General features: G+C 55.4%; 49 protein-coding genes and 1 pseudogene (1 of these 50 running past the window's edge). 32 read left to right on the top strand and 18 right to left on the bottom strand.

The features are described 5' to 3' along the window. Positions 1 to 1497, top strand: the 3' portion of a protein-coding gene (locus FFS28_RS18185) for a YgiQ family radical SAM protein (protein ID WP_006178543.1). Its footprint begins 681 nt before the window's first position; the window shows 1497 of its 2178 coding nt (coding positions 682–2178); its start codon lies beyond the left edge, outside the window; it ends in the stop codon at positions 1495 to 1497. 89 nt (positions 1498 to 1586) lie between these two features. Here FFS28_RS18185 and dkgA read toward each other — a convergent pair whose 3' ends face one another. Both dkgA and yqhD read right to left on the bottom strand, forming a co-directional pair. Then, a complete protein-coding gene (dkgA, locus tag FFS28_RS18180) occupies positions 1587 to 2414 on the bottom strand; it encodes a 2,5-didehydrogluconate reductase DkgA (RefSeq protein WP_006178542.1) in 828 nt (275 codons plus the stop codon). Positions 2415 to 2520: 106 nt separating this feature from the next. Next, the gene (gene yqhD / locus FFS28_RS18175) at positions 2521 to 3684 is read right to left on the bottom strand and encodes an alcohol dehydrogenase (RefSeq protein ID WP_006178541.1); all 1164 of its coding nucleotides are present in this window, start codon (positions 3682 to 3684) and stop codon (positions 2521 to 2523) included. Between the two features lie 195 nt (positions 3685 to 3879). Between yqhD and FFS28_RS18170 the strand changes: the two genes are divergently transcribed. Then, positions 3880 to 4779, top strand: a complete 900-nt coding sequence (locus FFS28_RS18170) for an AraC family transcriptional regulator (protein ID WP_137903638.1) — start codon at positions 3880 to 3882, stop codon at positions 4777 to 4779. Positions 4780 to 4824: 45 nt separating this feature from the next. On the opposite strand, the gene yghB is transcribed toward FFS28_RS18170, so the two are convergent. Together yghB and metC are read right to left on the bottom strand one after the other, a co-directional pair. Continuing rightward, the gene (gene yghB / locus FFS28_RS18165; RefSeq protein ID WP_137903637.1) at positions 4825 to 5484 is read right to left on the bottom strand and encodes a DedA family general envelope maintenance protein YghB; all 660 of its coding nucleotides are present in this window, start codon (positions 5482 to 5484) and stop codon (positions 4825 to 4827) included. Between the two features lie 143 nt (positions 5485 to 5627). Further along, positions 5628 to 6815, bottom strand: a complete 1188-nt coding sequence (gene metC / locus FFS28_RS18160) for a cystathionine beta-lyase (RefSeq protein ID WP_137903636.1) — start codon at positions 6813 to 6815, stop codon at positions 5628 to 5630. Between the two features lie 251 nt (positions 6816 to 7066). Between metC and exbB the strand changes: the two genes are divergently transcribed. Beyond that, positions 7067 to 7798, top strand: coding sequence for a tol-pal system-associated acyl-CoA thioesterase (exbB, locus tag FFS28_RS18155; protein ID WP_042321987.1), 732 nt, complete (start codon positions 7067 to 7069; stop codon positions 7796 to 7798). Positions 7799 to 7802: 4 nt separating this feature from the next. Beyond that, a complete protein-coding gene (gene exbD, locus FFS28_RS18150) occupies positions 7803 to 8228 on the top strand; it encodes a TonB system transport protein ExbD (protein ID WP_006178535.1) in 426 nt (141 codons plus the stop codon). 87 nt (positions 8229 to 8315) lie between these two features. On the opposite strand, the gene FFS28_RS18145 is transcribed toward exbD, so the two are convergent. From FFS28_RS18145 to FFS28_RS18135, 3 genes are all read right to left on the bottom strand, one after another. Further along, on the bottom strand, positions 8316 to 9212 hold the full coding sequence (locus tag FFS28_RS18145; protein WP_102890191.1) for an SDR family oxidoreductase: 897 nt from the start codon (positions 9210 to 9212) through the stop codon (positions 8316 to 8318). A 66-nt stretch (positions 9213 to 9278) separates the two neighbouring features. Continuing rightward, a complete protein-coding gene (locus tag FFS28_RS18140) occupies positions 9279 to 9731 on the bottom strand; it encodes a hypothetical protein (RefSeq protein ID WP_006178533.1) in 453 nt (150 codons plus the stop codon). After that, positions 9712 to 10116: a hypothetical protein gene (locus FFS28_RS18135; protein ID WP_101736971.1), complete on the bottom strand. Its 405-nt coding sequence runs from the start codon at positions 10114 to 10116 to the stop codon at positions 9712 to 9714. The genes FFS28_RS18140 and FFS28_RS18135 overlap by 20 nt, the downstream gene beginning before the upstream one ends. 102 nt (positions 10117 to 10218) lie before the next feature. Between FFS28_RS18135 and FFS28_RS18130 the strand changes: the two genes are divergently transcribed. Both FFS28_RS18130 and FFS28_RS18125 read left to right on the top strand, forming a co-directional pair. Further along, complete coding sequence (locus FFS28_RS18130; protein ID WP_006178531.1) at positions 10219 to 10722, top strand: ESA_00282 family adhesion-associated protein; 504 nt, start codon at positions 10219 to 10221, stop codon at positions 10720 to 10722. Between the two features lie 81 nt (positions 10723 to 10803). Then, positions 10804 to 11292, top strand: a complete 489-nt coding sequence (locus tag FFS28_RS18125) for a TIGR00645 family protein (protein WP_006178530.1) — start codon at positions 10804 to 10806, stop codon at positions 11290 to 11292. Between the two features lie 108 nt (positions 11293 to 11400). Here the strand turns inward: FFS28_RS18125 and FFS28_RS18120 are convergent, their stop codons facing one another. Continuing rightward, positions 11401 to 12441, bottom strand: coding sequence for an aldo/keto reductase (locus FFS28_RS18120; RefSeq protein ID WP_137903635.1), 1041 nt, complete (start codon positions 12439 to 12441; stop codon positions 11401 to 11403). A gap of 82 nt (positions 12442 to 12523) precedes the next feature. Between FFS28_RS18120 and yghX the strand changes: the two genes are divergently transcribed. Then, the gene (yghX, locus tag FFS28_RS18115; RefSeq protein WP_137903634.1) at positions 12524 to 13411 is read left to right on the top strand and encodes a YghX family hydrolase; all 888 of its coding nucleotides are present in this window, start codon (positions 12524 to 12526) and stop codon (positions 13409 to 13411) included. 78 nt (positions 13412 to 13489) lie between these two features. Here the strand turns inward: yghX and FFS28_RS18110 are convergent, their stop codons facing one another. Then, positions 13490 to 16090 carry an autotransporter domain-containing protein gene (locus FFS28_RS18110; RefSeq protein WP_249357450.1) on the bottom strand — a complete coding sequence of 867 codons (2601 nt, stop codon included), beginning with the start codon at positions 16088 to 16090 and terminating at the stop codon, positions 13490 to 13492. 507 nt (positions 16091 to 16597) lie between these two features. Between FFS28_RS18110 and FFS28_RS18105 the strand changes: the two genes are divergently transcribed. Together FFS28_RS18105 and FFS28_RS18100 are read left to right on the top strand one after the other, a co-directional pair. Continuing rightward, positions 16598 to 18145 (top strand): methyl-accepting chemotaxis protein, encoded by a 1548-nt coding sequence (locus FFS28_RS18105; protein WP_137903632.1) that lies wholly within the window; start codon positions 16598 to 16600, stop codon positions 18143 to 18145. A gap of 94 nt (positions 18146 to 18239) precedes the next feature. Then, a complete protein-coding gene (locus FFS28_RS18100) occupies positions 18240 to 18527 on the top strand; it encodes a DUF2623 family protein (protein ID WP_006178523.1) in 288 nt (95 codons plus the stop codon). Here FFS28_RS18100 and fucR read toward each other — a convergent pair. Then, positions 18509 to 19225: an L-fucose operon activator gene (fucR, locus tag FFS28_RS18095; RefSeq protein WP_137903631.1), complete on the bottom strand. Its 717-nt coding sequence runs from the start codon at positions 19223 to 19225 to the stop codon at positions 18509 to 18511. The two genes, FFS28_RS18100 and fucR, sit on opposite strands and share 19 nt — an antisense overlap. 266 nt (positions 19226 to 19491) lie before the next feature. Here fucR and FFS28_RS18090 point away from each other — a divergent pair, with 266 nt between their 5' ends. From FFS28_RS18090 to FFS28_RS18075, 4 genes are all read left to right on the top strand, one after another. Then, positions 19492 to 20085 carry a helix-turn-helix transcriptional regulator gene (locus FFS28_RS18090; protein WP_137903630.1) on the top strand — a complete coding sequence of 198 codons (594 nt, stop codon included), beginning with the start codon at positions 19492 to 19494 and terminating at the stop codon, positions 20083 to 20085. 8 nt (positions 20086 to 20093) lie between these two features. Further along, positions 20094 to 20696 (top strand): helix-turn-helix domain-containing protein, encoded by a 603-nt coding sequence (locus FFS28_RS18085; RefSeq protein WP_137903629.1) that lies wholly within the window; start codon positions 20094 to 20096, stop codon positions 20694 to 20696. Positions 20697 to 20800: 104 nt separating this feature from the next. Next, on the top strand, positions 20801 to 21853 hold the full coding sequence (locus FFS28_RS18080; protein ID WP_058610772.1) for an ABC transporter substrate-binding protein: 1053 nt from the start codon (positions 20801 to 20803) through the stop codon (positions 21851 to 21853). Next, positions 21853 to 22572 carry a molybdate ABC transporter substrate-binding protein gene (locus tag FFS28_RS18075; protein ID WP_137903628.1) on the top strand — a complete coding sequence of 240 codons (720 nt, stop codon included), beginning with the start codon at positions 21853 to 21855 and terminating at the stop codon, positions 22570 to 22572. The genes FFS28_RS18080 and FFS28_RS18075 overlap by 1 nt, the downstream gene beginning before the upstream one ends. An 18-nt stretch (positions 22573 to 22590) precedes the next feature. Here the strand turns inward: FFS28_RS18075 and yghU are convergent, their stop codons facing one another. Continuing rightward, entirely contained in the window at positions 22591 to 23463 is an 873-nt protein-coding gene (gene yghU, locus FFS28_RS18070; protein WP_137903627.1) for a glutathione-dependent disulfide-bond oxidoreductase, read from the bottom strand. A gap of 203 nt (positions 23464 to 23666) precedes the next feature. On the opposite strand from yghU, the gene gss reads away from it, so the two are divergent. The 5 genes from gss (at position 23667) to FFS28_RS18045 (ending at position 28658) form a co-directional block, all read left to right on the top strand. Continuing rightward, on the top strand, positions 23667 to 25529 hold the full coding sequence (gene gss, locus FFS28_RS18065; RefSeq protein ID WP_137903626.1) for a bifunctional glutathionylspermidine amidase/synthase: 1863 nt from the start codon (positions 23667 to 23669) through the stop codon (positions 25527 to 25529). A 130-nt stretch (positions 25530 to 25659) separates the two neighbouring features. After that, positions 25660 to 26211, top strand: a complete 552-nt coding sequence (locus FFS28_RS18060) for a peroxiredoxin (RefSeq protein WP_171007419.1) — start codon at positions 25660 to 25662, stop codon at positions 26209 to 26211. Positions 26212 to 26231: 20 nt separating this feature from the next. After that, positions 26232 to 27464 carry a protein-disulfide reductase DsbD family protein gene (locus FFS28_RS18055; RefSeq protein ID WP_058610776.1) on the top strand — a complete coding sequence of 411 codons (1233 nt, stop codon included), beginning with the start codon at positions 26232 to 26234 and terminating at the stop codon, positions 27462 to 27464. Positions 27465 to 27484: 20 nt separating this feature from the next. Next, the gene (locus FFS28_RS18050) at positions 27485 to 28042 is read left to right on the top strand and encodes a sigma-70 family RNA polymerase sigma factor (RefSeq protein WP_137272687.1); all 558 of its coding nucleotides are present in this window, start codon (positions 27485 to 27487) and stop codon (positions 28040 to 28042) included. Next, positions 28029 to 28658, top strand: coding sequence for an NrsF family protein (locus FFS28_RS18045; RefSeq protein WP_101736981.1), 630 nt, complete (start codon positions 28029 to 28031; stop codon positions 28656 to 28658). The genes FFS28_RS18050 and FFS28_RS18045 overlap by 14 nt, the downstream gene beginning before the upstream one ends. A gap of 100 nt (positions 28659 to 28758) precedes the next feature. On the opposite strand, the gene FFS28_RS18040 is transcribed toward FFS28_RS18045, so the two are convergent. Genes FFS28_RS18040 through tssF form a run of 7 tightly spaced genes read right to left on the bottom strand, consistent with a single transcriptional unit; the run spans position 28759 to position 37392 of the window. Further along, positions 28759 to 29247 carry a DcrB-related protein gene (locus tag FFS28_RS18040; RefSeq protein ID WP_137903625.1) on the bottom strand — a complete coding sequence of 163 codons (489 nt, stop codon included), beginning with the start codon at positions 29245 to 29247 and terminating at the stop codon, positions 28759 to 28761. Further along, positions 29240 to 31060, bottom strand: a complete 1821-nt coding sequence (locus FFS28_RS18035) for an OmpA family protein (protein ID WP_137903624.1) — start codon at positions 31058 to 31060, stop codon at positions 29240 to 29242. Before FFS28_RS18035 ends, FFS28_RS18040 begins: the two co-directional genes overlap by 8 nt. Then, on the bottom strand, positions 31054 to 32400 hold the full coding sequence (locus FFS28_RS18030; RefSeq protein WP_006178511.1) for a GlcNAc-transferase family protein: 1347 nt from the start codon (positions 32398 to 32400) through the stop codon (positions 31054 to 31056). Before FFS28_RS18030 ends, FFS28_RS18035 begins: the two co-directional genes overlap by 7 nt. Positions 32401 to 32425: 25 nt before the next feature. After that, positions 32426 to 33412 carry a fimbrial protein gene (locus FFS28_RS18025; protein ID WP_058610781.1) on the bottom strand — a complete coding sequence of 329 codons (987 nt, stop codon included), beginning with the start codon at positions 33410 to 33412 and terminating at the stop codon, positions 32426 to 32428. Positions 33413 to 33415: 3 nt separating this feature from the next. Then, entirely contained in the window at positions 33416 to 34486 is a 1071-nt protein-coding gene (locus tag FFS28_RS18020) for a type VI secretion system protein TssA (protein ID WP_137903623.1), read from the bottom strand. Positions 34487 to 34522: 36 nt separating this feature from the next. Beyond that, entirely contained in the window at positions 34523 to 35515 is a 993-nt protein-coding gene (gene tssG / locus FFS28_RS18015; RefSeq protein WP_137903622.1) for a type VI secretion system baseplate subunit TssG, read from the bottom strand. Next, positions 35512 to 37392, bottom strand: coding sequence for a type VI secretion system baseplate subunit TssF (tssF, locus tag FFS28_RS18010; protein WP_137903621.1), 1881 nt, complete (start codon positions 37390 to 37392; stop codon positions 35512 to 35514). The genes tssG and tssF overlap by 4 nt, the downstream gene beginning before the upstream one ends. 303 nt (positions 37393 to 37695) lie before the next feature. Between tssF and tssH the strand changes: the two are divergent. The 14 genes and pseudogenes from tssH to FFS28_RS17940 form a co-directional block, all read left to right on the top strand. After that, a pseudogene (gene tssH / locus FFS28_RS18005) lies at positions 37696 to 40386 on the top strand (type VI secretion system ATPase TssH). A gap of 84 nt (positions 40387 to 40470) precedes the next feature. Further along, entirely contained in the window at positions 40471 to 41010 is a 540-nt protein-coding gene (locus tag FFS28_RS18000) for a fimbrial protein (RefSeq protein WP_006178504.1), read from the top strand. A gap of 90 nt (positions 41011 to 41100) precedes the next feature. Then, positions 41101 to 41859, top strand: a complete 759-nt coding sequence (locus tag FFS28_RS17995) for a fimbrial biogenesis chaperone (RefSeq protein WP_137903620.1) — start codon at positions 41101 to 41103, stop codon at positions 41857 to 41859. A gap of 143 nt (positions 41860 to 42002) precedes the next feature. After that, positions 42003 to 44492, top strand: a complete 2490-nt coding sequence (locus FFS28_RS17990; RefSeq protein ID WP_249357447.1) for a fimbria/pilus outer membrane usher protein — start codon at positions 42003 to 42005, stop codon at positions 44490 to 44492. Then, on the top strand, positions 44483 to 45031 hold the full coding sequence (locus FFS28_RS17985; RefSeq protein WP_137903618.1) for a fimbrial protein: 549 nt from the start codon (positions 44483 to 44485) through the stop codon (positions 45029 to 45031). Before FFS28_RS17990 ends, FFS28_RS17985 begins: the two co-directional genes overlap by 10 nt. A 90-nt stretch (positions 45032 to 45121) precedes the next feature. Then, the gene (tssB, locus tag FFS28_RS17980; protein WP_006178500.1) at positions 45122 to 45640 is read left to right on the top strand and encodes a type VI secretion system contractile sheath small subunit; all 519 of its coding nucleotides are present in this window, start codon (positions 45122 to 45124) and stop codon (positions 45638 to 45640) included. 21 nt (positions 45641 to 45661) lie between these two features. Further along, complete coding sequence (tssC, locus tag FFS28_RS17975) at positions 45662 to 47161, top strand: type VI secretion system contractile sheath large subunit (protein ID WP_137903617.1); 1500 nt, start codon at positions 45662 to 45664, stop codon at positions 47159 to 47161. 159 nt (positions 47162 to 47320) lie between these two features. Further along, complete coding sequence (locus tag FFS28_RS17970) at positions 47321 to 47806, top strand: Hcp family type VI secretion system effector (protein WP_137903616.1); 486 nt, start codon at positions 47321 to 47323, stop codon at positions 47804 to 47806. 116 nt (positions 47807 to 47922) lie between these two features. Further along, positions 47923 to 48423: a type VI secretion system lipoprotein TssJ gene (tssJ, locus tag FFS28_RS17965; RefSeq protein WP_233500309.1), complete on the top strand. Its 501-nt coding sequence runs from the start codon at positions 47923 to 47925 to the stop codon at positions 48421 to 48423. A 3-nt stretch (positions 48424 to 48426) separates the two neighbouring features. Next, complete coding sequence (tssK, locus tag FFS28_RS17960; RefSeq protein ID WP_006178493.1) at positions 48427 to 49773, top strand: type VI secretion system baseplate subunit TssK; 1347 nt, start codon at positions 48427 to 48429, stop codon at positions 49771 to 49773. Beyond that, on the top strand, positions 49773 to 51128 hold the full coding sequence (gene tssL / locus FFS28_RS17955; protein WP_137903615.1) for a type VI secretion system protein TssL, long form: 1356 nt from the start codon (positions 49773 to 49775) through the stop codon (positions 51126 to 51128). Before tssK ends, tssL begins: the two co-directional genes overlap by 1 nt. A gap of 11 nt (positions 51129 to 51139) precedes the next feature. After that, positions 51140 to 54967 carry a type VI secretion system membrane subunit TssM gene (gene tssM / locus FFS28_RS17950; protein WP_249357446.1) on the top strand — a complete coding sequence of 1276 codons (3828 nt, stop codon included), beginning with the start codon at positions 51140 to 51142 and terminating at the stop codon, positions 54965 to 54967. A 13-nt stretch (positions 54968 to 54980) separates the two neighbouring features. Then, positions 54981 to 55634: a T6SS protein Cts1T gene (locus FFS28_RS17945; RefSeq protein ID WP_167519828.1), complete on the top strand. Its 654-nt coding sequence runs from the start codon at positions 54981 to 54983 to the stop codon at positions 55632 to 55634. A gap of 4 nt (positions 55635 to 55638) precedes the next feature. After that, the coding region (locus tag FFS28_RS17940; protein ID WP_137903614.1) for a type VI secretion system Vgr family protein at positions 55639 to 57671 on the top strand (2033 nt) is incomplete at its 3' end.

Genomic DNA, 57671 nt, shown 5'->3' with positions numbered 1-57671 from the left:
AAAGAGGCGCTGCCGGGCTGGAGCGGGGTGGATTCCCGCATCATTGATATGCCAGGCAAAATCGACCCTATCCCGCACCCGTACGGTGACGATCTGCCGTGTGCGGATAACAAACCGGTCGCTCCGAAAAAAGCCGAAGCGAAAGCCGTGGTGGTTCAGCCGCCGCGCCCGAAGCCATGGGAAAAAACCTACGTCCTGCTGCCGTCCTTTGAAAAAGTCAAAGCCGATAAAGTGCTCTACGCCCATGCGTCGCGTATTTTGCACCATGAAACCAACCCCGGCTGCGCCCGCGCGCTGATGCAAAAGCACGGCGAGCGTTATATCTGGATCAACCCACCGGCGATCCCGCTTTCCACCGAAGAGATGGACAGCGTCTTTGCGCTGCCGTACAAGCGCGTACCGCATCCGGCGTACGGCAGCAGTCGTATTCCGGCGTATGAGATGATCCGCTTCTCGATCAACATCATGCGCGGCTGCTTTGGGGGTTGCTCCTTCTGCTCTATTACCGAGCACGAGGGCCGCATTATTCAGAGTCGCTCTGAAGATTCCATTGTCAACGAGATCGAAGCCATTCGCGACACGGTGCCGGGTTTTACCGGTGTGATCTCCGATCTCGGCGGCCCGACCGCCAACATGTACATGCTGCGCTGTAAATCGCCGCGCGCGGAGCAGACCTGCCGCCGTTTATCCTGTGTCTATCCGAGCATTTGCGAGCATATGGACACCAACCACGAGCCGACGATCAATCTTTATCGCCGTGCGCGTGATCTGAAAGGCATCAAGAAGATCCTGATCGCCTCCGGGGTGCGTTACGACATCGCGGTGGAAGATCCACGCTATATCAAAGAGCTGGCGACGCACCACGTCGGCGGTTATCTGAAGATTGCCCCGGAGCACACCGAAGAAGGCCCGCTGTCCAAGATGATGAAGCCGGGCATGGGCAGCTACGATCGCTTTAAAGAACTGTTTGATACCTACTCGAAGCAGGCGGGTAAAGAGCAGTATCTGATCCCGTACTTCATTTCCGCGCACCCCGGCACGCGCGATGAAGATATGGTCAACCTGGCGCTGTGGCTGAAACAGCGTCGCTTCCGACTCGATCAGGTACAGAACTTCTATCCGTCGCCACTCGCCAACTCGACGACCATGTATTACACCGGCAAGAACCCGCTGAGTAAGATTGGCTACAAGAGTGAAGACGTGGTGGTGCCGAAAGGGGATAAACAGCGTCGTCTGCATAAAGCGCTGCTGCGTTACCACGATCCGGCTAACTGGCCGCTGATCCGCCAGGCGCTGGAAGAGATGGGTAAAAAACACCTGATTGGTTCACGCCGCGACTGCCTGGTCCCTGCGCCAACGCTCGATGAAATGCGGGAAGCTCGCCGCCAGAACCGCCATACGCGCCCGGCCCTCACGAAACATACGCCGATTGTGCATCAGCGTTCGAACGGTGGGGCAACGGGGGCGAAAAAAACGGGAAAACGTAAGATCGGATAACGGTGATGCCCTCACCCCGGCCCTCTCCCACAGGGAGAGGGTGTAAAATGTACCCTCTCCCTGTGGGAGAGGGTTAGGGTGAGGGAAAATTACCCCCCAAACTGATCCGGATCCGGCCCCAAACGCTTGCCCTGATCCAGCTTCGCAATCTCACCCAGCTCATCTTTATCGAGGCGGAAATCCCAGACGTCGAAGTTCTCAGCGATGCGCGAAGGCGTGACCGATTTCGGGATCACTACCAGGCCGCAGTCCAGATGCCAGCGAATCACAATCTGCGCCGGGGTTTTGCCATATTTATCCGCCAGCGTACGAATGATCTTCTGATCGAATACGCCTTCACCGCCCTGTGCCAGCGGGCTCCAGGATTCGGTCTGGATCTTGTGCGTGGCGTTCCAGGAATGCAGCTGACGTTGCTGCATCAGCGGGTGCAGCTCAATCTGGTTGATGACCGGCGCGACGCCCGTTTCGTCAATCAGACGCTGCAGGTGGTGCACCTGGAAGTTACACACCCCAATGCTTTTCACCAGCCCAGCCTGCTGGAGCTCAATCATGCCTTTCCAGGCATCCACGTAATGATCGATAGCCGGAACCGGCCAGTGCATCAGATACAGATCGACAAAATCGAGCTGCAGCTTGTCCAAGCTCTCCTGCAGGGCTTCGCGCGGGCGTTTTTGGTCGTCGTTCCACAGCTTGGTGGTGATGAAAAGGTCGTCGCGGGGCATGCCTGCGCTGGCCAGCGCCTTGCCTACGCCGTCCTCATTTTTGTACGCGGCAGCGGTATCAATCGACCGGTAGCCGACTTCCAGTGCTTTATGAATGGCGGACACGACCTCGTCGTTACCGGCTTTCCATACGCCGAGCCCCAACTGGGGCATTACGTTGCCGTCCTGAAGCTTGATCACGGTTTGGTTTGCCATTTTTCCTCCTCCATTTGCTCATCGTCGAAGGGAGCCTCCGACGATGTTGGTGTGCATTAAGTCTGGACGAAATGTCAAAAAACGAAAGGTGGGACAACAAAAACGCTTAGCGTGCCGCTTCGTAAATACGACGGCTTACGTCCAGGGTGATGTCGCCGTGCTCGCCCAGTTGCGTCATGCCATGCGCCTCGAGTTTTGCCAGCAGGGCAGGGATGGAGCTGCCATCCAGGCCATAGCCGGAAAGACGCGTTGGCACGCCCAGGCTTTCAAAGAAGTTGCGGGTCGCTTCGATCGCGGCATCGATACGCGCATCGTCAGAACCTTCGGTAATGTTCCACACGCGCTCGGCGTACTGCAGCAGTTTGGCGCGTTTGGTGTCACGTTTTTCATTCCACAGCGCAGGCAGAACCACCGCCAGGGTTTGCGCGTGATCCAGACCGTGCATCGCCGTCAGTTCATGGCCGAGCATATGGGTTGCCCAGTCCTGCGGTACGCCGGCACCGATCAGGCCATTCAGCGCCTGAGTTGCCGCCCACATCACGTTGGCGCGCACGTCGTAGTTTTCCGGCTCCTGCAGCGCTTTCGGGCCATCTTCAACCAGGGTCAGCAGAATGCCTTCTGCGAAGCGGTCCTGAATTTTAGCATCCACCGGGTAGGTAACGTACTGCTCAACGGTGTGAACAAACGCATCCACCACGCCGTTGGCGACCTGACGTGCAGGCAGGGTGTAGGTGTAAACCGGGTCCAGAATGGCAAATACCGGCTGAACGTGTTCGTTCATAAAGGCCTGTTTATCACCCGTGGTTTTACGGGAGATCACCGCACCTTTGTTCGATTCCGAACCGGTGGCGGGCAGGGTCAGCACGGAGCCCATTGGGATCGCGCTTTTCACGTCGCTGCCGCGGGTTTCCAGAATATGCCACGGATCGATGCCGTCCGCGTAGTGGGCCGCTGCGGCGATGAATTTGGTGCCGTCCAGAACAGAACCGCCGCCCACGGCCAGCAGGAAGGTGATCTTCTCGTCTTTCGCGATTTTCACCGCGTTCATCAGCGTTTCGTAGGACGGGTTTGGCTCGATGCCGCCAAACTCACGCACGTCCAGACCGTCCAGCGCGCTGTATACCTGATCCAGCACGCCGGTTTTTTTCACGCTGCCGCCACCGTAGGTGATCAGCACGCGGGCGTCAGCGGGGATCTGCTCGCGCAGTTCGGCGATGGCACCTTTACCAAACAGAATGCGGGTGGGGGTATGTAGATTAAAGTTATTCATTGCTCTTTCCCTCTGGTGGGTGAAAAACCGCGGTGGCGCAAATGGCGACCTGATGCTGCACATTGTGGCTATCTGGCGCTATCCTCTCAATGCACATTCCTGCCGATGTCTTGCCCATTTCTACAGAGTACTGGAGAAAGTGAAAGAAATTGCGCACACTGCATGGGTCAGAAACCGCCTCTGGAGTCAGAAGAAATGAACCGCGATGACATCTGTTTACAGCTTACTTCGCAAATCAAACAGTTGATAAATAAGCAAAATGACCTGAGTGTGCTGCTGCCGGATATCCGGCTGCTCTACGGGACGCAGCCGGGTACGCGCACGCCGGTGATGTACCAGCCGGGCATCGTTTTTCTCTTTTCCGGCCATAAAATTGGCTATATCAATGAGCGCGTGTTTCGTTACGACACCAATGAATATCTGCTCCTGACGGTGCCTTTACCCTTTGAATGTGAAACGTTCGCGACGGAGGCGGTTCCGCTGGCGGGGATCCGCGTGAATGTTGATATCCTGCAACTGCAGGAGCTGCTGATGGACATTGGGGAAGATGAGCTGTTCCAGCCGTCGATGGCGGCCAGCGGCATCAACTCCGCGACGCTGTCGGATGAAATCCTCTGCGCTGTTGAACGCCTGCTGGACGTCATGGAAAGACCGCTGGATGCCCGTATCCTCGGCAAGCAGATTATCCGCGAGATCCTCTACCACGTTCTGTTAGGGCCGGGGGGCGGGGCGCTGCTGGCGCTGGTGAGCCGTCAGACGCACTTCAGCCTGATCAGCCGCGTGTTGAAACGCATTGAAAGCCAGTACACGGAAAACCTCAGCGTGGACCAGCTGGCGGCAGAGGCGAACATGAGCGTGTCGGCGTTCCACCATAATTTTAAGTCGGTCACCAGCACCTCGCCGCTGCAGTATCTTAAAACCTACCGGCTGCACAAGGCGCGTATGCTGATGATCCACGACGGCATGAAAGCCAGCGCGGCGGCTATGCGCGTTGGGTATGAAAGTGCATCGCAGTTTAGTCGGGAATTTAAGCGCTATTTCGGCGTGACGCCGGGGGAAGATGCGACCCGCATCAGAACGATGCAGGGCGCTTAGGTTTTTCCCCCTCTCCCCTATGGAGAGAGGGTCAGGGTGAGGGGATCACGCGCTGCAATATTTCTTCTTAATCACCACCGCAATCGTCCCTACCAGCCCGGCAATCAGCAGGACAATCGGCAGCACCATCAGGAAAGTCATCACCTGATCTTCATGACGTTTTACAAACGGGATCATATTCAGCGCATAGCCCAGGGATGTCACCACGCCAACCCACAGCAGAGCGCTCAGCCAGTTGAAAAACTGGAAGCGGCGGTTCGACAGCCCGGAAATGCCGGCCATTGTTGGCAGCAGGGTGCGAACAAAAGCGAGGAAGCGCCCGGCCAGCAGCGCCAGCAGGCCATGACGATCAAACATGCAGGTCGCACGCTGATGATATTTGTGCGGCAGCTGCGCCAGCCAGCCCTTCACGACGCGGGTATTCCCGAGCCAGCGGCCCTGCAAATAGCTCAGCCAGCAACCAAGGCTGGCGGCGGAAGTGAGGATTATCATCGTGGGTGCGAAGTCCATCACGCCCTTGCCGATTAACGCCCCTGCAAGCAGCAGCAGGCTGTCACCGGGCAGAAACGAGGCTGGCAGTAATCCATTTTCCAGAAACAGGGTCGCAAACATCACGAAATAGACAATCCCCACAACGTGCGGGTCCGCCAGCGCGGCAAAATCGTGTTGCCAGAGCGCAGCGATAATATCTTGAATAACAGCCATGGACTTTCCTGTGGAACAGCAGATATAACGCTATTGTACTCCCTAATTGGCCCGTTGGGATTGATCGCAGGCGCAACTCATGCAGACTTTTCCGGGTGCGCCGTGAATAAAAATGTCCAGGGAGTACACTTTCAGCCTGCACTCTACACGATGCGCGCAAACCCTGCTGCTAAATCGGCAATTAAATCGTCAACATTTTCTAAACCAATATGCAGTCGGATCAGGGTGCCGCTGAAGTCCACTTCTCCGCCCGGGCGTAGCGCCGCGATCTGCTCCGGCTGGTTAGGCAGGATCAGCGATTCAAACCCGCCCCAGGAGTAGGCCATACTGAACAGGGTAAAATGATCCAGATAGCTTGCCAGCTCGTCGTTGTTCAGCCGTTTTTTAAGCACGAATGAGAACAGCCCGCTGCTGCCCGTAAAGTCACGTTTCCAGAACTCATGACCTTTACTGCCGGGAAGGGCCGGATGGTTAACCCGCTCAACCTGCGGATGCTGCGCCAGCCACTCGGCGACCCTGAGGCTGCTTTCATGGTGTTGACGCAGGCGCACGCCCAGCGTGCGCAGGCCGCGGCTGGTCAGGTAGGCCGTATCGGCATCCACCATCTGGCCCATCAGGTAGGCATTCTCACGCAGTTGATCCCAGCAGCGGGCGTTGGATACCGCGGTGCCAATCATGCCGTCAGAGTGGCCAATCAGGTATTTGGTCGCGGCCTGAATGGAGATATCGATACCGAATTCCAGCGCGTTAAACAGCACGCCCGCCGCCCAGGTGTTGTCGATAATGATGATTGCCTCAGGCGCTTTGCTGCGCACCGCCTTAACGATGGCCGGGACGTCATGTACTTCCATGGTGATCGACCCCGGTGATTCCAGGAATACTATGCGCGTGTTCGGCTGAATAAGGTCGGCAATGCCTTCGCCCGCCAGCGGGTCGAACCATCCGGTGGTGACGCCGAGCTTGCTGAGGATTTTGGTGCAGAAGTCCTGGCTCGGCTCGTACGCGGTGTTGGTCATCAGGATATGGTCACCCTGTTCCACGAACGCCAGAATGGCGTTGGCAACGGCCGCTGCGCCACAGGGGAACAGCGCGCAGCCCGCGCCGCCTTCCAGTTCGCACATCGCTTCCTGCAATGAAAAATGGGTAAGGGTGCCCCGACGTCCGTAGAACAGCCCGCCGGTGGCGCGGTTACGCGTGGCGATTTTCTTTTCCTCAACGGTATCAAACACCAGAGAGGAGGCCCGTTGGATCACGCTGTTGACCGCGCCCTGGGTATATTTCTTGCTGCGTCCGGCCTGCACCAGCGTGGTATCAAGCTGCTTCTTCGTCATCCTGGATAGCCCTGTTTTTATACGTCTGGACGTCCAGACTACCATGAAAGTAAAAAAGTGCACTTCTGCGATGGTGGAATAAGGCGAAAATTTTCTAAAATTGCGGCTCTGAAAATTTTTCCTGCGTAAGCGCAAGGAAAGTGAGTGAAATTTACGGCACTATGTAAATACTAATGAGAACTACTATCAATTCGACGTTGTTTTGATATTATTATGCTCAGAATTTGTGATTTGCGTCCTGGAGATACAGAGTGGGTAATAATTTGATGCAGACGGATCTCTCCGTTTGGGGCATGTATCATCATGCCGACATCGTGGTTAAGATTGTGATGATCGGCCTGATCCTGGCGTCCGTTGTCACCTGGGCTATTTTCTTCAGCAAGAGCGTTGAGCTTATTTCGCAGAAGCGTCGTCTTAAGCGCGAACAGCAGCAGCTGGCTGAAGCCCGCTCTCTGGATCAGGCATCCGACATGACCTCATCCTTCCACGCGAAAAGCCTGACCTCCCTTTTAGTGAATGAAGCGCAGAACGAGCTTGAACTCTCCGCAGGCAGTGAAGATAACGAAGGTATCAAAGAGCGTACCGGCTTCCGTCTGGAACGTCGCGTAGCTGCTGTGGGCCGTCATATGGGCCGCGGTAACGGTTATCTGGCGACCATCGGTGCGATCTCTCCGTTTGTCGGCCTGTTCGGTACCGTCTGGGGCATCATGAACAGCTTTATCGGCATTGCCCAAACGCAGACCACCAACCTGGCGGTTGTTGCGCCGGGTATCGCAGAAGCGCTGCTGGCGACGGCTATCGGCCTGGTCGCAGCAATTCCTGCGGTCGTTATCTACAACATCTTCGCGCGTATGATTGGCAGCTATAAAGCCACGCTGGGTGACGTTGCGGCGCAGGTTCTGCTGCTGCAAAGCCGTGACCTGGACCTCAACGCCAGCGCCGTTAAACCGGTACATGCGGCGTCCAAACTGCGCTTAGGTTGATACTATGGCAATGCGTCTTAACGAAAATCTGGACGATAACGGCGAAATGCATGAAATCAACGTCACGCCGTTTATCGACGTGATGCTGGTGCTGCTGATTATCTTCATGGTGGCTGCGCCGCTGGCGACGGTTGACGTGAAGGTGAACCTGCCTGCCTCGTCCAGCCAGCCGCAGCCGCGTCCGGAAAAGCCAATCTACCTCTCGGTTAAGGCCGATAAATCCATGTTCCTGGGCAACGACCCGGTTACGGATACGTCAGTCATTCCGGCGCTGGACCAGCTCACCGGCGGCAAGAAAGACACCACCGTGTTCTTCCGCGCGGATAAAACCGTTGATTACGAAACCATGATGAAGGTAATGGACACGCTGCATCAGGCGGGTTACCTGAAGATTGGTCTGGTGGGTGAAGAGAAAACGGCGGCGAAGTGATTTCACCGTTAACGCCAGTCGGTAACACACTGTGAATGTACAAAGGGGGCCATCGCGGCCCCCTTTGTTTATTCCCCACAACGGTTTTTAACCGAGGTGTTCTCCCCCGCACACGCCGTGCACTTCTGCCGTGACGTAGCTGGATTCCTGGCTTGCCAGATAGACATACACCGGTGCCAGCTCCGCAGGTTGCCCCGCACGCTTCATCGGCGTCTGCTGACCAAACTGCGGGATTTTCTCCTGCGGCTGGCCGCCGGAAATCTGCAGCGCGGTCCAGATTGGACCCGGTGCGACCACGTTCACGCGAATCCCTTTTTCGGCGATCTGCTTCGCCAGCCCGCGGCTGTAGTTCAGGATCGCGGCCTTGGTTGAGGCATAATCCAGCAGATGTGGGCTTGGCTGGTAGGCCTGAATCGAGGACGTGGTGATAATGCTGGACCCGGCCGGAAGCAGCGGGATGGCTTCCTGGGTGATGTAAAACAGCGCCAGGACGTTGACCGCGTAGGTCTCTTTAAACTGCTCGGTCGTGAGATCGGCAATTTTCTCTACCGCCGTCTGCTTACCGGCAACCAGCGCCAGGATATCCAGGCCACCCAGCGCCTCGTGCGCGGTATGCACCAGCGAGCGGGCAAACTGTTCATCGCTCAGGTCGCCCGGGATCAGCACCGCTTTACGTCCCGCCTCTTCAATCAGCTGTTTGACCTGCTGCGCGTCCTCTTCCTCCGCCGGGAGGTAGTTAATCGCTACGTCTGCGCCTTCACGCGCGTAAGCGATGGCGGCAGCGCGTCCGATACCGGAATCGCCCCCTGTCACCAGCGCCTTACGATCCTGGAGTCGTCCACTGCCTTTATAGCTCTCTTCGCCACAGTCCGGCACGGGCGTCATCTTTGACTGCACGCCAGGGGCAGGCTGCTTCTGCTTAGGGTATTCACCGGTGTGATACTGCGTGGTGGGGTCCTGCATTTTCGTCTGGTGATGTGCCATAAGGGATCTCCTTTTGAGTGAACTTACCCATTAAGCGTAGGAGATTTTATCGAAAAGCAGGGATAATTAAGGATTATCCGTAATACTGGCGTGCGCCTCTTCATCAAGCGCGACGCAGGTGACGCTGGAGGTGCGGTAGTCGCCTTCGGCGAGTTTGCGGGTCAGGCGCAGGGTTGCGGTTTCGCGCGCCAGCAGGTACTGGTAGTGGGCTTCAAGGCGTCCGAGGAGCTTCTCTTTCAGCTCCGGCTGCTTTTCAATGATGGCATTCATCACCGCGCCGTAAATCTCCTCTTTCACCTGTAAAGCATAAATTTCACGGCGGTTCTGCCATTTCAGGCGCACCAGCGTCGCCGGGATAGAGACCAGATCCTGGGTAATACGCGTCATCTCGGCGTTTTTGATGTTTCGTAACGCAGCGAGATTCTGCTTTAAGATAAACTCGTCGCTTTTTTTATCTTCTAAAGTCAAATAAACGTTATTATCGCTAACTGCTTTCACGTTAATCTTCCCCGAGGTCATAAAAAATGGGGGTGTTTTTTTCGCGGGTAATTAAATTAAGCCAAATTTCATTTCCCGCTTCGTTTATTTCTTTGGTTTTTTCAGCCATTATTTGACTTAAGGTCTGGGCATCTATTTCGCCCTCGGCTTGCAGATCGTCCAGCAGGTGTGCAAAGGCTTCAATTTTTACGGCGCGAAACAAGCGATCCTTAATATGGCGGTCGTGTTCTTCCAGCAACATATTACGGGATTTACCGGACTGTGAGACACCAATTAATATTTCGGACTCATAATCGGAGAGCTTTCTTTTTCCCTGAGTGAAATTCGTCTCTTTTTCTGCTTCCTTCGCAGGCTGCTCCACAGGCGTGATGTGGTACTTAGCCGGGACGAGATTGTCGGGCAGCATTGTAACGTCCTTTAATTTCAACAGGGTGGGGTTAGTATTAGGGTGAGATTCGTTGACAATAACATGAGGCAATTTTAAAATCAAAAAAAATGGAGCCTACCCATGAACAGTATTTTCTTTACGGTCATTACATTGCTATTACTGACCGCCGGCGTTCTTTTATTGATGCAAGAGTTCAATAAAACCAAAGTATCGAAGGATGCCAGCGTCCCGCCACAGCCAGAGCCGATGACAAAAGAGGAAGGGGAAGATCATTTCTCGGTATTGATGAACGCGATAACGCCGGTTTGGTACTGGCGGGTCAATCATGAATATATCGACTTTTTGCATGCGACTATTAAGCGCATGAAAATGGCTGAAATTAATGATACGCCCGGGTTGTTTGAAGCACAGCGCCGCTGCAGCGACCTGAATTCGGCGGTGTACAAATATTATGACAATATCAAAAAGCGTTGTCTGAATGGCGAGAAGGTCTCGTATTCGGATTTGGACGTATTAAATCTGCGCCAGTGTTTTCGCGAGTTCAGCCTTGAAGCCTACCCGGAGCTGGTGGCACTGGTGTGGCCGGAATATGCGCGCCCGGATGTAAACCCGCAGGAAGTGTAAGCGCTTTGTTGGTTAGCTGTTGCAAACAGTAAGCGCTCCTGAGATATACTGAGCGCTGGTTTCGTTTGCAGACAGGACTCTATGGAACGCTTTTTTGAAAACGCAATGTACGCCTCTCGCTGGATCCTGGCGCCGGTCTACTTTGGCCTCTCCCTGGCGCTTATCGCTCTGACGATCAAGTTCTTCCAGGAAATTATTCACGTCTTGCCCAACATCTTCTCCATTGCGGAAGCGGATTTAATTCTGGTGCTGCTGTCGCTGGTGGACATGACGCTGGTCGGCGGGCTGCTGGTGATGGTGATGTTCTCCGGCTATGAGAACTTTGTCTCTCAGCTGGATATCGACGCGCGCAAAGAAAAGCTGAGCTGGCTCGGCAAAATGGACGCCACCTCGCTGAAAAACAAAGTGGCCGCCTCCATTGTGGCGATCTCCTCCATCCATCTTTTACGCGTGTTTATGGATGCGAAGAACGTACCGGACAACAAGCTGATGTGGTATGTCATTATCCACCTGACGTTTGTCCTGTCGGCGTTCGTGATGGGGTATCTGGATAAGATCAGTAAGAAGTAATTTTCCATCGCGCACAAATTTATGCGCGCATCGAACCATTCCCTCTCCCCTTTGGGGAGAGGGTTAGGGTGAGGGGAATATACGGCTGTGGGGGTATTTCCGTTCACTTTACTTATCTGACGACGCCTGCCACAGATTCAACTCACCATCCGCAACGTGCTGGTCAATTCGCGCCAGTTCATCGTCCGTAAAGCGCAGGTTTTCCAGCGCCTGAACGTTCTCCTCAAGCTGCTCAGGGCGGCTCGCACCGATCAGCACCGACGTGACGCGCTCGTCTTTCAGCAGCCAGCTCAGCGCCATCTGCGCCATCGTCTGCCCGCGCGCGTGCGCCATTTCGTTAAGCAGGCGCAGGCTGTTCAGGTTGGCCTCGGTCAGCATGTTTTCCGTCAGTCCGCGCACTTTCTTGCCTTCACGCTGCATGCGCGATCCGTCCGGAATGCCGTTCAGGTATTTTCCGGTTAACAACCCCTGCGCCAGCGGCGTAAAGGCGATACAGCCGGTGCCGTTAGCGTCCAGCGCGTCCAGCAGCCCGGTTTTATCGACCCAGCGGTTCAGCAGGTTATAGGACGGCTGATGGATCAGCAGCGGGATCTTCCACTCGCTCAACAGCCCGGCCATGATCCGGGTTCGCTCCGTCGAGTAAGAGGAGATCCCCACATACAGCGCTTTGCCGCTCTGCACGGCGTGCGCCAGGGCCGCAGCCGTCTCCTCCATGGGCGTGTTCTCATCGACGCGGTGGGAGTAGAAAATATCGACATATTCCACGCCCATGCGCTTTAGGCTCTGGTCGAGGCTGGCGAGGAGATACTTACGCGAACCGCCCGAGCCGTACGGCCCCGGCCACATGTCGTAGCCCGCCTTGGTGGAAATAATCAGCTCGTCGCGATACCCGGCAAAATCGTCGCGCAGCAGCCGACCAAAGTTCTCTTCGGCGCTGCCCGGCGGTGGGCCATAGTTATTGGCGAGGTCAAAATGGGTAATGCCGAGATCGAACGCTTTACGCAGCAGCGCGCGCTGGGATTCCAGCGTCTGAACGTGGCCAAAGCTGTGCCACAGGCCGAGCGACAGCGCGGGCAGGCGCAGGCCGCTTTGCCCGCAGAAACGGTACTGCATATTTTCGTAGCGGCCAGGGTAGGGATGCCAGGACATGATGTCTCCTTTCTTGTCGATGAATTTTCGAAACAACGTTTTCATTCTATGCTTATCAAATCACAAATCCCGGAGAGATGCGATGACGCGCCTGACCGCCAAAGATTTTCCGCAGGAATTGCTCGATTACTACGGCTATTACGCACACGGTAAAATCTCCAAACGCGAGTTTCTGAATCTTGCAGCACGCTATGCGGTGGGCGGCGTAACGGCGCTGGCGCTGTTTAACATGCTTAAGCCCAACTATGCGCTGGCCGAGCAGGTTAAATTCACCGACCCCGATATTCTTCCTGAATACATTCACTATCCATCGCCCAATGGGCACGGCGAGGTGCGCGGCTATCTGGTCAAACCGGCTAAAGCCAGCGGCCCTGTGCCCGCGGTGGTGGTAGTGCATGAGAATCGCGGCCTGAACCCCTATATCGAAGATGTGGCGAGACGCGTCGCCAAAGCCGGGTACATCGCGCTGGCGCCGGACGGCTTAAGCTCGGTCGGCGGCTATCCGGGCAATGATGAAGAGGGCAAAGTGCTCCAGCAGAAGGTCGACCCGACAAAGCTGATGAACGACTTCTTTGCCGCCGTCGAGTTTATGCGAACGCACCCTGAGGCGACCGGCAAGGTCGGCATCACGGGTTTTTGCTATGGCGGCGGCGTGTCGAACGCGGCGGCGGTGGCGTATCCCGAGCTGAACTGCGCAGTGCCGTTCTACGGTCGCCAGCCTGCGGCGGCGGATGTCCCTAAAATCAAGGCGCCGCTGCTGTTGCATTACGCCGAACTGGATAAGAACATTAACGAAGGCTGGCCCGCTTATGAGGCGGCGCTGAAAGCCAGTAACACGGTTTACGAGGCTTATATCTACCCCGGCGTAAACCACGGTTTTCATAATGACTCCACACCCCGTTACGACGAGGCTGCGGCAGAGTTGGCCTGGACGCGCACGCTGGGGTGGTTTGAGAAGTATTTGCGCTGAACGCAAACAAGCCGGGCACGCCCGGCTTGCAAAACAGGCTTGCCCCGGCAGCGTCGCGCCGCCGGGAAGTGAAGGAGATCAGAAGCTGTAGCTCATCCCCGCCTGAACGCTGGCATCGTTATCCACGTCACCCGTTCCCACATACACGCCGGTATTCAGCGAGAAGTTATGCGCGATGGTGGCGTTGATGCCTGCCCCAAAGATACCCATCGCGTTGTTGTGCCCGGAGGTGTTGTGATAATCCGCGGCCTTGATGTCGGTATCGTCGCTAAACTCTTTCTGTAAGCGCGCGTCAACCCACGGCATCACCTGCACATTCTTGTTCAGATCGGTCAGGGTGGTGGTCAAACGCACCCCCGCGCCGCCGTTCCAGGAAGAGACCTGGCTGTCGGCAAAGGTTACTTCGCTGTCGGAGAAGCCGTTGGCTTTGGTTTGATCCCAGCCAAGCGTCGCGTACGGCTGCAGCAGGGTTTCGCCTGGCAGCAGGACGTTCACACCGGTACGCGCCTGGGCAATGTACAGGTTGCCGTCGGTGGAGCCGTTAAGCGCCTCGGTCATCCCACTGGTATTGCCCGTCACGTTATTGGCTGAGAGGGTATAGCGCATGTCGCCATAGCTGAAGCTGCCGTCGGCGAACACGCCCCAGGATTTACCGTTCAGCGCCTGCTGCCAGCCGCCGTAGACGCTGTAGTAGTTGCCGTAAACGCTGTCCTTAAAGCTATCGACCCCGTCGCTGGTGTCCTGCACGCGGCTGCGGGTCCAGGCCAGGGCAATACCGCCGGTCACGCTGTCGCCGTTGTCCATGTGCGCCGTCCAGTCGACACCGCCCTGCGCGCCCTGGGTAATGCTTTTATAGTCGACGTCGTTGCTGAAGTTACCGTTCTGATAGAGGAAGTCGCCCCAGACCTGCGCACCGTCCTGCTGCTGGCCCAGCAGATTCGCCAGGTGTACCTGGTTCATGTGGTTGCTGATGTCGTCCGCAACCTGGTGACCGGCCTGCTCGGCAGCGTCCAGCCCGGCAATCAGCCCCTGAACGTCGCTTGCCAGCGAGCCTTGCGCGCTGTTGAACACCACGTTCCAGTTATAGCTGTTATCAGCGGCCAGCCTCGTTTGCGGGGCCGCATCTGCCGGCACAATGTCGAGGCTGTTGTTATAGTTGTACGCGCCGCTGCGGTTCTCAACGCTGTTCTCGCCGTTGGTGAAGGTCGCGGCAGCATAGTTCTGCGGCGCGGTGCTGCTGGCGGTGCTAAACGTGCCGAGAATGACGTTGCTCTTATTTTGCGCCGTTGGCGTAATGCTGGTGACCATAATGGCGTTATTTGCACCGGTAATGGTACCGAAGTTGACGAAGCTGTCGGTGCTCATGCTCACCCGGGCGTTGCTGCCGGTGGTGCTCGCCACGAGGGTTGAGCCATCCTGCAGGCTCCAGGTGGTGGCATCGTTGATCTTATCGATGGTGATGCTGTTATCGCTGGTGGTATTCACCGTTTCAAACTGGCTGATCTGGCCGGTGATGGAGCTGCCTGCGTCCATCGAGAGCGTATCGCTGCCGGCTCCGCCGTCCACGTTGCCGTTGACGTGAGAATTGTTGGTCAATACCAGCGTGTCATCGCCCGAGCCGGTTTTGACATCGCCGTTTACGGTCGCGTTATTTTGCAGGGTTACGGTGGTATTGCCGCTGTTGTGGCTGGTATCCACGTCGCCGTTAACCGTACTGTTATCGACCAGCAGCGTGGTGGCGGTACTGCCGTCTACCGTTACGTCACCGTTCACCACGCTTTTATTGGTCATCGTTACCGTCGTGGTGCCTTTGTCATTCAGCACCGCCACGTCGCCGGTTACGGTGCTGTTATTCATCGCAAGCGTAGTGTTGGTGGTGCCGTACAGCGCCACGGCAAGATCGTTGAATTCGTCAGGGTTATTAATTTTGATGCCAGTTTTTTCAAACAGCGCCTCGGCCAGCGAGTCGATATTTTTTGCAATCAGACTTTGCGAAGCATCGACGGTCGCACTGGTCAGAGAAACAGTGGTATCTGATGTAAGGCTGCCGGCATAAATGCCCCCTTTATCCATCGCGCTGTTGCTCATGGAAATAGCCTGTGCGCCTTCACCCGCGCTCACAATACTCCCGTGCAGCGCACTGCCGTTGGTAATATTGACGGTGTGATAGCCTTTATCCATGGGATCGAGGAAAATCGCGGACCCCATCATATAGCCTTTATTATGTTTATCGTAATCACCCGTGCTGCTCTCACCGTTCAGCGTTGAGTGATCAATATTAACGGTGGTATTCGTTGTGGCATTTTTTGAACCAGCCTCAATCATATCGGCGGTTGCGCCGTTATTGAGGGTAATATTGACCGTTCCGCCGTTACTGCCCTGAATATAATGGCCGGACATATTCGTGCCCGATACGGTTAACGACTGGGTATCGCCGCTCGTGCGGTGGCCGTCCATATAAATATTGGTGGCGGTGGCGTCAGCCATAACGGCATTGGTCGCACTGGCATCCTGATAATAATTATCGTCGGTATATTTTGTTAATCCGCACGTCTGGCTGTTATTTCCGCTCTGGCATGGCGTTGCCTGAACGTCTGGAGATACCGGGGCTGTTTTTGCACTGACGCTAAAAGAGGTTAAGGCCAGTAAAATACACTGGGAGATCAGCGTACGTTTCATTGAATTTCGCATTTGTTTTTCTCTGAATTAGATTGATTGAACAGATCTCCTTTTTAAATCAAAAAACTGAAAGTAAGAAACTTCCTGGCTGTTTTGGATGTAATAAAACTTAAAGCTAAATTAAGCTAATTTAAATAAATTAAACAAATAAACAAAAGCAAATACATTTGTAGTGTCAATATGATTGGATGGTTAGCAGGCTAATTTTATCGGTAGCGATCAAAACAGGGGTGATTGATTGAAAATTCAGATGAATAAAAAAGAGGAGCCGGTGGGGGGAAAAAATTGAATGTGCCGCAAGGTTACATTTCATCATCTGCTGAAATGTAAAAACATATATTTTGAGGGGATATTACCGCACCGCGATTATCGTTTTCTGATTGGGAAAGGGAAAATAAAAAATGTGAGAAAAAGAGTCGCGAAACAGTATACCTTCGCCATTTCCTGCCGATAACGAGATTAAGTCTCGCCTCTGGGCGAATCTCCCCTCACGGCAAGGAAAACTCAATGCAGATGCTTCGTAATTTCACGATCCGCTTCGTTATGCTGACGATACTCGGGATCTTTTGTTTAATGTGGGCGGGGGTCGGCCTGTACAGCACCTGGTCACTCTCCCGCGTCTCCGAGGGTAACGACGTCGACCGCCAGCTGGTAAAGCAGATGATGGTGCTGAGCCAGGGTAACGATCAGTACTTTCGCTTTGTCACCCGTCTTGGCCGCGCAATGGAGGCCAAAGCCGCAGGCGGCACGCCTGATTTAGCCTCAGCGAAGCAGGCGCTGGATAACATGGCCAAAAAGCTGGCGCAGATGAAGGCCATTTCGCCAGGCCCAATGGATGAGCAGATCTCCGCCCAGGTGATCGGCACCTGGCAGGCGTTGCTCGATCAGGGCGTAACGCCGCAGATGCAGCAGGCGCAGCAAGGTTCGCTGGAGGGCTATCGCCAGCAGGCGAACAACGTCACCCCGCCGCTGAGCCGCGCCTTTGGTGCCGCAGCCGAACGCTTTAACCAGGCCGCAGGCGACAGGCTCGACACCACGCGCGTGGTGGTGGATGGGCTGACCAGCATGACCCGCACGGTGATCGTCGTGGCCACGATTATCGGTCTGCTGATCCTGCTGTTTACCGACCGCTACCTGGTGGCACTGCTGGTGAAACCGCTGGATCGCATTCGTCATCAGTTCCGCCAGATTGCCCAGGGCGATCTCAGCCAGCCGATTGAACCCATTGGCCGCAACTGCGTCGGGCAACTGGTGCCGCTGCTCAGTGCAATGCAGGACAGCCTGCGTGAAGCGGTCAGCAACATCCGCTCCGGCAGTGAAAATATCTGGCGCGGCGCAACCGAGATCTCCAGCGGCAACAACGACCTTTCCTCACGCACCGAGGAGCAGGCCGCCGCGCTGGAGGAGACCGCCGCCAGCATGGAGCAGCTCACCGCGACGGTAAAACTGAACGCCGAAAGCGCGCGTCAGGCCAGCGAACTGGCGGACGTGGCGTCAACCACCGCCAGCCGGGGCGGCTCGCTGGTGGAAGAGGTGGTGACGACCATGAGCGGCATTTCAGGCAGCTCGAAGAAAATTGCGGAAATCACTACCGTCATTAACAGCATCGCATTCCAGACCAACATCCTGGCGCTTAATGCGGCGGTGGAAGCGGCGCGTGCGGGTGAACAAGGGCGCGGTTTCGCCGTCGTCGCCGGTGAGGTGCGTAATCTGGCAAGCCGCAGCGCCAATGCGGCCAAAGAGATCGAAGGGCTGATTGCCGATTCGGTTGCCCGCGTGGCGCAGGGGGCGCAGCTGGTTAACGACACCGGCACCACCATGGAAGCGATCCTGCGCGATATCACCGAAGTGACCACCATCATGAAGCAGATTGCCTCTGCCTCGGAAGAGCAGAGCAAGGGCATCTCGCAGGTAGGTATCGCCATTACCCAGATGGACGGCGTGACCCAGCAGAACGCCTCGCTGGTGGAGCAGGTCTCCGCCGCGGCCTCCGCCCTGGAGCGCCAGACGGAAGATCTGCAGCGCTCCGTCCAGAAATTCCGCCTCTCTGCGTAATCACCTCAAGGCCGCCACGTGCGGCCTTCATTTTCACTGGCTATCGCTTAAAATATCGCTATATAATTTTATATACAACGATGAGGGCGTAGCGATGGATAACCATTTTGGAAAAGGGCTGATGGCGGGCATGCGCGCGGCACAGGCCGATACGGCAAAGAACGTGGCACACTTCTGCTCTGACTATAAGCGCGGCTTCGTGCTGGGCTTTTCGCATCGAATGTTTGAGAAGACCGGGGATCGCCAGCTGAGCGCGTGGGAGGCAGGAATTTTAACGCGTCGCTACGGGCTGGATCGCGACATGGTGATGGACTTCTTCAGAGACACGCACTCAAGCGTGGCGTTGCGCTACTTTATGGCGGGCTACCGTCTCGAAGGGTGAGCGTCGGTGATCACCTCGGTCACCTGCGAAAGCTGGCCGATTTTCACCTCACTTGAGCGCTGGAATTTGCTCTTATCAATCAGCAGCAGCGACTGGCTGGCGCGGCGGAGCAGGTGGGCCTTAAACGCGGCGTTATGCTCGGTCGGATCCCACAGGTTACCCTCCTCGTCGACGCCCTCGCAGGAGAAGATAAACAGATCAATCTCCAGGGTTTTAAGCTGCGTCGCCAGGGTAGGGTTAACGTAACAGCGGTACTTACGCTCCAGCGTGCCGCCGGAACAGATCAGCGTGATCCGCTCGCGCCTGGCGATTTCGTGGCAGATCGGCAGGCTGTTGGTAAATACGGTGAGATCCCAGTCGGGGAGCTGGCGCGCCAGGTGAAAGCAGGTCGAACTGGCATCAAGGGCGATAGTCATCCCTTCGCCGATCCACGCCAGCGCGTGGCGAGCAATATCGGCTTTGTCGGCGTAATGGCTTTTCAGGCGCGCGCCAAACGGCTCGCCGCCGTCACGACTGGCCGGATGGAGCAGCCGCGCCCGCCCGTGCTGGCGCAGGATCCGCCCCTGCTGCTGAAGCCCGTTCAAATCGCGGCGGATCGTCTCTTTGCTGACGGCAAGCTGTTCTGCCAGCGCCTCGGTCGTCAGCCAGTCGCAGCGGCTCAGCAAGGCAATAATGTTCTGCTGTCTGTCCTGTTTCATGCGTCTGTTCCTGGGAAGATAAATCGATTCTTGCCAGATTATCCGGGCTTGTAAATATGATGTTGAAAAAAGAGGAGGATTTGCGGCACGGATCGGCGAACGCTCCCGTGCAAGGACGGTTTTGGGAAGGGAGCCTTTCCCTTCGCTGAGCGAAGCAGTCGTCATCGCATTTTATTCGCAGTCTTTTTCTGGACAGGATTTTTATTGCAGTAATAAGCGCAGGAATTATCTTATGCAAAAATTTTATTTATTATGCAACGGACGCAATGAACACTTCACCGCTTATTATTCTGTTTGAACCACGCTTATTATTACGCAATGGTTTTTCAACGCTATTACGCGAGCGCGGCCTTGAGGTGGTAACGCCTCTCTCGATGGAACAACTCACTGAGGAACTCTGTTTACCCGCAGACAATGGGAAAGTGGTGCTGGTAGGGGCGGGGGGATTAGGGGCAGATTTTTTCCGGATCGTGCGTACCCTGCACTTTACGCGTACGCAGGATTTAAAAACGGTGGTGTATCTGCCCGAGCCGGATGAACTAATGACGCGGCTGTTTATTGCCGCCGGTGCCAGCCAGTGCATGACGGCAAAGTCGCTGGAGTCTGAGCTTGATGCGTTACTGGATATTCCCCCCAGCATGCTGCGAAACCGGGCCTGGTTCTCACCCTCCGAGCTGAATATTCTTCTTGATTACGCTGCCGGCATGGACACCCGGGATATCGCAGGGCGGCGCAATTGCTGCATAAAAACCGTTTTTACCTTTAAAAATAATGCACGCGTACGCCTTGGACTCAATAACCGCGCCGAGTGGATAACTCTGCTCAGTCACATTTCGCAGTTTGCCGAAAAGTATAAATAAGGACATTTATGTTTATTTATCAGATAGACCATAACCTCAGCCACCTCGTTTATTACGCGGGCCTGCGCGTCAGTCTCGATCACATGGCCAGTTTACATCCGGGCTGGGGTTATCAGTTAAATTCGGTTTCCTGCATGGATAAAAAAGCCCATTTGTCGATCGTGGAAGGGTTTAATTCTGACGCCATTCTGCAAGAAAAGCGCCACAGTCTGACAAGCCCGACGACGCTGGTGCTGGTAAGGGCAACGCAAAAAGCCTTCGTGGCGACGCTGCTCAGGGATTATGGCTGTTCCATTCTGTGCGTGGATGAACCGCACTTTGCCCTGTACGACGTCATCGAAAACACGATGAAAAAATCCCGCTATCTCAGCCCGCTTATTATGCGGATGGCCGGGATACCGATAAGAAAAAATGGTATCACGTTCACACCCGCGGAACGCGCAATACTGGCCTTCCTGCGTGCGGGATGGTCAGGAGTGGAGATCTCCAGGAAGCTGTATCGCAGTGAAAAAACCATCAGTTCGCATAAACGAAATATCATGCGTAAACTGCAGGTGGCTGACGATCTGGCGTTAACAAAATGCCTCCATGATATGGGAACGGCCGCATAACACGGTCGACCGCGCTAGCCCGTTAGCGCCTACCCCCAAAGCACACCACGACTTCCTTACCTAATCGTTATATAATCCATTGCATAACGATATGTGAGGACATTATGAAACAGCGCTTTTGGCAGGCAGTGGCGTTTTGCGCCCTGATTTTACTTCCGCTTTCTTCTCAGGCATCTCGCCAGATAACCGACCAGATTGGCCGCACGGTGACGATTCCTGACGACGTCGATCGGGTGGTTGTGCTTCAGCATCAAACCCTTAACCTGCTGGTGCAAATGCATGCCACTGACAAAATCGTCGGCGTGATGGCGAACTGGAAGCAGCAGCTGGGCGAGGGCTATGCGCGTCTCGCGCCAGAGCTGAACCAGAAAGCGACGCTGGGCGATCTCACGCACGTCGATCCGGAAAAGCTGGTAGCGCTCAGACCGCAGGTGGTATTTGTCACGAACTATGCGCCGCAGGAGATGATCGACAAAATCGCCAGCCTCGGCATCCCGGTCGTGGCGATCTCCCTGCGCCACGATGCAGCCGGTGAAAAAGCCAAACTGAACCCGACCATGGCCGACGAGGAAAAAGCCTACGATCTGGGGCTGCGCGAAGGGATCGCGCTGATTGGCGAGATCGTCAATAAGCAGCCGGAAGCGAAGGCGTTGATTGAGGCGACCGACCAGGGCCGCAAAAAGGTGAGCGACCGCCTGAAGGCTATCCCCGCCGAAAAACGCGTCCGCGCTTATATGGCTAACCCGGAACTCACCACCTACGGCTCGGGGAAATACACCGGGCTGATGATGGCGCACGCGGGCGCGGTTAACGTCGCCGCATCGACCATTCAGGGCTTCAAAACCGTGGCGATGGAGCAGGTCATCGCCTGGAACCCGCAGGTGATCTTCGTGCAGGACCGCTACCCGTCCGTCGTCAATGAGATCATGACAAGCCCGCAGTGGCAGGTGATTGATGCGGTCAAACACCATCGCGTCTATCTGATGCCCGACTACGCCAAAGCCTGGGGTTACCCGATGCCTGAGGCAATGGGCATTGGCGAACTGTGGATGGCAAAAAAGCTCTACCCGCAGAAGTTTACGGATGTAGACATGCGCAAGGTGGCAGACGACTGGTATCAGCGGTTCTACCGCACCCACTATCAGGGGATCGACTGATGCGCGTGCTGGCGGCGGGCAGCCTGCGCAGCGTCTGGCAGCCGTTGATGGCGCAATTCCCGGAACATGTCGACACGCAGTTTGGCCCCGCCGGGCTGCTACGGGAACGTATCGAAGCCGGTGAGCGGTGCGACTTGTTTGCCTCCGCCAGTCTCGAGCATCCTCTGGCGCTGCAGCGCGCCGGGCGGGCAGCGTCCGTGACGCCGTTCGCCAGCAACAGGCTCTGCCTGACGGTGCGCAGCGATGTGCTGCGCGCGCAGGACGACTGGCGGTCGGTGCTGATGCGCGGCGACTTACGGGTTGCCACTTCCACGGCGGGAGCCGATCCGTCCGGCGATTACACCCAGGTGCTGTTTAGCCGGATGGGAGAGGCGGGCGAAGCGTTGAGGACGCGGGCGATAGCCCTGGTGGGCGGGCGCGATTCTTCACCGATCCCGGCAGAGATGCTGGCTGCGCAGTGGATTATTTTGAGCGGGCAGGCGGAGGTGTTTATCGGCTACGCGAGCTATGCCGCCGCGCTTCGGCAGATTGCCGGGCTGACGGTGATGGATATCCCTGCGCCCTATAACCCGCGCGCGGATTATGCCTGTGCGGTTATCACGCCGCGCGCCCAGCGTCTGGCGGATTTTTTACAGTCTGATGAGGCAAAAGGACGACTCAGGCAGGCTGGATTTGGTGAACCAGCCTGCCCAAAACCGTCTTCACGCCCGGTTGCGTAGCGCCACCGGGCGCACATTTTAGCTCTGACGTTTATCTTCGGTCTGGGTATCGAAGTCGCTCGCCGCGTGGCGTTCGTGCAGCTGCTCGTTCAGTTCACCGTTGGTACGGTTGACGATACGTCCGCGTTTGACCGCCGGACGGTTACCCACGTCTTTTGCCCAGCGCTGGACGTTGGTGTATTTCCCGGCATCGAGGAACTCGGCGGCGTTATACACGCTGCCCAGCGCCACGCAGCCAAACCACGGCCAGATCGCCATATCGGCGATGGTGTACTCTTCTCCCGCCACGTAACGCCCGCGCGCCAGCTGTTTATCCAGCACGTCAAACAGACGCTTGGCTTCCATGGTGAAGCGGTCAATCGCGTACTCAATTTTTACCGGCGCATAGTTGTAGAAGTGGCCAAAACCGCCGCCGAGGAACGGTGCCGCGCCCTGCAGCCAGAACAGCCAGTTCAGGGTTTCGGTACGGCCCGCCGGATCTTTTGGCAGGAAGTGACCAAATTTTTCCGCCAGATAAAGCAGGATGCTGCCAGATTCAAACACGCGCGTCGGCGGGGTGGTGGAGTGGTCACGCAGCGCCGGGATCTTCGAGTTCGGGTTCACCTCAACAAAACCGCTGGAGAACTGATCGCCTTCGCCGATGCGGATAAGCCACGCGTCGTACTCTGCCGCCGTCACGCCCAGCGCCAGCAGCTCTTCGAGCATGATGGTAACCTTCTGGCCGTTAGGCGTGCCCAGGGAGTAGAGCTGCAGCGGGTGCGGACCGACCGGCAGTTCCTTCTCATGCGTCGCGCCCGATACCGGACGGTTGATGTTGGCGAACGCGCCGCCGTTGGCATTCTGCTTCCATTCCCACACTTTCGGTGGCTGATAGGTGTTGTTGTCTGACATGTTGGCCTGCCTTTTGAGTGATGTGTTGAGGCAGTGTAGCAGGAGATGACAAAACGGTTTAACGATGAGAGGCGTTATCCAACGTGGCGCTATATTTCTGCGATCGCAGGTGTATGATAAATCCACCTCTGTCAGGTTAATCTCAACGTGCAGACGACGACAACCTTACTAAAATTGCCGCCTGCCAGCTTTAGGTTGGATACATGCGTAAAGGAACGTTAAGCAGTGATGCACCCTTCGGGACGTTATTAGGCTATGCGCCAGGTGGTGTGGCGATTTACTCATCCAATTACGACAGCCTCGACCCGCGCCGCTACCCGGAAGACGCGGAATTCCGAAGCTATATCGGCAACGAATACATGGGCCACAAGTGGCAGTGTGTTGAGTTTGCGCGTCGTTTTCTTTTCCTCAATTACGGTGTTGTCTTTACCGACGTCGGCATGGCGTGGGAGATCTTCTCCCTGCGCTTCCTGCGTGAGGTGGTGAACGACAACATTTTGCCGCTGCAGGCCTTCGCCAACGGATCGCCGCGCGCGCCGCGCGCCGGGGCGCTGCTGATCTGGCAAAAGGGCGGTGAGTTCCATGAAACCGGGCACGTTGCCGTCATCACCCAGCTCTGCGGCGATAAGGTCCGCATTGCGGAGCAGAACGTCATTCACGCTCCGCTCCCGCTGGGGCAGCAGTGGACGCGCGAGCTGCGCATGACCGTCGAGAACGGCTGCTACACGCTGCATGACACTTTCACCGACACGGAAATTTTGGGCTGGATGATCCAGACCAGCGACACGGAGCACAGTATCCCGCAGCCGGAAATCGACGGCGAGCTGCTGAAAATCCGCGGTGCGCGGCTCAAAAATCAGCGTCAGTTCGACGGCAAATGGCTCAACGAAAACGACGCTCTGCAGCAGGCGTACGTTCGCGCTAACGGTCACGTCATCAACAACGATCCCTGCCACTATTTCACCATTACCGAAAGCGCCGAGCAGGAGCTGATCAAGGCCACCAACGAACTGCACCTGATGTACCTCCACGCGACCGACAAAGTGCTGAAAGACGATAACTTACTGGCGCTTTTCGACATCCCTAAAATCCTCTGGCCGCGCCTGCGCCTCTCCTGGCAGTGGCGACGTCACCATATGATCACTGGCCGTATGGATTTCTGCATGGATGAGCGCGGCATCAAGGTGTACGAGTACAACGCGGACTCCGCCTCCTGCCACACGGAAGGGGGATTAATCCTCGAGGAGTGGGTGAAAAACGGCTATCGCGGAACCGGCCACAACCCGGCTGAAGGGCTGCTGGAAGAACTGACCGGCGCGTGGAAGCACAGCCATGCGCGTCCGTTTGTGCACATCATGCAGGACAACGACGTCGAGGAAGACTATCACGCGCTCTTTATTCAGCGTTCGCTGATGCAGGCGGGGTTTGATACCAAAATCCTCCACGGCCTTGGCGCTCTGAGCTGGGATCCCGCCGGACAACTGATTGACGATGAAGGCCGCCCCGTCAACTGCGTCTGGAAAACCTGGGCGTGGGAAACGGCGATCGAGCAGATCCGCGAGGTGAGTGAAACCGAGTATGCCGCCGTACCGATCCGGACCGGGCACCCTGCAGGGGAAGTGCGTCTGATCGACGTGCTGCTGCGCCCGGAAGTGCTGGTCTTCGAACCGCTCTGGACGGTGATCCCCGGCAACAAGGCGATCTTGCCGGTGCTGTGGCAGTTGTTCCCGAACCACCGCTACCTGCTGGATACCGATTTTGAGGTTAACGACCTGCTGAAAACGACCGGCTACGCCGTGAAGCCCATCGCCGGGCGCTGCGGCAGTAATATCGATCTGATTAGCGCGCAGGACGAACTGCTGGATAAATCCAGCGGCAAGTTTGTTGACCGTAAAAACATTTACCAGCAGCTGTGGTGCCTGCCAAAAGTAGACGGAAAATACATTCAGGTTTGCACCTTTACCGTGGGGGGAAACTACGGCGGAACCTGCCTGCGCGGGGATGAAACGCTGGTGGTGAAAAAAGAGAGCGATATTGAACCGCTGATGGTCGAGAAGGATAAATAATCCTCCCCTGAGGCCAAAAAAAGTCCGCAGGCGACCCCTGCGGACTTTTTTTATCATTGAGCGAAACCTTCAGGGGTTAGCGTGCGAACTATTATTCATAAAGCCCCCTTTTTCCCTGATGGAGTCGACCATGAATCGTTTAAAAACCTTGTCTGCCGCTGCTGTACTGAGCCTTTCCCTCTTCGCAGTAAACGCCCATGCCGCCCTTGAGGCAGGTGCCAACGCGCCGGACTTCAGCCTTCAGGGTGCGCTGGGCGGTAAACCCTTGACCTTCTCCCTTCAGCAGGCGTTGAAGAAAGGCCCGGTGGTGCTCTACTTCTTCCCGGCGGCCTTCACCAAGGGCTGTACGCTTGAAGCGCACGCCTTTGCCGAAGCCACCGATGACTTCAAAAAACTGGGGGCGACCGTGGTGGGTGTCACCGCCGGTAACGTTGACCAGGTGGATGAGTTCTCGAAGCTGGAGTGTCGGGATAAATTTGCCGTCGCGGCTGACCCCGGCGCGAAAGTGGCGGCTGAGTACCAGACCCTGATGCAGATGAACGGCAAAACGGTTTCTGACCGCACCTCGTTTGTTATCGCCCCGGACGGCAAAATTCTGCTGAGCTATACCGACCGCAACCCAGACGAGCACATTCAAAAAACGATGGATGCCGTGAAGAAATACGCGAAGTCGCACTCGTAACCTGAATAACGGGGTCCGCTATGTTGACTGCCATTCTGGCCGCCCTGTTGGGCGGCATTATCCTCAATTTTATGCCCTGCGTATTCCCCGTGATTTCGCTGAAGGCGCTGGGCATGTTGCGCCATCAGGGCGACATCAAAAGCGCCCGCACCGAGGGGCTGGGATTTTTGCTTGGGGTCGTACTCACTATGCTGGCGCTGGCGGGGGTATTACTGGCACTGCGCGCCGGCGGCACCGCCGTTGGCTGGGGATTTCAGCTTCAGTCTCCGCTGGTTATCGCCGTATTATCGCTGGTGATTTTGGGGGCCGCCCTGAACCTGCTGGGCGTGTTTGAGGTGGGGCTATCGCTGCAGCGCGCGGGGGAAATTTCCATGGGCCGCGGGGCGTTTACGCGTTCGGCGCTAACCGGTGCGCTGGCTATTGTGGTCGCCACCCCGTGTTCTGCGCCGTTTATGGCAGGTGCGGTAGGCTATGCCCTGGTACAACCTCCGGCGGTATCGCTGGCTATTTTCCTGGCGCTGGCGATAGGCTTTGCCGCCCCCTTTACCTTGATTTCACTGTTCCCGTCGATTGCCAGACGCCTGCCGCGGCCCGGCGCGTGGATGGATCTGCTCAAGCGCGGGCTGGCATTCCCGATGCTGGGCGCCTTCGCCTGGCTGGTCTGGGTGCTGACGCAGCAGGCAGGTACCACCGCCCTGGCCGCCATGCTCGCCAGTGCGGTGGTGGTGAGTTTTGCGGCGTGGCTGTACGGCATGGCCCAGCGCAGACGCTATATCGGCCAGTCGTATAAAGCGCTGCTGGCGGTGACGGTGGTGTTGTTCATCGCCGCGATCGGCCCGCTGCCCGGCGTAATCCATACGCAGCCTTCGCAGCCCGACGTGCAAAGCGTTACTCACACCGAGCCGGTGAAGTGGTCGCCGCAGACGGTGGCGCAACTGCGCGGGCAGGGCAAAGCGATCTTTGTCAATTTTACGGCATCGTGGTGCATCACCTGTCAGGTTAACGATCGCACGTCGCTGTCGACGGAGGCGGTTAAACAGGCGCTTTCACGCACCGGCGCCGTTTATATGGTGGCGGACTCAACGAAGTTTAATGCGGATATTGACGATGCAATGAGCGCGTTCGGCCAGGGCGGTCTTCCGCTGTATGTGGTTTATCCCGCGGACGGCAGCGCACCTGAGGTGCTGCCCCAGGTCCTGACACCGTCGATTGTGGTTAAGGCTCTGGATCAGGCCGCCGGGAAAAAAGCGTGAGGTCATAATGATGGCGCAATATGGATAACGGCTTTGCACCGCGAGACGCATGGCCCGCCCTGATGGCACGCGCGCAGGCGGGCGATCGTCACGCGTATACCCAGCTGTTGCGGGCGATTGTGCCCGTTATTCGCACACGCGTTCGCAAGCACATTTTCGATGATGTGCTGGTCGACGATGTTATCCAGGATGTCCTCCTGACCGTGCATCGGGTGCGCCATACCTACGATCCTGCCTACCCCTTTCTGCCGTGGCTGATGGCGATAACGCAGGCGCGCGCCGTTGACGCGTTACGCAAGCGGGGTCGCCACTGGCAGCGTGAAACGCCTGAAGAGGATGCACAGGAAAGCCCGGGTGAGGATCTGCCCGAGCACACAGATAAAGAGGAACGCCTGGCGCGGATACTCGACCAACTCCCGCTGCGCCAGCGGCAAATTGTCGAGCATGTCCATCTTCAGGAGATGAGCCTTGCCGAGGCGGCGACACAGAACAATTTGAGCATTGCGGCAGTGAAATCGTTATTACACAGAGCCCTTACCAACCTTCGCCGTATGGGAGCGAAACATGGTCGATCATGATGTTTTCATAAAACAGCTGAGTCAGGATGCCGGGCCGATACGCCGCACGCTGGCGAACCCCTGGCGCGTTGTCGGCTGGCTGCTGATGGCGCTGCCGTGCGGCTGGTTGAGCAGCCTGGCGTTTCCGCGAGACGGCACGGACTGGAGCCATCCGGGCGCGCTGATTGCGGCTTTTCAGCTGGCGGTGGCGTTTGTGATGGGGACGCTCGCCATTCGCAACGCGTTTTTGCTCAGCATCCCCGGTCGTTCCCCGCTGAACTGGAAATGGTTTATTCCGCTGGCCGCGCTGTGGCTGGGCGGGGTAATGATGAGTTTGCGGCTCGCGCCCGCGCAGGCGCACCATGCTGATGAGGTGAACTGCTACGTCTACATGATGGCGGTCAGCGCGCCCATGGTGGTCATTGTTATTGGCTATTTGCGGCGTACAGGGGCGCTGTATCCGCTGCGCACGCTGGCGGCGGCGGGGGCTGGCGTGGCCTGCATGGCGTTAACGCTGCTGTCGCTCTGCCATCCTGTTGAAGTTCATCCCCTGGATTTTCTGCTGCATGTGGCTGCGGGGATAACGATTATTCTGGGGACGATACTGCTGGGATGGCGGTGGGTGAGGGTTCTTTAAAGAGGGGGATCGGAATCGATGATCCCTGCACATGTGTTCCATACTGTTGCGGTGCAAAACTCCCCTCTGCGCCCCGGGCGGAGGCAGAGGGGCGTGCAGGTTACTCCACGTTCATTGCGGTTTCGGCTGGAATAAAGCTGTTGATAATACGGACGTAATGCTTACGCTGTGCTTCGGTAAAGTCGTTATAAGCAGCCAGCGTAAAGACCAGCAGTTTGCGCGACTCGGGATTGTGTTTCGGATGATGGGGCAGCGTCACAATAGACGAGACCTGCCGGACCCAGGCGCCATCCTCCAGGAATTTATTGGCCGTTTGCAGCACCTGCAGTTTGGCTGGGCCAATTTCATGGCGCAGGTTTTTGCCTTCCACCTCAAATCCAGGCACATAAAGCTTCATTTTTTCCCACTGCTTCTCACAGAAATCGTCCACCGTTTGATCTTTTTCCAGCGTGGTGCGATTTATCAGTATGTTGTACGGGTTATTGTCCTCATCCATATACCGCAGAATATTAATGGACTGATCTTCCTGCGGCGTGAGCGTCATGAAAGTGCCTTCATTAATAGGATAAGTCATGGGTGTTTTATTCATGTAAGTCCTTTTCATCCTTAATGGTTTGTCGGGATAAGGGAATAATCTCAACGCGGCGGTTTTGCGCCCGTCCGTCTTTGGTGTCGTTATTGGCGACCGGTCGGGTGTCGCCAGCGCCTTCGGTAATGAACTGTTCGGCAGGCAGTCCTGTGTGCGCGACCAGCCACTCTTTTATGACCTGCGCACGTTCGGCGGAGAGCGCAAGGTTGGTCGCGGCAGAGCCGGTACTGTCGGAATGGCCAACAATCAGGAACATTTTTTCTGGCGAGCGGCGAATTGCCGGCACGACAGCAAGCAGGGTTTTTTCGCTGTCGGGCATGAGAGTGCTACTGCCGTTTGCAAACAGCGGCACGGTGTCTGCCAGGGAGAAGAGCGAGGCGTCGTTGTCTGCGGCAAGGTTTTCCGGGAACGGAGAAAATTGCCTTATCTGCTCGCGTATTTCGCCGATGTTATGCCGGGCATAGTAGTAAATGCCGCCAGCCAGACAGGCGAACAGTAACAGCAGCACGATAATGACGGGCAGCAAAGCGCGACGGCGCCGCGCGGGCGCAACGAGAGGCGCAGGCGCAGGCCAGACGGTCTTGGGTTCCGGTAGCGGCGGCAAAGGCAACGGCGGTAAGGGCGGCATGGCGATGGTGGCGGAAAGTGCAGGCAGGATGCCGTATCGTTCCTCCAGCCATTGCGACCAGGCGCCGTGACGGGTAAATCCCTGACCATAATCAGCCAGCATAACGCCAGCCAGATCGAGCGGGGTATTTTTAAACAAGGTCTGCATAACGTTCATCAGCCGGCTTTCCGCAAGCCAGGCGATAAAGGTTCTGCCGAGCGTATAACGCTGTATGGCGTAAAGATCCTGGCCGTCATCGCGGGCGTTAAGCTTCTCCACCAGGTCGTGGAAACACGACTCCAGGGTCAACTCACCGTGCGGCGGTGGCGTCAGTGAGCTGGTCCAGATCGCCCGGTCAGGGTCGTGCGAATGGCGTTGCTGACTCAGACGGGTATAAAACGCCGGGATACAGGGCAACCGACTGTTAAGCCGTATCGAGGTAAAGACGTACTGCCAGGACATCAGCTGCTCTGTCAGCAGGGCGCTGTTTTCCACGCCATCGACGAGCACGGGAAACAGCGCCACTGTCGCCATGGGCGGGTGCGTCTCTTGCGCATGCGCGAGCCGACTGGCGAGCGTGGTTGAATGTTCAGCGACCATCCAGACAATGTGTCCGTTGTCGCTGGTCGACAGATTGGCATGGTGAAACCATTTTCGGGCGAAGGGGCCGGTAATCAGCACCATCAGCCGGGGAGAAGCCGCTGGCGTATCTGCGTAGCCTGTTTCCGGCTCTGGGGCCGCTTCCGCGCGCATCAGCCATGTGCGGGGCGCGCAGGTGGCGCGCAGCGATGTCAGCGCGTCGGTTTGCCCTTCGACCTGTTCCACCAGGGTAAGCAGCTTTCGGGCATAGCGGAACATCAGGTTGCTGTCGGAACGAAGCAGGGCAGCCAGCAGCGACGTTATATCGTCATCGGCCTGGCTTTGGGTGTAGCCATAGAAGTAATGCATCAACGAGTAACGCTCCCAGGCAAGCGCGTTATCTTTCTGATTTATCATCAGACGTTTGTCGAAATAGCCGCATAACAACTGGCACAGCGCCTCGCTCTCTTCGGCAGCCTGGTTCTCTTCCTGCAACGCTTTATTGAACTGCTCAATGAGTGAAATCAGCCTGAGCTGAAAATCCGCCGCTGAAGGAATGATGCCGTCGAAGGATATCAGGGTATCAATGCCGATCAGGCGGCAGAAAAAATGTTCACTTTTCACCATGTTTTCTCCGTAACGGTGCCCCAGCCAGAGGTTATTGACCACGGACATATCCGCACGACAGAAGGCTGCGCGGCGTTGGCGGTTTTAAATTCGAGCGAGAGTGTGAGGTTGTCATCCGGGGAGGCGGTATGCAGCGCCTGCAGTTCCCGGGCGTCGAGCGTGCGTTTATAGAGCAGCATGTTTTGCGGGTTATAAACGCCAAGGTGCAGGGTTTCCGCCTCTTTGTCGTCAGCGCGCCAGACGGCGGGCTCCAGCGTGAGGTTTTTTTTGTACCAGACGTACTGGCGGGCAAGCCATTGCGCGTGATCATCGGGCGGTGTCGGGAAAAAGTTGATCTTCTCCGCGCTCATGACTTCCGGCAGCACGGTGCCCCTTTGCAGGCAGATCCCGGTCTGATATTCAAACGCGCGCAGAGAACGTGCCGATCCCGTGGTGTAAGGTGCCAGGCTTGCGGCGTCTTCTGACTCCAGCCCCAGCACAGTCCGGACGCGTTTTTTTGAGACGTTGTCTCTTTCCCACCAGGCTTTATCCACCGCGCCCTGCGCTTTGGCCTCGTTTGAGTGATCGCCCCAGACTTTGTTGTGCTCTTTACGCTGATAGTAATGCCAGAGCAGCGGCTTATGCGGATGATAAATATCATAACCGTGGGTGAAGGCGCGCACCGCCATAGCGATCTCTTCGCCAGCGAAAAATATCTGCGGATCGTTAGGCACGGTGCTGACGAAATCACCACGGGTGAAGATAAATCCCCCTGCGAGATAGCTCCCCCGCACCGGTTCGGTTGCCGTAAAAGGGGTGGAGCTAAGCATAGGAATACCCTGCGGATTAAACTCGCGAAATATCAGGCGGCTGACATAGCGCTTTTTGCTGGCCTCTTCATCTTCGCCGGGGCTATAGGGCGGCGGATAGGAGGAGAGAATGGGGCGCGCGCTTTTCTGCTCTACCTGGCGCAGCATGGCGATCATTTCGTCATCCCAGCCGGGAATAAAGCGGCAGTGGGAGTCGATTTGCAGGAAATAGGCTTCCTGTTCAAACAGCGTTTCCGCCATGCTACGCGCCCAGCAGGCGCCCTGGCTGGCAAAATAATGCACGCTGATAATATCAATCCTGGCCTGACGGTAACGAAAGGCAAATACCTCCTGACCCGCAACGATGCGGCGGCCTTCAGGGGTCATGCCCTGTTGTTCAAACAGCGACAGGTTTTCGTCGTCCTGCCAGCAAACAGAGAGATGCAGATTCTCCGGGTGAGCGGCATGGCGCAGCATATCCTGTAGCGTTGGAATGAGTTCCGGGTCGCGATAGCTGGCGATGCTGATAAAAATTGTCGCTGGGGTGTCCATTTTTCCCAATCCATTTAAAAGCTGATTACTGAATATCAAAAATGACTTCCGCCTGGGCGTTAAAGGTCCCGCCTGCGGGGGCGGTTTTACTGCTGGCGAACAGCGTGGCGTTCCAGGCGAATTCGGCGGGGCCCTGGCTGGTAATACTGGTTTTTTGTTCTGACGTACTGCCGTCCAGCTTCATCGCCTTGCCTGCGCCATCGGTGATTTTTATGCCCAGCCGATCCAGGTTGCCGCCCGCGTCCTTAACGCGAATGTACGAGCCGTCCGAGGAGGGGGTATCGGTCATCATTGAGGCGATAGCGGAATAGGTGCCGTAGTCGCTTTTGCAGGTAATGTTGAAATCCAGCTTGCGGGTCACGCCGGCGCTGAGCAAAGACGGGGTCACTTCGTTGAAATCAATCGTTTTTGCGCTGTCGACATCGCAGGTCGGGGTACTGATAACTTTGATATCGCCAATCGCGAGCTTCATGACATACGAAGCCGGATTGGCCGTCATCAGATAGTTATAAGCAATATCTCCGGCGGGCAGAACGGTATCGCCGTTCGGATCGCTCAGGCGCAAATTGTTCGCGGTTTTAAAAAACTGGATGCGGTAAAACGAGGCGGCTACGTAATCAAACGTGCCGACCTGCGCGCCCCCGGGAAAGGTCAACTGACTGGTTGACGGGAAGTTGCCGAATGCGCTGCCGTTACTCCACAGCAGCTTAATGCCAATGCCCGGTATATTGGTCGGATAGATGCGGGTGGACGAGTCCTGTCCCGTCAGGTTGAGCACCCGCTTCCCGTACTCGGTACCGACAATGCAGTTGTCATAGCCAATATCCTGGCCTGCCAGATTGCTGTCGAACTGGGCGATAGGGGTAGAGGTGTCCGCGGGCGCATTCGCGTTAATCCGAATGACTTGCGAAGGAATGGAAACCGCAGTCGGTGCGCCGCGCGCCAGCGTACAAACGGCGGAAGCGGCGGGCGTCAAAGCAAGAGCACAAAGCGTAATGGCGATCCTTAACATCGTTTATTCCTTCTCGTGATTCAGCATGGCGACTATCTCAGGGGGATACATTTTTAAGAGGTCGGCAAAGCTTTTGCCGATGCTCTCTTCTGCGTACTTCAACACCTGAACAAGCGGGCTACTGGGTTCGGTCATCGCAAACCAGCTGCGGACTTCCTGTAAGCGGTGCAGCGCATCGGCGCGGCTGTCGATACCCCGGCGCGCCTCCGCGACGGCAGGCGGCGCGGCGGGGGGAATATCTACTATCGCGGGCGCCACGCCGACGGGACGCTCCGCGATCTCCTGCACCTGCGGCGTTTCATCCTCCACGATGGCGGGTGAAACAACCGGGGCAGGTGTTACCCCGCTGAAATCGTTAGCGAAATAGACCAGCAGATTACCGAGTACGGCAAATTCAGGCGCATCGTGCCCGAGCGTGTCGGCAAGCATGCTTTTTATCTCCATCAGGAAACCGTACGCCTGGGTAAGCGGGAAGAGGCTGTCACGGGCGTTAAGCTGCCATTCATGAATAATGGCGGCCATGGCCGTATCCGACAGCGCACCCTCTTCCCGGGGAACCTGATGCGCTTTTTCAAACTCTTTGATGGTGATTTGCAGGCCGGAGGCTTTCGGTAGCGGCTGATTACGCAGGTCGGCGAGCAGGCCGTTGGCATCCTCCAGCTCGGCGAAGGCGTTAGCGCGCAGCATCGGCGCGAACTCCCCTTCATCAAGCAGCTGCGGATGCAGGTCGTCCGGCCAGGCGCACAGTAAGGCGTGCAGCGCTTCCAGCCCTTCCGCCAGGGCGGCGAGGCCGACTTTACGTAGCCGACAGCGCATCAGAATAATAATCAGCCGGACATCTTTGCTTTTTTGCAGCAAGGTCTGACATTCGCGCTCGGTTTCGGCCCAGTTAATCGGCTCCGCCGCTTCAAAAAAGTTGCCGTATTCCACGTCCAGCTTGGGCTGGAGCCGGGACTGCAACAGGATGAACGCGGGATCGTAATCGAGCGTCTCGCCGCAGGCGTCGCTGCCCGCGATGGGTGACATCAGGGGCTGGTAATAATCGGAACAGGTCAGATGGTATGTTTGATTCATCGCATGTATCTTTTTGGCTGTGGGTAGAAGCGTTAACTAGCGGTGATACATTTCCGGTTCGAAGCTCATGCCGAAAACCGGGTCATCACAAGAATGACGTTCCAGCCAGCAGGCGTAACCCAGCTGGTGGGAGCCATCAAGCCGGGCCTGCGGCACCTGATCGGCAGCCAGCACCAGTTGCACATCCCAGGCATATTCAAAACCGATGAAACTGCGCACCAGTTCACGCAGCACCGACATATCGCTGCCCCACGGGCTGAACAGCATGTACTGGTCAAGGGTCAGCGGCCCCATGAGCAGCTTGAATTTATGTTGTCTGTCGAGCACGGTGTTGCCGAGGATCGCCCCGTCACCCAGCAGCCCGGCACAGTGGCTGTCGCCGAGCGCGGTTTGATCGTTGCGCTCCAGGTAAATCCATTGCAGCTCAAACTCTTCCATGCGCACCGGCACGCCAAAGTAGTAGTGCATCGCTCCCAGCAGGCCGTCCGGGTTACGGGCTTCACGAATGAGGTGGGCGGAAGAGGCCAGCCGGGTGTGGACAGGCAGCGGGTCGGGAGGAAGTTCCGCCGGGTCGAGGCCGATCAGGCTGCCGACGTAAAACGAAAAACGTTCGTCGTCCTGCCGGTCCAGCGAGGCGGTGTCCTGCGATAAATACCACGCGCGATAAAACAGGCTAAGCGCGCGGTGGTGAAAGATATCGACAAAATCAATCAGCGTGTGGTCGTGCTGCTCGTAGCGGGAGTAAGCCAGCTCGGAAAGGTGCAACGGCATCGCGCCCTGTGCGCCCCAGATCCCCAGGCCAAAAAGCTGCAGTTTGATTTTGTCATCCTGCTGGCTGATGGCGGCGATTTCACGCGGCGCAAAGGCCATGGTGGCCACTTGCCCCAGCCGAAAACGCTCCTGCGAGGGCAGCAGGGCTTTGCCGGGGGCCGGCAGCTCAGGCGTGCGGGCGGCAATCGCGCGCATCGTGCTGATAAAACCCGCTTCCCAGGGCTTGTCGTCATCAAACCAGGCGTCGACGGATTTCATAATGCGCCTCGTTTGCCGGGACGCGCCTTCCAGCGCGCGATCAAGCCGCGCTGCATAGAGTGCAGCTCGGTTTCGGTAAAGATATTGATCGCCGCGTGCCGCGCCAGGTAGTTTTCCATCACCAGGCCAAAGAGGTACGGGCTGATGCCGGAGAAACCCTCTTCATCGACGGTTAAACTGCAGCGTACGCCGCGCCCGTAAACCAGCAGCCCCTCTTCTGACAGGCGACGCACCACCGGCTCGGTTTTACACCCGACCAGGCTGTTAATCTGGGTCAGGGTTTCCGTATCGGCAGAGTTGGTAAACAGGCGCAGCATGTTACGCAGCGACTCGCCGCCCCGGGCGTGTTCCATCTCGGAGAGCGGCAGATAGTTAAAGCTAAGCTGGCGGATAAGCCGCCATGCCGCCTCGCCGACGGCGAATGGCGAACGCGGGGCGCTGGGCGAGCTGACGAAACGGGCGCCGTGAATCGGAACGGAGTCCGACATGGTTAGCTCAAGGTTGCCGGTACTGGTCAGCAAGCGGGGCAGATCGCGGTTAGTCACCATGGCATCAACCAGCAGATAGCGAATATGTTCGCTGTAGGGCGCTTCCTGTTGATCAACCAGGGAAATAAAAATCTCCGTGCCGCTGTAAGGCGTGCGGGTGTCATATTTGCGGTGGCTCGCCTCTTTCACCCTGACTTCCCGTCTGATTGAGAAATAACGGCCAAAATTACCGGTGTCGCTGTGTCGGGTCTGGTAGAGCGGATTAAAGGTGAGCTCCTCGCTGGTTTCCGCCTGCAAGCCAAAGACTTTATCGACGGAAAAGACTTCGTAGTCCATAGGACGACTGCGGTCCGGCACAATGTGGAAGTTATTCAGCGCACGGTTAACTTCAATACGGTCCACGCGTTTAGGAAAGAGGTTAATGACCGCGGTGCAGTGCAGTAAAAAGCGCGAAGCGTCCAGATGCGGCACCAGATCCTGCGGTAAGGTGTTTAGCAGAATAATGATTTCTACTTCGTTGGTATTATTCCCTTCCAGCGCAGCGGCCAGTTTGGCGATCGAGAAAAAATAGAATCGCTCGCGGCAGGCAATATATTCCTGGATCAGCGTGTGCCCGTGGAACATATTCCATTGTAAGGGCAACAGGCTCTGGTCTGGCGCCAGGCCTTCAAATTTTAACGCGTCGTTGACAATGACGTGATGCTGCGTTTTTTCACCGTCTCCGCTACGGACTACCACCGCCACATGTCTGCCGTGGAGCAATTCAAAGGTATGGGATACAACGCGTTCATCGCCCTGAATATAAATGGGTAACTCATCCAGTCCGTTCAAATCTGAAAAGACTAAATCACCCTGTAAACGCAGTTTAATGCGTAGTGCGCCTTTCAACTGCTGGTGGTTAAGACGATGGATATCCAGGTTAGGAATATCCGGCGGTACGGAGGTTAACCGCACTTCTGCAATATCCAGTGGCCACAGCGTGACGTCCTGGTTATTTCTGAACTCGCATCGGGTCATTTCACCAGGCAGTAACCGGCTGTAAAACGTGCTTTTTTTGGGGATGACGTAGCCGTGCGTTAAATCGCCTTCTTTTAGATTCGGCTGTAGCTGAACGACCCCCATCGACGGCGTCGGCGAATTGTAGTTTGGATAGATAATATCCAGTAATCGTTGGGTGAATTTAGGAAATTCTGCATCGAGTTTTACCTGCGTTCGGGCAGATAAAAAGCAGAATGCCTCAATCAGACGCTCCACGTAAGGATCGGCAGTTTCTATCCCCTGCATCCCCAGTCGTCCGGCGATTTTCGGGTGCCGCTCAGCAAATTCACGCGCCATTTCTCTGACAAACGTCAGTTCCTGGTTATAGTAATCTAGAAAGTTGTGTTCCACATTGCATCCCGTCAATTTCGCGACTTTCTTTTATATCGCCCGGATTCTAGAATTAAATGCGTACTTGATGATCACACTTTTTATCGTCTTCAGCGAAATTAGGAATCGCCTTTGAGCTATTTTCTTAAATCCCACTCGCTATTCTGATTAAGGGTTTTTCTTATTACCAACTGTGTTTAGTATTAATCCGAAGTAGCCAGTTGTTGCCTCTGTGAATACTCCAGTGCAGGCAGGCAAAAAACTGTTCCACTACAGGAGTAGTGGCCGAAAACGACGTCAAATTAAAATGGGATGAGTTTTGTTGTGGCGATTACGAGAAAAAACCTATTCGGAAAACTAAATGTAAGCCTGTTTAAAAGCGTGGAGAGTGCCACTACGCTGTGTAAATTACGCGGTAATCCTTACGTTGAATTGATCCACTGGTTAAATCAGATTTATCAGCAGCAGGATAGCGATATACGTCATATTGTACGGCATTTTGAACTTGATGCTGAAATGCTCGAACGTGATTTTGCTCAGGCATTAACGCGCCTGCCGGCGGGTGCCAGCTCAATTTCCGATTTTTCATATCATATTGAACTGGCCATCGAGCGGGCCTGGATATTTGCCAGCCTTGAGTGTCAAAACACCAGTATTCGTAGCGGCCATTTGCTGATGGCGCTGTTAACCACCATGGAACTACGCCGCGCGCTTTTCGGGATTTCATCCGTATTTGAAAAAATTCCGCTGGAGCAGTTGAGCAAAGATCTTGGCTACATTATTCGCGACTCTGCGGAAGAGAGCGAAGCGGGTGGGGCAATGGTTTCCGCCGAAGCAGGCGTACCGGGTGAAGCCAGCAACGCCATGGGCAGCACGCAGAGCGGCGGACTGGCGCAATATTCGACCGATCTGACCGCGCTGGCGCGTGAAGGCAAAATTGATCCGGTGCTGGGGCGGGATAAAGAGATCAACACCATGATCGATATTCTGCTGCGTCGTTGACAGAATAACCCGCTGCTCACCGGGGAAGCAGGGGTAGGGAAAACGGCCGTCGTGGAAGGACTGGCGCTGGCATTAGCCGCCGGAGAAGTCCCGCCCGCGCTGCAAAAGGTTCGCCTGCTGACGCTGGATGTGACCGCGCTTTCCGCCGGAGCCAGCATGAAGGGCGAATTTGAGGCGCGTTTAAAAGCGGTGCTGGAAGACGCCGCCAAGTCAGTCGATCCGGTGATTCTGTTCATTGATGAGGTGCATACGCTGGTCGGCGCGGGCGGCAATGCCGGCACCGGAGACGCCGCTAACCTGATGAAGCCGATGCTGGCCCGCGGGCAGTTGCGCACCATCGGCGCGACAACCTGGAGCGAGTTTAAGCGCCACATCGAAAAAGATCCGGCGCTGACGCGACGCTTCCAGGTGCTACAGGTAGACGAACCCTCTGAAGATCTGGCTATCGCCATGCTGCGCGGCCTGCTGCCGGTGCTGGAAAAACACCACGGCGTCTGGGTAATGGATGAGGCGATCCGCGCCGCCGTGCGTTTATCTCATCGTTATATTCCGGCCCGACAGTTGCCCGATAAAGCGATCAGCCTGCTGGATACGGCCTGCGCCAGGGTTGCCGTGGCGCAGCACGCGCCGCCAACCGAGCTACAGCTGTTGAAGTTCCGTCAGCAGTCGGCGAAGGCTGAACTGTCCATGCTCGAAAAAGCGATTGGCTTTGGCAAAGAGGACGATACACGTCTTCAGCCGATCCAGCGCACCATCGACGACCATGCTGAAGAAGCGACGGTGCTGGAACGGCGCTGGACGCAGGAGTGCGAACTGGTGGCGGCCATTATCGATACCCGTCAGCAACTGCTTGCCGCCACGGTGGAAGATCCGCAGATGCCGGAAGCGGAAAAAATCAGTTACCTGCAGTCTCGTTTGAATGAGCTGGAAGAGACGCTGAGCAAGATCCGCGGCGAAAAGGCGCTGGTGCAGACGGAAGTGAACGCCAGCATCGTGGCGGCGATCGTGGCGGACTGGACCGGCATCCCGGTAGGCCAGGTATTGAAAGACGATGTCAGCGCCGTCATGGAGCTGCCGCAGCGTCTGGCGGAAAAAGTCATTGGTCAGACGTATGCGTTAACCTGCCTGAGCCAGAGTATTCAGACCGCACGCGCCGGGCTTGCCGATCCGCAAAAACCTTTTGGTGTGTTCATGCTGGTTGGCCCTTCCGGGGTCGGGAAAACGGAAACCGCGCTGGCGATTGCCGACCAGCTGTATGGCGGCAAGCAGAATCTGATCACCATTAATATGAGTGAATATCAGGAAGCGCATACGGTTTCATCGCTGAAAGGATCGCCGCCGGGTTATGTGGGGTATGGCGAAGGTGGCGTATTAACCGAAGCGGTACGTCGTAAGCCTTATAGCGTTATTTTGCTGGATGAAGTGGAAAAAGCGCACTCCGATGTGCATGAGCTGTTTTTCCAGGTATTTGATAAAGGGTCGATGGAAGACGGTGAAGGGCGGCAGATTGATTTTCGCAATACCGTCATTTTGCTGACCAGCAACGCTGGCAGCGACATTATTAGCAGCGCCTGCGCTGACCCGCAAACCATGCCTGATGAAGAAGGTTTATTGAAATTACTGCAGCCCGCATTGCTGAAGGTCTTCCCGGCAGCGTTTTTAGGCCGCGTGACCGTTATACCTTATTTACCGCTGGCGACGGATTCACTCCAGCATATTGTCAGAATTCATTTGAACCGTATCGCTGAGCGAGCGAAAGCGCAGCATGACATGGCGCTTACCTTTAGCGACGAACTGGTTCAGTACGTTGTTGAACAGTGTCCGGTTGCGGAAACCGGTGCCAGGATGCTGATCCGCTTTATTGAGAAAAATATTTTACCAAAGATTGGCAGTGCACTTTTAAACCAGGTCGACAAATCGGCAAAAAATAAAACAATAGCCATGCAGTGTATTTTATCTGAAGAAAAGGAAATTGATGTTGTGATGCAAGTGGAGGAAAAGCTAAACATTTAATCTACAGGAAGTATGTAAAAACCCAAAAGCGATCTTTGGGTCGCGAAGTTTTAATTTGAATAACGCTAATATAGGGAATTTGTTATGTCTACTTTCAAAATGACATTATGCGCGCTGGCAATGGCGACAGTATCCACTTCTGCGCTGGCTGCCACGCAGGGTACCGTAACGTTTAACGGTGAACTTATTACCAGCACCTGCGAAATCGCCGCGGACTCTGTTGACCGTCAGGTACAACTGCCGACGGTAGCGATCCAGACCCTGGCCAAGTCAGGCGACACTGCTGGTTCTAAAGGCTTTGACCTGAATGTTGAAAATTGCCCTACCGGTATTACTCAGGTAGCCGCGCACTTTGAAGCGGTCGGCAGCTCTGGCGTTGACAGCGCAACCGGCAACCTGACCAACCAGTTCACGGCAGATGCAAACAACCCTGCGGCCGGGAACGTACAGGTACGTCTGTATAACTCCGACGAAAATCAGCTGAAACTGGGTGAAACCGGCGCGCCTGCTACCGTAACTAACGGTTCAGCAACCATGCGTTACTACGGTGGTTACTACGCAACGGGCGCGACCTCTGTCGGTAAGGTTTACGCGCAGGCGGCTTATACCATCGCGTATCCGTAAGTTTTTTCCGTCAGGATTAAATCCGGGGCGAGCAATCGCCCCTGTTACGCCATTTTATCAGATAGACCGTATTACCTGCGGGGCAGTACTATGAAATTTCAACGTGCAATATTATTAAATGCTTTTCTCTTTTTTTCTCTGGCAACCCAGGTTGCCGTTGCCGGGATGACCATATCCGGTACGCGGGTGATTTTTCCCGGTTCTGAAAAAGAGCAGACGGTAAGAACGAATAATAAAAATAATACACCGACACTGGTTCAGGTCTGGGTTGATGATGGCAATAAAAATACTGACATTAATAATATTAAGGTGCCATTTACCGCCACGCCGCCCGTTTATCGCGTAGAGCCAGGCAAAGGGCAGAGTGTACGTCTTATTTATAATGGTATGCCGTTACCGCAGGATCGGGAGTCGGTGTTCTGGTTTAATATGCTGGAAATTCCGCCGATGAATGAAAAGGCGAAAGACACCGATCGTCTGGAACTGGCATTCAGAACCCGTATTAAAATATTTTATCGCCCGACCGCGTTAAAAAGTAGCAGTGCCAATGAATTTGAAAAACTGCGTTGGGAAATCATCAGCCCGACCCGGGGTATTAAAGTGAGCAATCCAACGCCTTACTATTTTTCATTTGATTCGGCAATCGCCTATTCAGGGGACACCCAATATCCCCTGGCGACGGATATGATCCCGCCGTTTGGCAGTAAAGAATTTGTCCTGGCGAATAAAAATAAAGTGCCGGCAACGATCGGCAGCGTTGAAGCCCGCCTGATTAACGATTACGGCGGCGTTGTTAAATATCAGTTGGCTCATTCAACAGGTAACACCCTGTCAATAAAGAAACAATAAAACGCTGAGAGCCGCGTAGCGGGGGAGACAAGGACGTGAAGCCGAAAGAGATAAAAAAACATACACGCCGCGCAATCCGTGAGTCGAAAATCGCGGCGGCGATACGCCATATCCTTATTGCTTCTTTAGGAGCCAGCGTTTCCGTGTTGGCGCATGCCAGCACCGGGGATCTGGCAACCAGCGGTAAAAACGACGTGGTGAAGTTTAACAGCTCGTTTATTCACGGCCTTAGCGTTGATGTCTCTCGTTTTTACGAGGGTAACCCGGCGCCAGCGGGGGAGTATGCGGTACAGGTCGCGGTCAATGGTCAGAGCCGGGGGCAGCGTAAGGTGCTGTTTAAACCCGTTAAAGGCAATGTAAGCGCTCAGCCCTGCTTCACCTATGACGAACTGACCCATCTGGGCATTAAGGTGACGGCGAAACCAGAGGCCTCAGACAGCGAGCAATGCGCCATGGTGGATGAGTGGGTGGACGGCGCGCACGCGAATTATTTGTCCGGCGATTTCTACCTCGACCTGGTCGTTCCACAGGCTTACATGGTGCAGTTCCCGCGGGGTTATACCGATCCTGCCTCGTGGGATCCCGGCGTGCTGGCGGGGGTGCTGGACTATAACGCCAACGCCTATGCGCAGCAGAACGTCAATCAGTCCGGCGGGGAAAACGATCGATCCGCCAGCGGCAACCTGGGATTGATGATGGGGCTGAACGTCTATGACTGGCGATTTCGCAAGCGGCTGAACACCAACTGGAGCGATACGGGCTCAACGCATACTCACTCCATCATGACGTATCTGCAGCGCGACGTTCCGGTGCTCAGAAGTCAGCTGACGCTGGGCGATAGCGCGACCAGCGGCGATCTGTTCGACAGCATGACGGTGCGAGGGATCCAGCTTCAGTCTGACGACCGTATGCTGCCGGAAGGCTTACGTTATTACACCCCGATGGTACGCGGTATCGCGGAAACCAACGCCAAAGTACAGGTGACGCAGCGGGGCCAGACGCTATACGAGACAACCGTGCCCCCGGGTCCGTTTGAACTGAGCGACATTGGCGCAATGGGATATGGCGGTGACTTGCAGGTGACGGTGACGGAGGCAGATGGCCGTCAGCGGACGCAGGTGGTGCCCTTTTCCGCGCCGCCGATGTTGCTGCACGCTGGCGTTGACCGTTTTGGCGTGACGGTAGGTAAGTTGCAGGACGATGCGCTTGCCGAAGAACCCGGGGTTGCCCAGGGCTTTTACCAGTATGGTATTGGCAATATGTACACCCTGTACGGCGGCGGCCAACTGGCCGATCACTACGCCGCGGTAGGGCTGGGAAACGCGTTTAATACCCCTCTTGGGGGCATATCGCTGGATGCGACCCGCGCGCGCAGCGAACTTGGCGGCGGCAAGGTCTCCTCCGGCAACAGTTTTAATATTGGTTTTAGTAAGTTCCTGGATGCCACGTCAACAGACGTCACGCTGGCGGCTTACCGATACTCATCAACGGGGTTTTACAGCCTCCGCGATGCGGCGCTTGAGCGCTATGGCTCCAGAAGTAATGACTATCTGGTGGATTATCGCACCCGGCAGCGCTTTACCCTGAGTATCGGTCAGCCGTTATGGAACGGCAGCAGGATTAATTTTTCCGGTAATTTTTATAACTACTGGGACGATCGTCCGTCGACCAGCCAGTACATGGTCTCGTATAACAAATCCGAGCGTTATTTCTCGTGGTCGGTGTCGGCTTCCCGGTCGTATAACAGCGACGGACACAACGTGAATAACGTGATGCTGTCCGTCAGCGTGCCGCTGGGACGCAGCGTCACAGAAAAACCGCTGTTCAGCACGGTCTACTCTACCGCCATGCATGACAATAACGGTGGCAGCGGTTTCCAGATGAACGCCATCGGCAGTCAGGGCGTGCAAAACGACCTGAGCTACGGGGTGGGTACCTCGATGAATAAAGCCCGGGATACGTCCACGCAGGCGGCGTTCAATGGCAATGTGAATTACAACTCGCCGGTAGGGCAGTTGGGCGCGACCGCGTCGGTGGGGAATAAGACGCGTCAGCTCTCGCTGTCGGCAAACGGCAGCGTGGTGGCGCACAGCGGCGGCGTTACGCTGGGGCCGCGACTGGGCGATGCGCCGTTTGCGTTGATTGACGCGCCGGGGGCAGAAGGGGCAAGGATGCTGAACGGCTATGGTTCTCGCATCGACTCCCGCGGCTTTGCGATTGTGCCGTCGCTCACCCCCTATCGTGAAAACACCATTGCGGTGAATACCGTGGGTCTGCCTGATAACGTGGATGTGCTGGAAAGCGAAAGTACGGTGATTCCGCGAATGGGCGCTGCGGTGAAAGTGAATATTAAAACCCAGGTGGGGGCACCTGCGATATTAATTGTCCGGGATCGGAACGGACAGCCTTTACCTATCGGCGCGGATATTTTTGACCAGCTGGATAACAGTCTGGGCATTATTGGACAGGGCGGTATGGCGTTTATTCGCGGCTGGCAGGCCGAGAACAGCAATTTATATGTGAAAAACGCGTCTGGCGATCGCCTGTGTACGATTTATTCCAATAGCGATATCGCTAACAAAATAAATAAATCGGCCGGTTCGATTATCCAGGTGGAGGTGGTATGTCATTAATAAAAAACGCGCTCTTTCTGGCTCTGTTGGGCACTCCGGTTGCCTGCGTTTATGCAGTGAATTACTCAATGGATGTTTATTTTACGGGCACCTATACCGACGAAACCTGTGTCGTAGAGATTAATAATGGCAGCAATAATGAAGTCGTTACATTGCCTAAAATCTCGGTGATGTCGCTGCAGTCCAACGGCAGTGAAGCGGGCAGCGTACCGTTTAATATCACCTTAAAAGAGTGCCCGGCCAGCAGGACCGTAACGGTGTTTTTCAACAGCAGCGCCTCCGGCGCGGATACCGCGACGGGAAACCTGGTTAACGGTACCGGAACTGATATGAGCAAAAATGTTCAGATCAGATTACGTAAAGAAGACAGTTCACAGGTCATTATTGATGATGCGACATCCGGGCAGGATTACCTTATTTCTGCCACGGCGGACCCATTAAGTCATCGATTTTTAGCGAGCTATTATGCGAAGGGTGACTCAGCGGCTACTGCCGGCAAAGTGCAGACGGTAGCAGGAGTCGAGCTTGTTTATAAATAACAGGGAGTGGAATCAGCGAATTATCTGAACGTTAACTATCAGACCAGTCATGATTTATACATAAACGGTGATTAAAGAGTATATATCCATATGAGCAAGAGTAACTCACAAAAATTTATCGCACGTAACCGTGCGCCGCGCGTACAAATTGAGTACGACGTGGAAATCTATGGCAGCGAAAAGAAAATTGAACTGCCGTTCGTTATGGGCGTACTGGCGGATTTATCCGGTAAACCGCTGGAGCCGCTGCCGCCTGTGGCAGACCGTAAATTCCTGAGTATCGATATCGATAACTTTGACGAGCGTATGAAAGCCATGCGTCCGCGTGTGGCGTTCGCGGTGCCGAACACCCTGACGGGTGAAGGGCAGCTGATGGTCGATATGACCTTCGAAAGCATGGACGATTTTTCTCCGGATGCGATTGCCCGCAAAGTTGACTCGCTATCTCAGCTTCTTGAAGCCCGTACGCAGCTCGCCAATCTGCAGACCTATATGGACGGTAAAGCAGGCGCGGAAAGTCTGGTGATGAAGGTGCTGAATGACAAGTCGCTGTTGAACACCCTGGCATCGGCGCCAAAACCTAAACAGGCTGATGAAGCCGCGTCCTGAATGTGAATCAGAGAGATAAAAATGGCAACTCAAGCACAAAACCATAAGCAGGCCGCGCCGCAGGCCGCAACGCAAAATGATTTTACTGCGTTACTGACCCGTGAATTTAAGCCGAAGTCCGAGCAGGCGAAATCGGCGGTCGAAATGGCGGTGAAAACCCTGGCGGAACAGGCGCTCTCTACCTCGATCACCATGGCTGATGATGCGTACAAAAACATCGCGGCGATTATCGCGGAGATTGACCTTAAGCTTTCACAGCAGATTAACCTGATCCTTCATCATGAAGAGTTCCAGCGTCTTGAAAGCGCCTGGCGTGGCCTGCACTACCTGGTGAACAACACCGAAACCGATGAGAAGCTCAAGCTGCGCTTTATGGACATTTCCAAAGATGACCTGCGTCGCAACATGAAGCGCTACAAAGGGATCGCATGGGATCAAAGCCCGCTGTTTAAGCAGATCTACGAAGAAGAGTACGGTCAGCTTGGTGGCGAACCTTACGGCTGCCTGGTGGCGGATTACCATTTCGACCACAGCGCGCCGGATGTGGATCTGCTCTCCTCCATCGGCAAGGTGGCGGCGTCTGCTCACATGCCGTTTATTACCGGCGCGTCGCCATCGGTGATGCAGATGGACTCCTGGCAGGAACTGGCTAACCCGCGTGATCTGACGAAAATCTTTACCCAGAACCTGGAGTATGCCGCGTGGAACTCCCTGCGTCAGTCTGAGGATTCTCGTTATATCGGTCTGGCGATGCCGCGCTTCCTTGCTCGTCTGCCTTACGGTATCAACACCAACCCGGTGGATAACTTCAACTTTGAAGAAGATACCGACGGCGCGAATCACAGCAAATACGTCTGGTCTAACGCCGCGTATGCGATGGCGGTGAACATCAACCGTTCGTTCAAACACTACGGCTGGTGCACCATGATTCGCGGCGTAGAGAGCGGCGGCGTGGTGGAAGATCTGCCGTGCCATACCTTCCCGACTGACGATGGCGGCGTGGATATGAAATGCCCGACGGAAATTGCGATTTCCGACCGTCGCGAGGCGGAGCTGGCGAAGAATGGCTTTATTCCACTGGTACACCGTAAAAATACCGATTACGCGGCGTTTATTGGCGCGCAGTCATTGCAGAAACCGGCGGAATATTACGATCCAGATGCCACGGCCAACGCCAATCTTTCTGCGCGTCTGCCGTACCTGTTCGCCTGTTCACGTTTCGCACATTACCTGAAGTGCATCGTGCGCGACAAAATCGGTTCGTTCAAAGAGCGTGAAGATATGCAGCGCTGGCTGAACAACTGGGTCATGAACTATGTCGATGGTGACCCGGCGAACTCGTCGCAGGAAACCAAAGCGCGTCGTCCGCTGGCGGCAGCTGAAGTGGTGGTAGAAGATGTGGAAGGTAACCCGGGTTATTACCAGGCGAAATTCTTCCTGCGTCCTCATTTCCAACTGGAAGGTCTGACCGTTTCTTTACGTATGGTCGCTAAATTACCGTCACTGAAAGACGTGGCGTAATTCAGGCAATAAATTAATAAGAATAATCACTTTATTATTCTTAAAAGATGCGGTTGCGCAGGGATCCTTGCGCACTGTGAAAGACAAAAATATTTTGTCTTCATTTCGTTCGTTACTCATTAAGTAACGTTGTTAATAAGAGCTAATTAAGGAAATCATATGGCTCAGGATATGTTTATTAAAATTGATGGCATCGAAGGCGAATCTCTTGATGCTACCCATAAAAATGAAATCGAAGTGCTGTCCTGGCATTGGGCTAGCGCACAGAGTTCGAATATGCACAGCGGCTCCGGCGGCGGCGCAGGTAAAGCAACAGTTGAAGATTTTTGCTTTGAGCACTATGTCGATAAGGCCAGTACTAACCTGCTGAGCTACTGCCTGTCCGGTAAGCATATTAAAGACATTCAGTTTGTGGTTCGTAAAGCTGGCGGCGATCCGCTGGAATATCTGACCATCAAATTCTCTGATGTCATTATTACTCGCGTTGAAACGGCGGGTTCCCACGAAGACGAAACGCGTCCACGTGAACGCGTGACGTTCGCCTTCACCAAACTGACTCAGGACTACGTCATGCAGAACGCCGACGGCGCGAAGTCTGGCGTAATTTCTACCAGTTATGACGTAAAAGCTAACCTGCGCAGCTAATTAACGCCGGTTCGCTGACAGAGTTTTGCCGCTACGGCGGCAAAACTCTTCTCACAATGACGTCGTTCGGATGGATTGAGTGGAAACCTATGCTTAGCGGAAAAGAAATAAAACACATGCTTAAAGGAACGGCAGTTTTATTACTGTCACTCTTTTTAGTCGCCTGTAGTGGAAGCAGCAGTCCGGCGCCCGATGGTGATGAAATAAAAATAAATCTGCTGGCGGCAAGCGATATTAACCCCAATGAAATGGGCGATCCGGCGCCACTCAATATATTTATTTATAACGTCAAGGATCTGGATGTTTTAACCAATGCGGATTTCTATGAAATTGTTGAGGGGACCAGCAAGCCTGTACAGGCGGCTGCTTCAAAAGTCTATGAAGCGATTTTACAACCCGGAGAGTCGCGCACCATTCTGATTAAACCAGACGGTACTACACGCAGCCTTGCTTTCATTGGCGCCTATCGCAGCCTTAATGATTCTCTGTGGCTGGCGAGTTGGGATCTGCCAGAAAAGAAAAAGTCGTGGTGGCGGCCGAGTTTCTTTAGCGATGATTCGCGTGAGTTGAATGCGCATTTCCAGAAAACAGCAATAACAATTAAAGAAATGGATTAAACCGTGAGAACGAATAAAGTCGTCTGGAGTGAAGGGCTGTTTCTTCGTCCGCAGCTTTTTCAACAGCAAGAACGCTATTTTGAATACTACGCACATAAAAGAGCATCGACCCTGAGCCCCTTCTTTTGGGGATTCTCGCAGTATGAAATCGACCGCGAGGCGCTGTCGTATGGCAAGCTGGTGCTGCGTACCGCACGCGGCGTATTGCCGGACGGCACGCCGTTTGATGTGCCCGACCACGCCGATTTACCCGAGCCGCTAACGATTTTGCCAGAACATCTGGGCAAGACGATTTATCTGGCGGTACCGTTACGCCTTGATAATAGCGATGAGACAATCTTCAGCCAGCATGACGCCAGTTCGCTGGCGCGTTTTCGCGCGCAAGAGACGGAACTGTGCGACACCAATGCGATTCGCCAGGGGCCGAAGCCGGTTCAACTGGCCAAACTGCGTCTCAGGCTGATGTCGCAAACGGAGATGACCGAATCGTGGATTGGCCTGCCGCTGACCCGCGTGAAAGCCATTCAGCCTGATGGCAGCGTGCTGTTACATCTGGACGATTATATCCCGCCCGTCACCGGCTATGCGGCGAACCCGCTGCTGAGCGAATGGCTGACCCACCTTAATGGTCTGGTCAAAATGCGCGCCGGGATGCTGGCGCACCGCCTGTCGGCATCCGACGGCAAGGCCAGCGCCAGCTCCGAAGTGGTGGATTATCTGCTGCTGCAGATTTTCAATAAATACGAGCCGATTCTCGACCACCTGCGCCATATTCCGGAACTGCCGCCCATCGTGCTTTACGAAGAGCTGGCGAAGCTGGCGGGCGAGCTTTCAACCTTTGTGCGCACCAAAACGCGTCGTCCCAAGAGCGCGCCGGGCTATGACCACGCCAGCCTTTATCCTTCCATTCGTCCTCTGGTCGACGATGTGCATGACCTGCTGAACCAGATCCTGGTGCGCGCCGGGCAGCTTATTGATCTGCAGGCCAAAGGCAACGGCGTCTGGGCTGCTTCGATGCTGCCAAACGAGCTGCGTTCGTTCTCAAACCTGGTGCTGGCCGTTCATGCGCAGCTGCCGATGGACGTATTGCAGCAGCAGTTCCAGGCGCAGGCCAAAATCAGCGCGCCGCAACAGCTCCATGAACTGGTTCGCTCGCACCTGCCGGGCCTGGTGTTGCAGGGGCTGCCGGTACCGCCGCGTCAGATCCCCTACAGCACGGGCTACGTCTATTTTGAACTGCTCAAAAATGGGCCTTTCTGGGACAAGATTTCAACCACCGGCGCGCTGGCACTGCACATTGCGGGTGAGTTCCCTGGCCTGAAGATGGAACTTTGGGGAATCAGGAACTGATGAAAGACGATATCAACCCGCAAGTCTCCGCGGAACCGACGGAGTTCGAAGACAGCTCGCCGCAGGCGTTGGGTAAGTTCCTTCTGGATGAGCAGGGCGACTGGATACAGGAGCCGGAAGCAACGTCGAAAGGGGAAACAGGATCGGTTGGCGACCCTACGCCACGTGGCGAACACGCGTTGAAAAGCGAAAGCGTGCAGCAGCGGATTTTACGCGTGAAGGCGGCGGAGAATCCGCTGCTGGAAGCCGCGCAGCCGCTGCTGCGCGCGCTTGGCGATATGCCGGAGCAGATTAACGATATTACCCATGTCGAGATCCTTAAAAATACCCTTAAAAGCCAGATCACGCTGTTCGGCGTTGTCTGCGACGAGGTGAACATCCCGTGGAAAAAGATGGCGATCGTACGGTATTGCCTGTGCACCGCGCTTGATGAGGCGGCGCATACCACGGCATGGGGACTTGAGGCGGGCTGGTCGCAGAGCAACCTGCTGAACCACTTCGAAGGGGACAACGACGGCGGGAATAAATTCTTCCTGCTGGTTGGCCGCCTCTCCATGAATCCCACTGAATTCGCGGATGTGCTGGAGGTTTTACTGCGCATCCTGGGGCTGGGGTTCGAAGGACGCTACAGCATTATTGAAGAGGGTGACCGCCAGCTCAGCAAGATCCGCCAGCGCCTGTTGACCCTGATCCAAAGCACGCGCAACACCACTCCGCCCGCACTGTCGCCGCATGGGCTGCAGCCGCACGGCCCTGCGGTGCGCGAGAAGATTGTCATTCCCGTGCGGCTAAGCGCGCTGTGCGCTGGCGTACTGGTGGCGTCGTCGTTTCTCTGGTGCAAATTCTGGTTACTGTCGCGCACCGACGGCATCACCAATGGCATCTATGCCATGCAAAACCTCAGCGTGCCCGTGGCGCAACCTGCCATGCGTCTGAAGCTGGCGGTGCTGCTGCGTAACGAAATCAGGCAGCAGCTTCTGAGCGTGGATGAGAGCCAGAAGCAGAGCAAAGTGGTGCTGAAAGGGGATGCGCTGTTCCTGTCCGGATCTGTCCGTGTTCAGCCTGAGATGGTGAAAGTCATAGAACGTATCGCCAGCGAAGTTCGACGCGTGAACGGCGACGTGGTGATTGTCGGTCATACGGATGCCACGCCAATCAGTCGGCCAGGCTTGCCTAATAACGTTGTGCTCTCGGAAAAACGCGCGGCGGAAGTGGCGCAATATTTTATTTCGGCTGGGCTGCCTGAGAGCAAAGTGAAAGTCCGCGGCGTGGGGAGTAGTCAACCCGTGGCGTCCGATGCGACGGCTCAGGGAAGGGCGAAGAATCGCCGTGTCGAGTTTTTTGTCACGTATTAACGAGGACGACAATGTCTTATTTAAATAGAGTCTTCACCACGCGGTTTATGAAGACGCTGCTGATTGTGTGCTGTGCTGCCTTACTGATCGCCGCCATCTGGTTCCTGGGACCCTTCTTTGGATTTGGTGAATCTCGTCCTCTGCAGAGCATTGAATCGCGCATTATTTTTATTCTGCTGGCGGCATTTTGCCTGGTCTGCCTCTGGCTGGGCTGGCCCGCGTTTATTGCGCTGACCGCGACGCTGTGCGTGGTTGTCTGGGTCTTTGGCCCCTTCCTGTTGGTGGGTGAAAGCTGGCCTGTTGCGCCGGTGAGCGTCAGGCTGGCGATCATTGCCGTTATTTTGCTGGTCGCATTGTTATACGGCTTGTGGTTATTACTGCTGGCGCTGAAAGACAACCCGACGTTGCTGAATAAGTTTGCCCGCAATAAGGGGCCGGTCGCGGATGATAACAGCGCGGAAGTGATGGCGGTCATCAGTAATGCGGTTAATTACGTCAATAAAAGCCACGGCACGCTGTCGTTTTTCCAGCGCGTGATCCTGGCGCGTAAGCCGCTGGATGTGCTGCCCTGGTATATGATGATCGGCACCGCCGGTGCCGGTAAAACGTCAGCTATCCTCGCGTCCGGCCAGAATTTCCCGCTGCCTGAGCAGCTGAATCAGGTCGGGAAACCGGCTTCGCCTACCCGCAACTGCGAGTGCTGGTTCGCTAATGACGCGATCTGGCTTGATACCTCCGGGAAATACATCAGTGAGCCGGAAACCTACCTCAGCGAGTGGCGCGCGATCCTGAAAGCGCTGAAAAAACACCGTCCGGTCAAGGCGATTAACGGTGTGGTGCTGACCTTTTCCGCCGCCGACGTGATGTGCCGCAATAAAGCCGAATTGTTTGAGCTGGCGGCCAGCCTGCGGGCAAAAATTGAGGATGCGCGTCAGACGCTGGGCGTGCGTTTTCCGGTATACGTGCTGGTAACGAAACTCGATCAGTTACCAGGCTTTACCGAATATTTCAGGATCCTGACCGATCAGGAGCGCGAGCAGGTCTGGGGCGTGACGTTCCCTTATGGCGATGCCAAAAGCGCTTACGTTTCGGGGCTGCGTAGCCAGATCGCCGAGGAGTTCTCCCTGCTTGAAGAGCGTCTGGAGCGCGAAATGATCGTGCGTCAGCAGGAAGAGTATGACCACCGGGATCGCAAAAAGATGTACGCGTTACCGCAAGATTTCCATCTGCTTTCCGGGATGGTGGCGGAAGTGGTGCATAACATCTTTTTTGCCTCCCGCTACGATGAAACGCAAAGCTATACCCAGCTGCGCGGCATCTATTTTAGCAGCAGCCATCAGCCGATCGATTTTAACCTGCTGAATAACCAGAGCGTGATTCGCCACTGGTCAAACTACGTCGAGCATAAGTCGCCGGAGGTGATGGCATCGCTGAGCGCGAAGTCAGATGACCAGGACTTCCTGATAAACGATGTCTCCTATGGGCGGCAATACTTTCTTAAACAGCCCTTTAGCGAGGTGATCGTTAAAGACCTGCATCTGGCGCGCTATAACCTGGCTAACCAGTCAAAGTATCGCCTGCAACGCTTCCTGGGACATACGCTGTGCATTGTGATCGCCTTTATTTTGCTGAACGGCTTCTATAACAGCTATCACAACAACAGCGGTTATCTGGATGCCATCGAGACAAAAGTGGCTGCGCTGCGCGGCGAAGTTAACCGCTTTAACCAGGCGGCGAACGACACCATGCTGCCGCGTCTGCTGGCGATGTCACGCTCGCTGCCAGATTACGGCACGCTGGATGTGTTCAACCCGTTACTGTCATGGCGTTATGGGCTGTATACCGGCACGGACGTGGCGACGGCGTCGGATTCGCTCTATCAGTATTTCCTGCAACGACTGCTGCTGCCGCAAATCCAGCAGCAGGTGGTAGTGGCGTTACAGGACGCGATTGATAGCAGTGACGCTACGCGCATCTACAGCCTGTTAAAGCTCTATCTGCAGGTCTCCGGCCAGGGCAAGTTCGACAAGCAGGAGATGATCGCCAGCATTACCCAACTGTGGGAGCAAAATGGCAAGCTCCAGCCCTATGAAGAGCGTCAGGTGTTTGTCTCGCATCTGACCCAGCTTTTTGCCGTGCCTGAGTGGAGGCGTTTTGGTCAGGATGCGGATGAAGGGCTGCTGAAATACGCGCGGGCGGTGCTGGAACGCGAAGACTTAGCCAGCCGCCTTTACGGGCGTATCAAAGCCTCGCTTGCGCAGGATGCGCCAGCGGATTTAACCCTCGGTGAAATGGCTAAATCCCAGGGCGGCGACCTGTTTACCCTGAGCGATGACTATAGCGAGAGCGCCATTCCCCGCCTTTTTACCCGAGCCGGTTATTACGAGGCGTTTAAAAAAAAAATGGGTCCGGGGCTGATGCTGTTAGCGCATGAGGATGCCTGGGTCCTGGGAAAAGCGAAGCCGGACGCTGCGCCTCCCAAAATAGCCATCGGCAACGACGGCACGCTGGTTAACCCGGTGCAGCAGCAAATCCTTGCCCTCTATCTGGATGAATATACCCAGCGCTGGCAGGATTTTCTGAGCCATATTCGCATTAAAGAGAATGTGCTCACGCAGGATTACGGTATGGCAGGCGTGACGGCAAATATCTATATGCTGCGTACGCTCAGCGCCTCCAACTCGCCGCTGGTGAATCTCATTCAGCGTATTGTGAAGGAGACGACGCTGGTGAAAAGCGATGAAAAATCGCTGCTGGATAACGTCAGCACCAAAGGGCGAATTCTGAATGCGGCGGAGAAGGTGAGCCTCGCTTACGCCAGCATGGAAAAGAAGTTGCTCAGGGAGCGGGTGGATAACCCGTTCGCTGCGCTGCGTGAATTTGCCACCGGCAGCCGCGAACTGGCGCAGGATGGAAGCCCGGCGATGACCGGCGCGGAGCTGGGCAAGCTGATGGGGGCGTTAAGCGAGCAGTACACGCTGTTTGTGATTTACGACGATGCGCTGAAAAACGGGAACTCACCGTCGCTGCCGAACACGGCCCTGAAAATCAGTGCCGAATCGCAAACCTGGCCCGATCCGCTGAGCCACCTGGTGGGGCCGCTGCTGGACAGCGTTTACCATCACGCCAGCCAGGAGGCTATTGCCAGAAGCAATGAAGGCATTGAGGAGAGTATCGGACAGGTTTGCCGCACCACGCTTAAGGGACGTTATCCTTTCGCCGATACCACGCGTGAAGTTAAACGCGCAGACTTTGAACGCTTTTTTGGCGTGGGCGGCCTTGTTGATGAATATTACAAAAAACACCTCGCGGATAAAGTCGATACCTCTTCGCAGCCGTGGCGTTATAAAGGCGATGTCGAGACGGATGATGCGAATATGCTGGCGTTTTTCGAGCAGGCGGCAGAAATACGCGAAGCCTTTTTCCAGGGCGAGAATGGCCGGAAGCTAGCGCTGGCGTTTGATATTTCGGTTCTGCATCTGGACCCGGCGGTCACGCAGCTCAATATGAATTTTGACGGTCAGCAGGTGAATTATGCGCACGGGCCGGTTTCATCAACGTCGGTCGTCTGGCCAACGTCACGCGCCGTATCAAAAACGACAATGAATGTGACCCCCAGGGCCGCGACGGGGAACTCGGCGCTGACGTTTAGCGGTCCATGGTCGCTTTTACGCTGGCTGGATAGCGCCCGCGATATTTCCTCAACCGACAATGATGAACTGATTTTACGTTATTCGCTGGACGCCAGACGTGCCGACCTCGAGGTCCAGGGGTTAACCTTCAAAGATCAGCTGGTTGTGGATATGTTGAAAGATTTTCGTTGTCCTGGCGAATATTAAATCCGAGGGGAAGATGTCTCTACGACTGTATTTACTTGGTGGTGAGTCGCGTGCCAGTCCGTTTGTCAGAATGAGAAAAAAACAGCGCCAGACGGAGGCTTTTATTTCTCAAAAAATTCTGACAAACATGGCAGCAGCAATGACAGACGAATATTTGTCTACGGCATATCCGTGGTGTTTTGTCATATCGTCCAGCACTGCACAGGATAAATATCATTATGTCGGGGCGTATAAAGTTCTTTGTAATGAACACGGTGAAAAAAGGCTTATTGGGATGTACAGCGCGGTCTCACACCAGTGGCTGAATAAGAACATGCAGGCTGAATTTCCGCTGACCTTCTGGATGAGTAGAATTTTAAATATGGTACAGGAAAAGGATTTTTCTGCCCGCAACACACCCTTGCTGCGGCAATGGCGCACGGCATTGCAGCGTGCCTATTCGCCATTTTGGGAGTCTTTTGCGCTGACGCCAGCCTGGCGTTTTAAAACGCGTTCGCAGGCCTTACTCAGGGAGGGATCACAGGAAGACTATTGCATCCGGAAAAGCGATGGAGTTGACGTTATGCCATGGAAAAACTGGCCTGACTGCCTGTTAAACGAGTCAGGAATATGGTTATGGCGGGAAAGTCGACACAGAAAAATATTGGATTCACAACGTATCAGGTGAATATATGTCACGTACTATAACATTAAGCAGTCCGGCGATGCCGTCGTTGCTGGGCGATACCGCTCTGGTCATCTCTAAGCTGGATGGCGAAGAAGCGCTGTCGTCCCTGTACTCCTATGTGATTACGGCTAAAACCCCGGCTAACCCGTTAATTCCCTGGCAGGCCGCGTCGAATGTCGATTTAAAAGCGTTAATCGGCAAAGAAATGACCGTCACCATTGAACTGGATGGCAACGGTCTGGGGGATATTTTTGCTATTGGTAAAGATACCCGGGAAATTTCAGGAATGGTGCAACGCGCCCGTTATGTCGGACGCGATGGTAATCAGGCACTTTATGAGATTGTGATTCGCCCATGGCTACATCTGGCAGAACTGACCTCTGATTTCAAAATATTCCAGCAAAAAAGCGTGGTGGATATTATTGATGAGGTATTAGGTGAATATAACTTCCCGTTAGAAAAAAGATTGTCGGGAAGTTATCCGCTGCTGGATTTCCAGGTTCAGTATGGTGAGACCGACTTCAATTTTATTGAACGGTTAATGGAAGAGTGGGGTATTTACTGGTTCTTTGAACATGCTGAGCAGCACCACAAACTGATTTTGGTGGATAACGTCGGGGCGCATAAACGTTTCCCGAGTGAAGCCTATCACGTGATTCAGTATGCTGCCGATCGTCCAAAGATGGACCAGGAATATATCAGTCAGTTCCATTTCCAGGAGACGATTACCTCCGGGAAATGGGTCACCAATGATTATGATTTTACGAAATCACGCGCCGATATCATGGCGCTGGACAGCAAGCCGCGTAAAACCAGTTTCAACGATATGGAGATCTTCCACTGGCCTGGCGATTACGAGCAGCCCACTATCGGTGAGCAGCTGGCGCGGGTGCGCATGGAAGAGCGCGGGGCGCTCGGCTCACGCTGCGAAGGATCCGGCGAACTGCGCGGTATTGCCTGCGGGTGTGACTTTGAACTGGTGAATTATCCCGTCGAAAAAGCGAACCGCGAATACATGATTTTGCGAAGCCATCTGCTGGTGGAAGAGATTAATCAGGTGACCGGCGTGGATGAGTTCCGCTATCACTGCGATTTTACCGTTCAGCCAACCACCAAAATTTATCGCCACCCGATGACGGTGCCCAAGCCGAAAACCAGCGGACCGCAAACGGCTATCGTTGTGGGGCCTGATGGCGAAGAGATCTGGACCGACGAATACGGCCGCGTAAAAGTGCGTTTTTTGTGGGATCGCTACGGTAAAAACAGAGAGTCCGACTCCTGCTGGTTACGCGTGAGCCAGGCCTGGGCCGGCAATAACTTTGGCGGGATCTATATTCCCCGTATCGGTCATGAAGTGATTGTCGACTTCATTAACGGCGATCCAGACAGACCGCTGATTATTGGCAGCCTGTACAACAACGTCACGATGCCGCCGTGGGATTTGCCGGTAAACGCCACGCAGAGCGGGCTGGTCAGCCGCACCGTGGGCGGAGGGCGCAGCAACTTTAACGGCATTCGCTTTGAAGATAAGCCCGGGCTTGAACAGTACTGGGAACAGGCCGAGCGCAATATGTCGCGTCTAACCAAGCAAAACGAGGATCAGACGATTGGCATGAACTCCAACGTGAATGTCGGCCTGTCGCGAAACTTGTTTGTTGGCGCGAACTATATGTCGGACGTGATCGGCAACAGTAGCGCCATGATCGGCGGCGCGCTGGCCATTCAGGTGGGAGGAGGCCAGACCGATAACGTGGCGCTGGCGAAGGGAATTAACGTCGGCGGTGCGTTTATGACGACCGTAGGCGGCTACCACTCTTTGTCCGTTGGCGGTGCTCATCAGGTAAACGTGGGGGGGTATCACTCTCTGGCGGTCGGCGGCGCAAGCACCACCGTTGCGGGAGGGGCGATGACGCTCTCTGCGGGCGGCGAGCTGGTGATCTCGGCGAAGAAGATCAAAATCGTTGGTTCCGATCAGGTCATTATTCAGGGTGGCACGGTCGAGCTTAACCCGGGCGACTGCTGCGATAACTGCGGCGG

The organism is Enterobacter sp. 2VL (assembly GCF_005503595.1).
GTDB lineage: Bacteria > Pseudomonadota > Gammaproteobacteria > Enterobacterales > Enterobacteriaceae > Enterobacter > Enterobacter cancerogenus.
This window is presented reverse-complemented; position numbering and strand designations above follow the sequence as displayed.

What these genes read in the sequence shown, in the direction of transcription:
- dkgA (WP_006178542.1), bottom strand. Translation starts at nt 2,414, where the DNA reads ATGGCAAACCAAACCGTGATCAAGCTTCAGGACGGCAACGTAATGCCC.
- yqhD (WP_006178541.1), bottom strand. Translation starts at nt 3,684, where the DNA reads ATGAATAACTTTAATCTACATACCCCCACCCGCATTCTGTTTGGTAAA.
- FFS28_RS18170 (WP_137903638.1), top strand. Translation starts at nt 3,880, where the DNA reads ATGAACCGCGATGACATCTGTTTACAGCTTACTTCGCAAATCAAACAG.
- yghB (WP_137903637.1), bottom strand. Translation starts at nt 5,484, where the DNA reads ATGGCTGTTATTCAAGATATTATCGCTGCGCTCTGGCAACACGATTTT.
- metC (WP_137903636.1), bottom strand. Translation starts at nt 6,815, where the DNA reads ATGACGAAGAAGCAGCTTGATACCACGCTGGTGCAGGCCGGACGCAGC.
- exbD (WP_006178535.1), top strand. Translation starts at nt 7,803, where the DNA reads ATGGCAATGCGTCTTAACGAAAATCTGGACGATAACGGCGAAATGCAT.
- FFS28_RS18145 (WP_102890191.1), bottom strand. Translation starts at nt 9,212, where the DNA reads ATGGCACATCACCAGACGAAAATGCAGGACCCCACCACGCAGTATCAC.
- FFS28_RS18140 (WP_006178533.1), bottom strand. Translation starts at nt 9,731, where the DNA reads ATGACCTCGGGGAAGATTAACGTGAAAGCAGTTAGCGATAATAACGTT.
- FFS28_RS18135 (WP_101736971.1), bottom strand. Translation starts at nt 10,116, where the DNA reads ATGCTGCCCGACAATCTCGTCCCGGCTAAGTACCACATCACGCCTGTG.
- FFS28_RS18130 (WP_006178531.1), top strand. Translation starts at nt 10,219, where the DNA reads ATGAACAGTATTTTCTTTACGGTCATTACATTGCTATTACTGACCGCC.
- FFS28_RS18125 (WP_006178530.1), top strand. Translation starts at nt 10,804, where the DNA reads ATGGAACGCTTTTTTGAAAACGCAATGTACGCCTCTCGCTGGATCCTG.
- FFS28_RS18120 (WP_137903635.1), bottom strand. Translation starts at nt 12,441, where the DNA reads ATGTCCTGGCATCCCTACCCTGGCCGCTACGAAAATATGCAGTACCGT.
- yghX (WP_137903634.1), top strand. Translation starts at nt 12,524, where the DNA reads ATGACGCGCCTGACCGCCAAAGATTTTCCGCAGGAATTGCTCGATTAC.
- FFS28_RS18110 (WP_249357450.1), bottom strand. Translation starts at nt 16,090, where the DNA reads ATGAAACGTACGCTGATCTCCCAGTGTATTTTACTGGCCTTAACCTCT.
- FFS28_RS18105 (WP_137903632.1), top strand. Translation starts at nt 16,598, where the DNA reads ATGCAGATGCTTCGTAATTTCACGATCCGCTTCGTTATGCTGACGATA.
- FFS28_RS18100 (WP_006178523.1), top strand. Translation starts at nt 18,240, where the DNA reads ATGGATAACCATTTTGGAAAAGGGCTGATGGCGGGCATGCGCGCGGCA.
- fucR (WP_137903631.1), bottom strand. Translation starts at nt 19,225, where the DNA reads ATGAAACAGGACAGACAGCAGAACATTATTGCCTTGCTGAGCCGCTGC.
- FFS28_RS18090 (WP_137903630.1), top strand. Translation starts at nt 19,492, where the DNA reads ATGAACACTTCACCGCTTATTATTCTGTTTGAACCACGCTTATTATTA.
- FFS28_RS18085 (WP_137903629.1), top strand. Translation starts at nt 20,094, where the DNA reads ATGTTTATTTATCAGATAGACCATAACCTCAGCCACCTCGTTTATTAC.
- FFS28_RS18080 (WP_058610772.1), top strand. Translation starts at nt 20,801, where the DNA reads ATGAAACAGCGCTTTTGGCAGGCAGTGGCGTTTTGCGCCCTGATTTTA.
- FFS28_RS18075 (WP_137903628.1), top strand. Translation starts at nt 21,853, where the DNA reads ATGCGCGTGCTGGCGGCGGGCAGCCTGCGCAGCGTCTGGCAGCCGTTG.
- yghU (WP_137903627.1), bottom strand. Translation starts at nt 23,463, where the DNA reads ATGTCAGACAACAACACCTATCAGCCACCGAAAGTGTGGGAATGGAAG.
- gss (WP_137903626.1), top strand. Translation starts at nt 23,667, where the DNA reads ATGCGTAAAGGAACGTTAAGCAGTGATGCACCCTTCGGGACGTTATTA.
- FFS28_RS18060 (WP_171007419.1), top strand. Translation starts at nt 25,660, where the DNA reads ATGAATCGTTTAAAAACCTTGTCTGCCGCTGCTGTACTGAGCCTTTCC.
- FFS28_RS18055 (WP_058610776.1), top strand. Translation starts at nt 26,232, where the DNA reads ATGTTGACTGCCATTCTGGCCGCCCTGTTGGGCGGCATTATCCTCAAT.
- FFS28_RS18050 (WP_137272687.1), top strand. Translation starts at nt 27,485, where the DNA reads ATGGATAACGGCTTTGCACCGCGAGACGCATGGCCCGCCCTGATGGCA.
- FFS28_RS18045 (WP_101736981.1), top strand. Translation starts at nt 28,029, where the DNA reads ATGGTCGATCATGATGTTTTCATAAAACAGCTGAGTCAGGATGCCGGG.
- FFS28_RS18040 (WP_137903625.1), bottom strand. Translation starts at nt 29,247, where the DNA reads ATGAATAAAACACCCATGACTTATCCTATTAATGAAGGCACTTTCATG.
- FFS28_RS18035 (WP_137903624.1), bottom strand. Translation starts at nt 31,060, where the DNA reads ATGGTGAAAAGTGAACATTTTTTCTGCCGCCTGATCGGCATTGATACC.
- FFS28_RS18030 (WP_006178511.1), bottom strand. Translation starts at nt 32,400, where the DNA reads ATGGACACCCCAGCGACAATTTTTATCAGCATCGCCAGCTATCGCGAC.
- FFS28_RS18025 (WP_058610781.1), bottom strand. Translation starts at nt 33,412, where the DNA reads ATGTTAAGGATCGCCATTACGCTTTGTGCTCTTGCTTTGACGCCCGCC.
- FFS28_RS18020 (WP_137903623.1), bottom strand. Translation starts at nt 34,486, where the DNA reads ATGAATCAAACATACCATCTGACCTGTTCCGATTATTACCAGCCCCTG.
- tssG (WP_137903622.1), bottom strand. Translation starts at nt 35,515, where the DNA reads ATGAAATCCGTCGACGCCTGGTTTGATGACGACAAGCCCTGGGAAGCG.
- FFS28_RS18000 (WP_006178504.1), top strand. Translation starts at nt 40,471, where the DNA reads ATGTCTACTTTCAAAATGACATTATGCGCGCTGGCAATGGCGACAGTA.
- FFS28_RS17995 (WP_137903620.1), top strand. Translation starts at nt 41,101, where the DNA reads ATGAAATTTCAACGTGCAATATTATTAAATGCTTTTCTCTTTTTTTCT.
- FFS28_RS17985 (WP_137903618.1), top strand. Translation starts at nt 44,483, where the DNA reads ATGTCATTAATAAAAAACGCGCTCTTTCTGGCTCTGTTGGGCACTCCG.
- tssB (WP_006178500.1), top strand. Translation starts at nt 45,122, where the DNA reads ATGAGCAAGAGTAACTCACAAAAATTTATCGCACGTAACCGTGCGCCG.
- tssC (WP_137903617.1), top strand. Translation starts at nt 45,662, where the DNA reads ATGGCAACTCAAGCACAAAACCATAAGCAGGCCGCGCCGCAGGCCGCA.
- FFS28_RS17970 (WP_137903616.1), top strand. Translation starts at nt 47,321, where the DNA reads ATGGCTCAGGATATGTTTATTAAAATTGATGGCATCGAAGGCGAATCT.
- tssJ (WP_233500309.1), top strand. Translation starts at nt 47,923, where the DNA reads ATGCTTAAAGGAACGGCAGTTTTATTACTGTCACTCTTTTTAGTCGCC.
- tssL (WP_137903615.1), top strand. Translation starts at nt 49,773, where the DNA reads ATGAAAGACGATATCAACCCGCAAGTCTCCGCGGAACCGACGGAGTTC.
- tssM (WP_249357446.1), top strand. Translation starts at nt 51,140, where the DNA reads ATGTCTTATTTAAATAGAGTCTTCACCACGCGGTTTATGAAGACGCTG.
- FFS28_RS17945 (WP_167519828.1), top strand. Translation starts at nt 54,981, where the DNA reads ATGTCTCTACGACTGTATTTACTTGGTGGTGAGTCGCGTGCCAGTCCG.